This is a genomic window from Streptosporangium sp. NPDC001681, from assembly GCF_040298085.1.
Classification (GTDB): Bacteria; Actinomycetota; Actinomycetes; order Streptosporangiales; family Streptosporangiaceae; genus Streptosporangium.
Genome location: NZ_JBEOZN010000005.1, coordinates 112,643 through 161,785, shown reverse-complemented (window position 1 = coordinate 161,785; position 49,143 = coordinate 112,643). Strand labels below are relative to the sequence as shown.

Sequence of the window (49,143 nt, the reverse complement as noted above, 5' to 3'; positions counted from 1 at the left end):
GTCCTGGTGGTCAAGGCGACCGGGCGCGGCACCTACGCCCGCACCCGCACCGACCGCTACGGCTTTCCCCGGCTGCGGCTACCCCGGACCAAGCAGGTCAAGGGGTTCGCCACCGGCGACCTGGTCCGCGCCGTCGTAGTGAGCGGCAAGAAGGCCGGGGTCCACCTCGGCCGCGTCGCGGTCCGCAGCACCGGCAGTTTCAACATCACCACCCGGCACGGCCTCGTGCAGAGCATCGGCCACCGCCACGTCCACCTGCTCCAGCGAGCCGATGGCTACGGCTACACCACCCACCCAGAAACGCGGCACCGTGCCGCGTTTCCTTCCCCGCCTGAAGGCGGGGGTCTCCACGCTGGAGGTATCTGATGACGACCGGACGGCAGGCCGTCTCACCTCGATCCACGGTGACCCTCAAGGGGGTCCCGGAGTCGGTGTCGATGGCGCGAAGCCGGGTCAGGGAGCTTCTGGGCGAGGGACACCCCGCGTCCGACGACGTCATTCTCCTGGTGAGCGAGGTGGTGACCAACTCCGTGCTCCACTCGGGTTCCGGAGGGGGTGGAGAGGTCGCGATGACCGTGGCGGTGGGGTCGGCCGTGGTGCTGGTCGAGGTCTGTGACGCCGGGTCCGGCGCGTCGATGCCGCACGTGCGCAACGACCCCGAGGCGGAGGGCGGGCGAGGCATGTTCCTGGTGGACCTGCTCGCCGACAACTGGGGCATCCAGGACGACGCACCCGAGGGCGCCAGGACGCTCTGGTTCGAGGTCGTCTTCTGATCTCAGGACGAAGGGTGTGCGGCTCCTAAAATTTGGGCCTTTGCTAATCAACCTCCCTGTCTGACTCTCAGTGGAGGCACGCGACAAATCCCTAGAGTGCGTGCCTGAGGAGGACGCAGGTGAGACGCCGTCTGATCGTGGTGTTCGCCGCTTTGGCGCTGTTATGTCTTGGTGTGAACGGGGTGGGAGCCTCGGCCGAGCCGCAACCGAACAGCCAGTACAAGGTCCAGGGGCCGAGCACCTCCCAGCAGCGAAGCGCGATCGCGGCCACCGGTGCCGCGATCGATCAGGTCGATGCCGACTCGGTCGTGGTCACCGCCAGCGAGGCCGAGGTCGCCGAGATCAAGAAACTCGGCCACACCGTCACGAGGATTCCCCGGTCCTTATCCCCGACCGGGGCCGAACGGCGCTCGGACTTCCCCTCGGCCGACTCCGGCTACCACAACTACGCCGAGATGACCGCCGCGGTGAACCAGATCGTCGCCGACCACCCGACGATCGCCCGCAAGATCAGCTATGGCACCTCGTACGAGGGACGCGACCTGATCGCCGTCAAGATCAGCGACAACGTCGACACGGACGAGAACGAGCCCGAGGTGCTGTTCACGCACCACCAGCACGCTCGCGAGCACATGACCGTCGAGATGGCGATCTACCTGCTCAACCTGTTCACCGACGGCTACAGCACCGACAGCCGCATCGCCAACCTGGTCAACACCCGCGAGATCTGGATCATGCCGGACCTCAACCCCGACGGTGGCGAGTACGACATCGCCACCGGTTCCTACCGCTCCTGGCGCAAGAACCGGCAGCCCAACTCCGGCTCGTCGTACGTGGGCACCGACCTCAACCGCAACTGGGGCCACCAGTGGGGTTGCTGCGGCGGCTCCTCCGGCTCCAGCTCCAGCGACACCTACCGGGGTTCCGCGGCCGAGTCGGCTCCCGAGGTCAGGGCGGTGGCCAACTGGGTCCGCAGCAGGGTCGTCGGCGGCGTGCAGCAGATCAAGTCGCACATCGACTGGCACACCTACGGTGAGCTGATCCTGTGGCCGTACGGCTACACCTACAACGACACCGGCCCCGGCCTGACCCAGGACGACCGCGACGCCCACGCGACCCTGGGCCAGAACATGGCCGCCACCAACAACTACACCCCCCAGCAGGCCAGTGATCTCTACATCACCGACGGTTCGATCGACGACTGGATGTGGGGCGTCTACAAGATCTTCAGCTACACCTTCGAGATGTACCCGACCGGTTCCTCGCCGGGCTTCTACCCTCCCGACGAGCAGATCGTCCCGCAGACCACCCGTAACCGCGAAGCCGTGCTCCGCTTCCTGGAGTACTCCGACTGCGTCTACCGCGTCATCGGCAAGGAGTCGCAGTACTGCGGCACCGGCACCCCGCCGGTGACCGTCTACTCCGACGAGTTCGAGACGGCGACCGGCTGGACGACCAACCCCTCGGGCACCGACACCGCCACCTCGGGCCAGTGGGAGCGCGGCGTCCCGCAGGCCACCACCTCCAGCGGCGCCAAGCAGCTCGGCACCACGGTCAGCGGCACCAACGACCTGGTCACCGGCAGGCTCGCGGGCACCGCGGCGGGCGACCACGACATCGACGGAGGAGTCACCAGCATCCAGTCACCGGCCATCACCCTGCCGTCGACCGGGACGCTGAACCTGTCGCTGTCGTGGTATCTGGCGCACGGTTCCAACTCCTCCACCGCCGACTTCCTGCGGGTGAAGGTCGTCGGCTCCACCACCACCCAGGTGTTCCAGCAGCTCGGCGCGGCCGCCAACCGCAACGGCGCCTGGGCGGTCGCCACGGCCAACCTCTCCGCCTTCGCGGGCCAGACGGTCCGCATCCTGATCGAGGCCGCCGACGCCTCGGGTGCCTCCCTGGTGGAGGCCGGCATCGACAACGTCAAGATCACCCAGCAACCCTGACCCTCCGCCGGGGCGCCTTCGCCGAGGGCGCCCCGGGCCCTTCACCGGTGGGCTCGGGGCCGGTCAGACGCGGCAGATCAGCTCGCCGTGGAGCAGTGACAGCCAGCCGTCCCGCTCCCCTGCCCAGGCGCGCCAGCCTTCTGAGAGGCGGCGCAGGTCCTCCTCGGTGCTGCCCGAGGCGAGGGCCTGGCGGGCCATGTCGGACTTCAGGATCCGCTCGGCCCACATGCCGCCCCACCAGGCGCGGTCCTCGGGTGTGGCGAAGCACCAGGTAGAGGAGGTGGCCGAGACGTCGGTGAACCCCGCCGCGTGCGCCCAGGAAAGCAGTCGCCGCCCCGCGTCGGGCTCGCCGCCGTTGGCCCTGGCCAATCTCAGGTAGAGGTCCAGCCACTCGTCCAGTTCGGGCATCTCGGGAAACCAGGTGAACGCGGTGTAGTCACTGTCGCGTACCGCGACGATCCCGCCAGGCCTGCAGACCCGCCGCATCTCGCGCAGCGCCAGCACGGGATCGCCGACGTGCTGGAGCACCTGGTGGGCGTGGACGACGTCGAAGGTGTCGTCGGGAAAGCGCAGCTCGTGCACGTCCGCCATGGAGAACTCGACGCCGGAGTGCCCGCGCCGCTCCACCTCCGCGCGGGCCAGGCCGAGCGCCTCCTCGCTGATCTCGGCCGCGGTGACCGTGCCGGGCGCGACACGCTCCGCCAGGTCGGCGGTGATGGTGCCGGGCCCGCAGCCCACGTCCAGCAGCGTCATGCCCGCTCTCAGGTACGGCAGGAGGTGGGCCGCCGAGTTCTCCGCGGTACGCCACCGGTGGGACCTGAGCACCGACTCGTGGTGTCCGTGCGTGTAGACGGCGTCCTTGCCTGTCATGGGAGACCCCTCCTTCTGTCCGTCGGTCCCGACCGTAGCAGGAATCTCATATTTCAAGAAGAATCGTCTCATTATATGGTCTCATTGTGCGGTCGTAACAGATTTCGCACCTTTTCATCGCTTGCTGTAACGGGGGAGGGCGCCCACACTCAGATGGGATGTTCGCTGACACAATGGGGGTGGTCCTCGTGCACGAGGAGTTCAGCGCTCACGAGACCTGGCCACTGGGGTGCACGCGCTGCGGGCACCTCTGGCAGGAGGAGTACCTCGTCCGTCACCTGACCGACGGGCACGGACACGACGTCGTGCTCTGGCTGAGGTCGGGCGTCATGGTCCAGCCGCCCTGGTCGGGACTGAGCTGCCCCGCCTGCGGCTGTGACGGTGTCCGCGTCTTCCCGGTGGGCGCGCACCCCCAGAACGGCACCCCGTTCCCCGCCGCCGCTCTCACCCCCGGCCCCGCCCCGGCCCCAGACCCCGCTCCGACCTCGGTCCCCGCGCGGGGAGCCGGTGCCTCGCCCGCCGGGCCCCGGCCGCGTCGCCGCGTGCCGCAGCCGGCCCTGCTGTACTCCCTCATCGTGGCCGCGTTCCTGCTCTTCACCAGCTTCGAGCTCTTCGAACACGTGATTCCCCACCGTTGAACCCGCCGCCACGGACCACCGGACCCCGCCGCGGGGCGGGGTCCGGTGGTCACCGGGTATCAGAGGCGGAAGTCCAGGTCGGGGACGATCTCGGCGACGTCCATCTGGGCCTTCTGCAGCCTGCCCGAGTAGTCCCAGTTCATCGCCTGCCAGCGGGTGAACTGGTCGAGAACCCACACCCCCGACTGGCGGCTGCCGTTGCCGGATCTGCCGTTGCCGCCGAAGGGCAGGTGAGCCTCCGCGCCGGAGGTGGAGTTGTTGACGCTCACCATGCCCGCGCCGATGCCGGCGCGGAAGTGGAACGCCGACTTCGGGTCGGTGGTGTAGATGGAGGAGGAGAGCCCGTAGCCGGGAAGGTTGGCCAACTCGACGGCCTCCTCCAGCGTGCTGAAGGCGGTCACGCCGACGATGGGGCCGAAGGTCTCCTCAAGGAAGAGCCGGTCGCCGGGGCGGACGCCGTCCACGATCACCGGGTGGTAGTAGAGGCCGCCCTCCCCGGTGAAGCCGGCGCGTGGGTTGTCCGGGGTGATGCGGCCGGTGGGACCGGAGACGACGGTGTGGTGCGGCTGGATCCAGCCCAGGTACTCCTCGTAGCGCGAGGCGAACCTCTCCTCGAGCAGCGGGCCGCAGAGCACGTCCCCGGCGGGGTCGCCGATCGCCGCCTCCGCCACGGCGCGCGCGTACCGGCGGAGGAACTCCTCGTGGACGCTCTCGTGCACGATCACCGTGCCGAGTGACGTGCAACGCTGCCCGGCGGTGCCGAAGCCCGCGAACAGTGCGCCCTCCACGGCCAGGTCCAGGTCGGCGTCCGGCATGACCACCATCGGGTTCTTGCCGCCCAGCTCCAGGCAGGGGGACTGCAGGTGGCGCCCGCACAGCTCGCCGACGGCGCGGCCCACCGCGGTGGATCCGGTGAACCCGACCTTGTGCACCGTGCCCTCGGCCAGCGCCGACTCCAGGCCCTCGAACGTCGTGGCACCGTCGGCGAGGACCAGGTTCAGCACGCCGTCGGGCAGCCCGGCCGCCGTGAACAGCCGGTAGAGCGCGTGCGCGGAGGCCGCCGCGTACTCGGCGGGCTTCCACACCACCGCGTTGCCGCACAGCAGCGCCGGGACCAGGTACCACGACGGCACCGCGACCGGGAAGTTTCCCGCCGTGATCACCGCGGCCACTCCCACGGGGACCCGGAAGGTGAACAGGTTCTTGTCCGGCATCTCCGAGGGAACCGTCTGCCCGTACAGCCGCCTGCCCTCGCCGAGGAAGAAGTCACAGGTGTCGACGATCTCGCGTACCTCGCCCAGCGCCTCGGCGTACGGCTTGCCGATCTCGCGGGTGACCAGGCGGGCCAGTTCCTCGGCGTTGGCCTCCACCAGCCGCCCGATCGAGGCGATCACCCGCCCCCGGACGGGCGCGGGAACCCGAGACCACTCCCGCTGGGCCGCGGTGGCCGTGCGGCACGCGGAGGAGAACGTGCTCGCGTCCGCCAGCCGGACCCGCGCGACCACCTCGTTCAGGCGAGCCGGGTTGACCGACTCGTAGGCGGTGCCGTTGGACGCTTCTTTTCCGCCGATGACGGAGACGATCTCGCTGGTCACCTTCGACCTCCCGGTATGGACCTGTGACCGCATTCTCCCCGCGAAGGACGAGGCCGTCACATCAGCCGGAAGTCGGCGAAGTCGAAACCCGGGGACACGACACAGCTCACCAGCACGGCCTCGTCCCCGGCGGGGCGGGCGGCCTGCCAGGTGCCGCCGGGCACCACCGCCTGCGGGACCTGGCCCTCCTCCACCAGTGGACCCAGGGTCACGGAGTGGGTGGGCTGGCCCTCGTGGCCGCCGAGGACCAGTGTCAGCGGGCCGCCCCGGTGCCAGAGCCACACCTCGTCGGAGGCGACCACGTGCGGGCGCGACTCCTCGCCGGGTCCCAGCAGGAAGTAGATCCCCGTCGCGGTGGCCCGCGCTCCGGTGTACCCGGGCGGGGTGAGGTCGACGGAGGTTCTCCAGGTCTCGCGGAACCAGCCACCCTCGGGGTGCGGCAGCAGGTCCAGGGTCTCGGCGAGCGGAGGACGGGAAGAGGTCGTCATCGCACCGATTCTAGGGACCCGGCTCCTCGGAGGGGCCGTATGAGGTTCGTGTGCGCACCGACGTATTGCCGACGCGTGGGTGTCGGACGGTGCGGGCGTCCCCGCGGCGGAGGCCGTCTGGACGGTCGGCGGGGCGGGCGCGCGAGGGGGCGCGCGTACCGGGCGTGACGAGGGCTGCCGATCGGTGCGGGAGTCACCGGGGCGACGGAGATCGTCCTGCGGGGTGAGTGGTCCGGATTTGTCGGAGGGGTTGGCTAGGTTCGGTCCGTGATCGAACGGTGGAACCGGGATCAGGTGCTGGCGCTCGCGCCCGACGCCTCGTCCCAGAAAGCGGCCGGGACAATCTCCTCCCCCAGAAAGTGGTCGGGGACCGGAGTCACCGCCGACGCGGTGTGGGGCGAGTGCGCGGGCAGCGGCTCCAAGCCCTACCGGGCCTGTGTCGACCTGTCCGAGCCCGCCTACCGATGCACCTGCCCCAGCAGGAAGTTCCCGTGCAAGCACGCTCTCGGCCTGCTGCTCCTGTGGTCGGCCGACGGTGTCCCCGCCGCGGAGGAGGTCGCCGACTGGGTGGGTGAGTGGCTCGACGGGCGGCGCGACCGCGCGGCCAGGGCGGTGGAGGCCGGGGCGACCCGCGCCGCCAGGTCTGCCGAGGCGGCTCCCGCCGACGGCCGCCGGGCCGCGCTGCGCGAACAGCGCGTGAGCGCCGGTCTGTCGGATCTGGAGCGCTGGCTCGCCGACCAGGTCAGGCAGGGCCTCGCCGGGTCACGGCGTCACGACCAGTGGGACGACCTGGTCAAGCGCCTGATCGACGCCCAGGCGCCCGCCGTCGCGGGCTCGCTGTCGCGCCTGCCCGCCGTGCTGGACGGCGATGACTGGCCCGCCCGCCTGCTCAGCGAGTACGCGCTGCTGCACCTGCTCTGCGTGGCCCACCGCAACCTCGCGGCTCCGGTCGGCGACGGGACCGGCGACGTAACCGGCGACGGGACCGGTGGCGGCCCGGGGGATGTGCCGGAGGTCGCGCCCGCGGGGCTCCTGGAAAGGGTGCGCGACCGGGTCGGTTTCTCGGTGACGAAGGAGGAGGTGCTCGCGGGGGAGGTCGTCCGCGACCTGTGGGACGTGCTGGGACGGCGCGACGAGGAGCACGACCGGCTGATCGCGCGCCGGGTCTGGCTGCGCGGGCGCCAGACGGGCAGGGCGGCACTGGTGCTCTCGTTCGCACCGGTCGGACAGGCTCTCGACGCCTCGCTCGTCACCGGCACGACCATGGACGCCGACCTGGCGTTCTACCCCGGCTCGACTCCGCTGCGCGCGGTGGTCGCCGCCCGGCACGACGCCGCCCCGGCCGGCCCGCCGCCCGGCCAGAGCATCGAGCGGGCACTGGGCGAGGTGGCCGAGGCTCTGGCGGGCGACCCCTGGCTCGACTCCTGGCCGCTCGTGCTGGAGGGGGTGACTCCCGCGGGGAGTGGTTCGCGGCTCCTGGCCGGGCCCTCCGGCGGGCTGCCGCTCCACCCGTCCGCGGGAACCCCGTGGCGGCTGGTCGCCACCTCGGGCGGTCATCCGCTGACCGTCGCCGCCGAATGGACCCCGAGGGGCCTGCGCCCCCTCACGACCTGGGATGAGGAAGGCCGGGTGATCGCCCTGTGAACGCCTCCGCCGACTGGGAGGAGCTGGTGTCCACCGCGCTCGTCGGGACCGACCGGCGCCCGCTGCCCGGAGAGGGGGCGAGCGAGGTCGAGCTGCTCGGGCGCGCGGCCGTGCACACGCTGCGGATGCGCGCGGGCCGGCGGCCGGTCGCCCCGGGCGAGCCGCTGAGTCTCGCGGCGCCCGAGGAGCAGCCGGAGGTCTCGCGCGCCGCGGGCGACCGGCTTGCCCGCGTTCTCGGTGGTGAGCAGCCGAGACTGCTCACCGAGTGGCTGGAGACCGCGGCCGGGCGTGGCTACCGCCTCTCGCCCCACCTGCTGCCCGAGCTTCTCGACCACGCGGTCAGGGACAGGTCGATCCGGCCGTATCTCGGTGTCCTGGCGGGCAACCGGGGGCGCTGGCTGGCGGGGCTGAACCCGGCGTGGGGTTTCCTGCTCGAGGAGGTCACGGGAGTGGCCGCGACCGGCCCCGCGACCGGCCCCGCGACCGACTCTGGGCCGACCTCGCAGGTCTGGGAGTTCGGCACCTCGGGTGACCGTCGCGTCCATCTGGGCGAGTTGCGGGCGGCCGATCCGGCGAGGGCCAGGGAACTGCTCGCCGCCACCTGGGAGAAGGAGAGTCCCGACGACAGGGCGGCGTTCCTGGAGGCTCTCAGCACGGGGTTGTCGCTTGAGGACGAGCCGTTCCTGGAGTCCGCGCTCGACGACCGCCGCCGCGAGGTCCGCCACCAGGCGGCCGACCTGCTCACCCGGCTCCCCGGATCGCGCCTGGCCCTGCGCATGGCGGAGCGCGTCGCCCGGTATGTCACCGTCGCCGGCGGTGAGATCCACGTCGACCCGCCGGTGGCCTGCGACAGCGCCATGGAGCGCGACGGCATCCGGGCGAAGGCGCCCCGGGGGACGGGCGAGCGGGGCTGGTGGCTGCAGCAGGCCGTGGCCCGCACCCCGCTGGGCGTCTGGCCCCGGCTGCTCGGCCGGTCGCCCGGGGAGCTGGTCCGGATGAAGATCGTCGACTGGAACCGCGAGGTCATGGCCGGTTGGGTCAGGGCCGCCGTTCTCCAGGGTGACCCGGAGTGGGCGCTGGAGCTCTTCGCCTGGGACCCGATCGCCGACCTGCTGGCCGCGCTGCCCCGCGACAGGCAGGAGATCGTCGCGGCCGACTTCGTACGGCGGCACGGCCTGGACGGCCAACTGATCATGGTTCTCGGCGGGGCCGCGGCCCCGTGGGGTCCGGCCCTGGCCACGGCGGTCCTCCAGAAGATCATCGATGTGTCCGGCACCCAGCCGTGGAACCTCGGCGAGCTGACCAAGCTCGCCGGTGAGCGCATCGATCCGGCACTGCACGACATGGCCGGGCGGCTCTCAGCGGAGCCGTCCATCCAGGAGGTCGCCGCCCTCCTGCGTTTCCGTGACGACATGTTGAAGGAGCTCACACAGTGACAACGGTTCTGCGGGCCCACGCCGAAGACCAGTACGCCGAGGAACTGGCGGTCCTGGCCAAGGGCGACGACCGGGTCCGCCCGCCGGGCTGGAAACTGTCGCCCTGGGCGGTGACCACCTACATCCTCGGTGACGGCGACCAGATCACCCCCAAGTACATCGGGCCGCGGCGCATCGTCGAGGTGGCCGTGGCGACACTCGCCACCGACCGCGCGCTGCTGCTGCTCGGCGTGCCCGGCACCGCCAAGACCTGGCTCTCGGAGCACTTGGCCGCCGCGATCAGTGGTGACTCCACACTCCTCGTGCAGGGCACGGCGGGCACCGCGGAGGAGGCCATCCGCTACGGCTGGAACTACGCCAGGCTGCTGGCCGAGGGGCCGTCCATGGAGGCGCTCACGCCGAGCCCGGTGATGCGGGCGATGGCCGAGGGGCGGCTGGCCCGGGTGGAGGAGCTGACCCGGATGCCCTCCGACGTCCAGGACGCGCTGATCACCGTGCTGTCGGAGAAGACGCTGCCGATTCCCGAGCTCAACCGGGAGGTGCAGGCCGAGCGCGGTTTCAACATCATCGCCACCGCCAACGACCGTGACCGCGGCGTCAACGACCTGTCGAGCGCACTGCGCCGCCGGTTCAACACGGTCGTGCTGCCGGTGCCCGCCACCGCCGAGGAGGAGGTGGACATCGTCTCCCGCAGGGTCGGCCAGCTCGGCCGCTCCCTGGAGCTGCCCGAGACCCTCACCGGGCTGGAGGAGATCCGCCGCGTCGTCACGGTCTTCCGGGAGCTGCGCACCGGCGTCACCGAGGACGGCCGCACCAAGGTCAAGTCCCCCAGTGGCACGCTCAGCACCGCCGAGGCCATCTCCGTCCTCACCAACGGCATCGCGCTGGCCGCGCACTTCGGCGACGGGGTGCTCCGCCCCTCCGACGTGGCCGCGGGCATCGCCGGCGCGGTGATCCAGGACCCGGTCTCCGACCGCGTCGTCTGGCGCGAGTACCTGGAGACCGTGGTGCGCGAGCGCCAGGACTGGCGCGACTTCTACCGGGCCTGCCGTGACGCGGGCTGAGGCGGTGATCCCCGGGAGGGGGCCGCTCCCGATCTCCGTCCCGGGCTCCGGTCCCGTATCGGGTGGCACACCGGTGATCAGGCCGCGCGGTCGCCATCGCGCCATGCCGCCGGTCGGTGAGGCGGCTTCCTCGCCTGGCCTCGGTCCCGTATCGGGTGGCACGCCCGCGGCCACCCCGCGCGGTCGCCATCGCGTCACGTCGCCGGTGCCACCGGTCGGTGAGACGGCTTCCTCGCCGGTCAGGGGGCAACGATGAGTGTGTCCGTGCTGGGGATCCGGCACCACGGACCCGGGTCGGCGCGGTCCCTGTGCGACGAGCTTGACCGCCTCAAGCCGGACATCGTGCTCATCGAGGGCCCGCCCGAGGCGGACGAGCTGGTCGAGCTGGCCCGTGACCCCGACCTCCAGCCACCGGTGGCGCTCCTCGCCCACGTGCCGGGCGAGCCGTCCACCGCCGCGTTCTGGCCGTTCGCGGTGTTCTCCCCCGAGTGGCAGGCGCTCCGCCACGCCGTCGGGGCGGGCATCCCGGTCCGCTTCTGCGACCTGCCGGCCGCGCACAGCCTCGCCTCCCGCCCCGGCGCGACCGGCGACGCCGAGCCGCGGCCAGGAGAAGAGCCGGACACGGGTGTTCCCGGCTTCCATCGTGAGACGGCGGATGACGCCGTACAGGTCGATCCGATCGGGGCCCTCGCCCGCGCCGCCGGATACGACGACCCGGAGCGGTGGTGGGAGGACGCCGTCGAGCACCGCGGCGACACCCCGTTCCACATGATCGCCCAGGCCGTGGAGGCGGTCCGCGAGGGACACGTCGCCGACGGGTACGAGGCGCGGCGCGAGGCCTTCATGCGGCGCACGATCCGCAGGGCGATCCGGGACGGCTTCGAGCGGATCGCCGTGGTCTGCGGAGCCTGGCACGTCCCCGCGCTGGCGGGCACGGCGGGTGCGGGAGCGCCTTGGGGAGCCGGGCTGCCCACCGTGAAGGCCGACGACGCGCTGCTCAGAGGGCTGCCCAAGGTCAGGGCCGAGATCACCTGGGTGCCGTGGACGTACGGGCGGCTGGCCTCCTGGAGCGGGTACGGCGCGGGTGTGACCTCCCCCGGCTGGTATCACCATCTGTTCGCCTCCCCGGACCGCCCCGTCGAACGGTGGCTGACCGGGGCGGCCGGGGTGCTCCGGGAGGAGGACCTGCCGGTCTCCTCCGCCCACGTCATCGAGGCGGTCCGGCTCGCCGAAGGCCTGGCCGTGCTCAGGGGACGGCCCCTGGCCGGGCTGGCGGAGGTCACCGAGGCGGTCAGGGCGGTGCTGTGCGAGGGCGACGACCTGCCGGTGGAGCTGATCCAGCGGCGCATGGTCGTGGGGGAGCGGCTCGGCCAGGTGCCGGACAGCACCCCGATGGTCCCCCTCCAGCGCCACCTGCGTGAGGAGCAGCGGCGGGTGAGGCTCAAGCCCGAGGCGCTCGACCGTGAGTACGACCTCGACCTGCGCAAACCTCTCGACCTGGAGCGCAGCAGGCTGCTGCACAGGCTCCGCCTGCTCGGCGTCGGCTGGGGCACTCCCCAGGAGAGCCGGAGCAAGGGCACCTTCCGCGAGTCGTGGTCGCTCACCTGGCGGCCCGAGTTCGACATCGACCTGATCGAGGCGAGTTCCTGGGGCACGACCGTCCCGGCCGCGGCCGCCGCCCGCGTCCGCGACCTCGCCGACGGGGGCGGGGCGCCCGGCGGGACCCCCGGCTCGGGGATGCCGGGCCGGGGAGGCGGTGCGGCCGGGACCGGGGGGCCGTCCGGCGGCGGGGCGCCCGGAGGCGTCACGCTGGCCGGGCTCACCGGCTTGGTGGAGCACTGCCTGCTCGCCGACCTGCCGGAGGCGCTGCCGCACGTGCTCGACGCCCTGTCGGCGCGGGCCGCGCTCGACGGTGACGTCACGCACCTGATGGCGGCGCTCCCGGCGATGGTCCGCGCCCAGCGATACGGCGACGTGCGCGGCACCCCCGCCACCGGCCTGACCGCCATCGCCTGGGCGATGCTCACCAGGATCTGCGTCGGCCTCGGTGGCGCCGTCACCGGCCTCGACGACGACGCCGCCCGTGACCTGATCCGTCACATCGACGCCGTCCACACCGCCGTCTCCCTGCTCGAAGCCGTGCCCGCCGGTCCTGGTGTCTTCGGTGATTCACGGGAGACGGGGGCTCAGGGTGATCCGGGCGCATCCGCCGGTTCCGCGGGCCTGGACGGTCCGGAGGGCGCGAAGGAGGCGAGGAGCACCGGAGCCTCGGGAGGCGCTGCCCGCCCCGAGGAGGAGTCTCCGCAGGGACGGTGGCTGGTGGCGTTGCGCGGGGCTTCCGGCCGCAGTGACCTGCACGGGCTCATCGAGGGCCGGCTCGCCAGGATCCTGCTGGACGCGGCCGACCTCGACACGGCCGAGGCGGGCCGTCGGATGTCGCTGGCGATGTCGGCGGGGCACCCGCCGGCCAGGGCGGCGTCCTGGATCGAGGGGTTCCTTTCCGGGGGCGGGCTGCTGCTCGTCCACGACTCCCGGCTGCTCGGGCTGGTCGACGAGTGGCTCACCGGACTCGCCCCGGAGACCTTCGTCGACGTGCTGCCCCTGCTCCGCAGGACGTTCGGCGCCTTCGCCGCGCCTGAGCGGCGTTCGATCGGCTCGCGCGTCCGCTCTCTCGGCTCCGGCGGCGCGGATCGGGCACCGGACGCGGAGGAGTTCGACGAGGAACGCGCGGCGGCGGCCGTGCGGACCGTGCTGGCGATTCTGGGAAGGACGGGGAGCAGCGATGGATGAGCGGTTGCGCCGCTGGCGGATGGTCCTGGGCGGTGACGCCGACGGCACCGGGTGCTCGCTCGCCGGAACCGACGCCCAGATGGACGGGGCACTGGCCGCGCTGTACGACGGCGCCGGTGCGGGGGCGGCCGAGCGGAGCGGTGGCCTGGGCGCCTCCGCGCCCAGGGTGGCGCGCTGGCTGGGCGACATCCGGTCCTACTTCCCCTCGACCGTCGTCCAGGTCATGCAGAAGGACGCCGTCGAGCGGCTGAACCTGACCCGGCTGCTGATGGAGCCGGAGATGCTGGAGGCCGTCGAGCCGGACGTGCACATGGTCGGCACCCTGTTGTCGCTCAACCGGGTGATGCCGGAGAAGGCGCGGGAGTCGGCCAGGGCGCTGGTCGGCAAGGTCGTCTCCGAGTTGGAGCGGCGGCTGGTTCAGAAGACGAAGGCCGCCGTGACCGGCGCCCTGGACCGCTCGGCCAGGACCCACCGGCCCAGGCGGGTCGCCGACATCGACTGGGATCGCACGATCCGCGCCAACCTGAGGAACTACCTGCCGGAGCGCAACACCGTGATCCCGTCCAGGCTGGTCGGATACGGCAGGAGGCAGCGGGCGGTCCAGCGAGAGGTGGTGCTCTGCATCGACCAGAGCGGATCGATGGCCGCCTCCGTCGTCTACTCCAGTGTGTTCGGCGCGGTGCTCGCCTCGATGCGCTCGCTGAAGACCTCGCTGGTCGTCTTCGACACGGCGGTCGTCGACCTCACCGATCAGCTCCACGACCCGGTCGAGCTGCTGTTCGGCACCCAGCTCGGCGGCGGCACCGACATCAACCGGGCCATCGCCTACTGCCAGGGCCTCATCACCCGCCCCAACGATTCGATCTTCATCCTGATCAGTGACCTCTACGAGGGCGGCGTGCGGCAGGAGATGCTCCGCAGGGTCGCCCAGATGACCGCGGCGGGCGTCCAGGTGATCGTGCTGCTCGCGCTCTCCGACGAGGGCGCGCCCTTCTACGACCACGACAACGCCGCGGCGCTCGCGGCCATGGGGGTGCCCGCCTTCGCCTGCACCCCCGACGCCTTTCCCGACCTGATGGCCGCGGCGATCGAGCGCCGCGACATCGGCCAGTGGGCCGAGCGCCGGCTGGAGCGCACCGCCACCTGATCCCGTCCTGGTGAAGGAGGCAAGGCCACGGGGGCCCACCTTCTCCAGGACGTCAGGGGCCAAACTCGGACCGAAGGCGGCCCCTCGACCCGGCGACGGATCAGCCGCCGTCGTGGGCGGGGCCGGTCATGCGGCCCGCTCGGACGGTTCTCCTCCCGGCGGCACGTCGAGTCACGGTTCTCCGCCGTGCTCAGCAGGCTTCCCGGCCTCTCAGGAACGTCTCTGGTAGACGTCGGGGATGCCGTCGTGGTCGCGGTCGACGGTTTCGGCCTCGTGGATGCGCCGGTAGACGCGGTTGCGCAGGCGAAGGATCACCGTCGCGGCCAGCGCCGCGATCAGGGAGCCGGTCAGGACCGCCACCTTGACGTGGGCGTCACGCTCGCTGCCGGCGCCGAAGGCCAACTCCCCGATGAGCAGGGAGACGGTGAATCCGATACCGGCCAGGATGGCCAGCCCGGCCACGTCCACCCAGGCCAGCCCCTCGTCCAGGTGGGCGTGGGTGAAGCGGGCCACCAGCCAGGTCGCGAGCATGATCCCAATGGGCTTGCCCGCCACGAGGCCCACGACCACGCCCACCGCGACCGGGTCGCTCAGGGCGCCGGCCAGACCGCTCAGGCCGCCGAGGCTCACCCCGGCCGACATGAACGCGAACACCGGCACGGCCACCCCGGCCGAGATCGGCCGCAGGCGGTGTTCGAAGTGCTCGGCCAGGCCGGGCCCGGCCTCCGGGCCACCGGCGCGCTCGCCGCGCAGGACCGGCACGGTGAAGGCCAGCAGCACGCCGGCGACGGTGGCGTGTACGCCCGAGGCGTGCATCAGCGCCCAGGTGGCGGCGGCCAGTGGCAGCAGCAGCCACCAGGCGCGTACCCGGCGCTGTACCAGCATGGCGAAGACCGCCAGTGGCAGCAGCGCGCCCAGCAGCGGCAGCACCGACAGGTGCTCGGTGTAGAAGAGGGCGATGATGATGATGGCCACCAGGTCGTCGACCACGGCCAGGGTGAGCAGGAAGGTGCGCAGCGCGGTGGGGAGATACCGGCCGATGACCGCGAGCACGGCCAGGGCGAACGCGATGTCGGTGGCCGTCGGGATCGCCCAGCCCCGCGCCGCGCCGGAACCGGCACCGGAGCCGAGGGTGAGCAGCAGGTACAGCACGGCCGGGACGATCACCCCGCCGAGTGCGGCCGCGACCGGCACCGCGGCCCGCCGCACCTGGCGCAGGTCACCGGCGACGAACTCGCGCTTCAGTTCCAGGCCGGCCACGAAGAAGAAGATCGCCAGCAGCCCGTCGGCGGCCCAGGTCGCCAGGCTCAGGTCCAGGTGCAGTGCCGCCGGGCCGACCCTGAAGGCACGCAGCGCCTCGTAGGCGCCCGACCACGGGGAGTTCGCCCAGATCATGGCGGCCACCGCACCGGCCAGCAGCAGCGCTCCGCCGACGGTCTCCTCGCGGAGGATGCCGGCGATGCGACGGGCCTCGGGCCACGAGCCCAGGCCGAGCAGGCGGGACGTGCCGGGCGGGGTCTTGGTCATCAGCGCTCCGTTTTCGGGGTCGGGTCAGCCACTGCCGACCAGACTTCCCGGCGCACCACCGGCCACTGTACCCGCGGGGCCGCCGCCGACCGACTCCAGGGTCATGGGAACGGGTCGGCCGCCGAACCGCTCGCCGGCCGGTTCCGCAGGCTCGTCCACCGGGTCGACGATCCGGTGGAGGCCAACGGCACCGAGCGGTTCGTGTCCGGGCTCGACCCGCTGCCGGGAGACCGGTCCTACGACCAAGGACTGACACGGAGGCCCGATGTCAGGGGCGGAGTGCCGGGCGTACCGTCGGCTCATGATCTCGTTCACAAAGGCCGCAGACTCCGTCCTTCGGGGCGGAGATAGGCCGGAACCGGCCGACATGCTTAACATGATCATGCAGTATCATGTTAAGCATGTCTCAGATCGTGAAGCGGGCCTTCAAATACCGCTTCTACCCGACCCCCGAGCAAGCGGATCTACTGGTCCGCACGTTCGGGTGTGTCCGGCTGATCTGGAACAAGGCGCTGGCCGAACGCAACCGCCGCTACACCGACGAGCGCGTCTCGACCTCGTACGTGGAAACCGCCAAATGGCTGACTGCGTGGAAGCAGGATCCGGAACTGGAGTTCCTGCGCGAGGTGTCGAACGTGCCGCTCCAGCAGGCGCTTCGGCAGCAGCAGGTGGCGTTCAACAACTTCTTCGCCAAGCGTGCCCGCTATCCGCGTTTCAAGTCCAAGCGCAAGTCGCGGGCATCGGCGACGTTCCAGAACAACGCCTTCTCGTTCCGGGAAGGCGTGTTGAAGCTGGCGAAGATGGACGCGCCGCTGGCCATCGTGTGGTCGCGTCCGCCGCCCGAGGGCGCGGAGCCGTCCACGGTGACGGTGTCGAAGGACGCGGCCGGCCGCTGGTTCGTGTCGCTGCTGGTCGAAGAGAAGATCAGCCCGCTTGCGCCCGTCGAGCAGGCGGTTGGGATCGACGCCGGACTGAATCATCTGCTCACCCTCTCCACCGGGGAGAAGATCTCCAACCCGCGTCACGAGCGGGCCGACCGCAAACGGCTGGCCAAGGCGCAGCGCGAGTTGTCCCGCAAGGCGAAGGGCAGTGCGAACCGGGTCAAGGCAAAGGTGAAGGTGGCCCGTGCCCATGCCCGGATCGCCGATCGGCGGCGGGACTTCCTGCACAAGGTCACCACTCGATTGGTGCGCGAGAACCAAACGCTCGCGATCGAGGACCTGACCGTCCGCAATATGATGCGCAACCACTCGCTGGCGCGCGCCATCTCGGATGCGTCGTGGCGGGAGTTCCGCTCGATGCTGGAGTACAAGGCCCAGTGGTACGGGCGCGAACTCGTGGTCGTGGATCGCTGGTTCCCGTCGTCGAAGCTGTGCTCTGCGCACGGCTGTGGCCACGTCAACGAGTCGATGCCGTTGAGCGTCCGGTCGTGGACCTGTCCCTCCTGCGGGGCATCCCACGACCGGGACGTGAACGCGGCCAGAAACATTCTCGCGGCCGGGCTGGTCGAGAGGTAAAACGCCTGCGGAGGGCTGGTAAGACCGGCCCCGGAGTTTTCCGGGGAGGCTCGGCCCGATGAAACAGGAAACCCTTGGGGCGACCCTGGGAAACCCCTCCCTTCAGGGAGGGGAGGAGGTCAATACCATGACGGGCGAAAAGCGTGCTGCCGGGATATTCGCCCTGCGGCACCGTGCCCTGACCGTCGGGATGGTGGCGCTCATCTCCCTGGTCGCCTTCGAGTACCTGGCGGTGGCCACCGCCATGCCGGTCGTGGCCGACGAGTTGGACGGTCACGCGCTGTACGGGCTGGCGTTCAGCGGGGCGATGGCGGCCGGGGTGATCGCGACGGTGCTGGGTGGGCGATGGGGCGACGTCAGGGGGCCGATGGCGCCGCTCTGGGCCGGCGTGGCGCTCTTCGCCGCGGGGCTGGTCGTGGCCGGGGCGGCGCCGACGATGGACGTGTTCGTCGTGGGCCGTTTCGTGCAGGGCTTCGGCGGAGGCGTCTTCCAGGTCGCGATGTACGTGCTGGTCTCGCGGGTCTACCCGGCCGAGACGCACCCCCGGGTGTTCTCGATCTTCGCGACGGCCTGGGTGGTGCCCTCCATGGTCGGGCCGGTGATCACCGGCCTCGTGGTGGAGTACGCGGGCTGGCGCTGGGTCTTCATCGGCGTGACGGTGCTCCTCCTTCCCGCGATGTTGCTGCTCTGGCGCGGGCTGGCCGCCGCGCCCATGTCGGACCGGCCGCAGACCGGTCCGCGCTCCTCGATCGCGCGACGGCTGGGCTGGGCGGTGCTCGTCGCGGTCGGCGCGGCACTGATGCAGTACGGGGGCGCGGCGCGCGGCGCCGGGTTCGTCCTGCTCGTCGTCGGTCTGGCCACGCTGGTCGCGGCGCTGCCCCGGCTGCTCCCCGAGGGAACCCTGCGCGCGGCCAGGGGCCTGCCCTCGGTGATCTCGCTGCGGGGCATCGCGGCGGGCGCGGCCATCGGCGGGGAGGCGTTCCTGCCGCTGATGCTCAACCAGGAGCGCGGCCTGTCGCTGACCATGGCCGGGCTCACCCTGACCGGTGGCGCGCTGAGCTGGTCGTTCGGCTCGTGGGTCGTGGGCCGCCGGAGTTTCGACCGGGCACTGGTGCTGCGCTGCGGCTCGGCGCTGATCGCCGCGGGACTCGTGCTGATGGGCCTGACGGTCTTCGCCGTCGTCCCGGTCGCCACCGCCTTCCTCGGGGAGATCGTCCTGGGGCTCGGCATGGGCATCGTGTACCCGACGCTGTCGGTACTCGTCCTGGAGTTGTCACCCCTGGGGGAGGAGGGGGAGAACAGCGCGTCGCTGGGGGTCGCGGAGTCGGTGTACACGGTCGTCTCCGTCGCGGTCGCCGGCGCGCTCCTGGCGGCGCTGGGCGCCTCGGCCGTCGCCTACCTGCTCTGTTTCGGGCTGGCGGCGTTGATGGCGACCACCGGAATCCTGGTCGGCGCCCGGGTCAGAGCCGACGCCTCTGTCCGGGGCTGAGCTCTTCCTGGGGCTGCCCCCTTACCCGACCTGAGTTCTCTCCGCGCCGAAAGTGCCGGAAATATCGGAAAAACTGGACCAAAACCCACCCTCACAAGCGGGAGGCATTCGCGGGCCGTCGTGGCACCATGGAAGAACGCCGTTCCCGGTGGTGTTGAGGGGAGTCCCGCCTTCGGGCGGGATTCGTGTTTTAGGAGCTTGAATTTCCCGGGTTCGGAGAGGTCAAGGAGGGGTCATGCCGCGTGTCCGTGAGCTTGAGGTGTTCCGGCTGGTCCTGCCGTACGGCAGGCGGCCGGAGAGCATCCTCGTCCGGCTCACCGACTACGGGGGCATGACCGGGTGGGGCGAGGTCGTCGACGCCGACCCCAAGACCTGGGTCGCGCTGGAGGAGGGGCTCGCGCAGGCGCTGATCGGCGTCGACTGGGAGCACCCCGACGAGCTCGGCGCCGTCCCCGGCGGATCCGCAGCCGACATGGCCTGCTGGGACCTGTGGGCGAGGATGCGCGGAGTGCCGCTGGCCCACGCGCTGGGCGGTACCCGTACCTCCCTCATGGCCACCGTCAGGATCGGCGCCGACCGCAACCTGGAGAGCCTGGTCGCCCGGGTGAACCGGCATGTCTGCGCCGGGTACGCCCACGTCACCCTGGACGTCCATCCCGGCTGGGACATCGAGCCGCTGCGCGCCGTCCGCCAGGCGTACCCCGCGCTGGGCATCAGTGTGGACGCTCGTGGCGCCTACCGCGACGTCGCCGCCCTTGAGGCGCTGGACGCCTACACGCTCTCCGCCATCGAACGCCCCTTCGCCGGTCCCGCCGGTCTGGCCGACCACGCCGACCTGCAGCAGCGCGTCGCCGCCCCGGTCCTGCTCGAGGTCGCCTCGGCCGCGGAACTGGGCGAGGCGATCGCCGCGAGGGCGGGCAGAGCGCTGCTGCTCCGCCCATCGGCCCTGGGCTCCCTACGCGAGGTGCGGCGGGTGCACGACCGTGCGGTGCGCGCCGGATGGGAGATCGCCTGCGCCGGAGGCCGGGGCACCGGGCTGGCCCGCGCGGCCACCGTCGCCGCCGCCAGCCTGCCCGGCTGCACCCTGCCCTGCGACGTGGCCGAACCGCCGCGCAGCGCGCAGATCGTCGACCCGCCGGTCGGCGCCTCCGGCGGCGTGGTGGCCGTGCCCCTCACCCAGCCGGGCCTGGGCCACCGCATCGACGAGGCCCGGGTCCGCCGCCTGGCCAAGGAGTCGTACTCGGCCTAGCGCGACGTTCCCGGCCGGCCCTGCTCAGCCGCAGCCTTCGGTGATGCCCTTGGGAGCGGTCGGGTCCGGCTTCGCCGTGGTGCTCGCCTTGGGGAGGGGCGTGCGGGAGGTCGTGGCCTGGGGGGTGGCCGTGGGGGCCGCGGTGGCGGTGAGGGGACGCCTGGTGACGGCCGAGGAGTGCAGGGCCTTCGCGGTGACCGTGCGGATCTTGCTCCAGTCGGGGTAGCCGGTGTTGATCAGCGGCGGGACGAACTGGACGCTGGTCACCTTCGCGTTCTTGACCTTCAGCGCCAGCGGGACCAGGTGCTCCAGCATCGGGCGAGGGATATCGGTCCGCAGCAGTTCCTTGGTGGCCAGCGCGACCTGATTGAACCGCGACAGCACGGTCGCCGGGTCCGCCTGGGAGAGCAGGGCGCCCAGCACGCACCGCTGGCGCCCCATCCGGGTGTAGTCGTCGCTGTTGGTGCGCGAGCGGGCGAACCACATCGCGTCGGCGCCGCGCAGCTTGCGGGTACCCGCCTTGACCAGGCCCTCGTCGTACTTGCCGAAGACCACGTCCTGGGGCACGGTCACCGTCACTCCGCCGATCGCGTCGATCAGCCGGGCGAAGCCCCACATGTTGGCCAGGGCATACCAGTCGATCTTCAGGCCCAGCGTGTAGCCGACCGTGTCGATGAGCGTCTTCGCTCCCTGCTTCTTGCGGCCCCCGAAGATCTCCGGGTGCGCGTCGGCGTACTCCCAGACGGCGAAGAGCAGGTCCTCGCGCGAGCCGTCCGGGTTGGCCGGGAGCCTGAATCCGTCGGGGAAGCGCCTCGCCATGGGGGAGCCGGGGACGAAGCGGACGTTCTCCAGGTTGCGCGGCAGGCTCAGCAGCACGGTGTTGCCGGTTTTGACGTCCACGCTGGCCACGTTGATGCTGTCGGTCCGCACGCCCACCCGGTGGGTGTCGGCGTCCCCGCCGAGCAGCAGGATGTTCACCCGGTCGCGGCTCGCCCACGGGTCGTCCTCGCCACCCCCGCCGCCGGCGGGGCGTGAAGTGGACGGGGCACTGAAGACGTCGTCCAGTGCCGACTGCGAGACCGCCGCGTACTGCCCGAGGAGGCCGAACGGCAGCAGTACGGCCACCGCGAGCGTTCCCGCCAGGACCCCGGCGACCGCCTGCCCGGCACCGGGCAGCGTGCCGGGGTTCATCACCACGAACGAGTGCACGACCAGGACGAACCAGGCGACGCCGAGCGCCAGGGAGACCACCGTGACGCCGGTCAGCCAGGAGGAGGAGACCAACTGCCCGGCGAGGTCACCGAGGTCGGAGGTGAGCGCGACCCAGAGCAGGGCCAGCAGCAGCGCCGCGTACGCGCACAGCAGCGCCAGCCCGGTCCTTCGCCATCCGGCGCGCAGATGCGCGGCGCCCGGGGCGATGGCGGCCAGCGCCGTCCAGCCGATGACCGCACCGACGCCGGGCGGCTTTGATCTGTCCCGCAATTGCTCCCCGTTTCCTTGCGCTCGACTCGGACTTGACCGCCGCAGGGAGATGGTAGGGGGGCGAAACCAGGTCGCGGGCGACAAGTCGGTGAACAACTCGGGAAGCTGACGAGGCTTTATCCTGTGATTTCGACCGTCCCTGACCTTCCGGGTCTCGCCGGCGGGTCAGGATGCGAGAGATGTCGCGCCGGCGATCAGGACATCACCAGGGGAAGGCGAACAGGCCGTAGTAGGCCGCGGCCACCAGGAGCAGGGCGGTGCCGCCGAGCACCCCGGCGATCGCGAAACTCTGCGGACGGGAGGGCTCCCAGCCCTCCCGCAACCCCGCGACGACGGCCGCCACGCCCGTGACCTCCTGCAGCAGCATCAGCAGCGCCAGGATCCTGATGACCAGCCACCCGGTGAGCACCGCGGGCCACGCCCCGGCCTGGTTGACCGAGAACAGCACGAGCAGCGTGATGAACGCCACCACCGAGACGAGCAGCCCGGCCCCGGTCCAGGCCATCCGGCGGAATCGCCGCCGGACCGGCGGCCAGATCCGGGCGTTGGCCTCCGCGGCGGGTGACCGGCCGCGGAGCCGCACCACCATCTCGGCCACCGGGCCGACCACGTAGCCGACCGCGGCCAGGCAGAGCGTCAGCCCGATGACGGTCCCCCCGGCGTACCAGGGAGCCGCGGGAACGTCGCTGGCCTCCAGGCGCTGGATCGGCGTGGCGCCGGCGATGCGCACCGCGGGTCTGGCCGTGCCGGGCAGGCCCAGGACCCAGTTGGCCAGCGTCTGCAGGTAGCCGGGCGCGAACGGGCCGCCGTGCACGCGCATGCCGTGGTCGGCGCGGTCGAGGTAGCGGATGGTGTAGTCGCTGTTGCCGCCCTCGGCGAGCGCGCCGGTCAACGCCATGCTGCTCTCCACGAACGGGATCGAGGGATCGCGCGTGCCGTACAGGGCCAGGACCGGTTGCCGCATCCCGCGCAGCGCGGGCAGGCCGTCGTAGCGCAGGAAGTTCATGTCGACGGCGCCCATGGCGCGGGTGAGCAGCTCGCGTACCCCGCTGGGCGCGTACAGCCGTTCGAGCTGCTCGCCCAGTGCCCAGGTCACCTGCCGCATGGGGGAGACGTTGGGTGCTGACACCAGCACGGTGAACCCGACGGTGCTGCTCCTGGTGGCGGCGATGGGCACCACCCAGCTGCCCTCGCTCACCCCCCAGAGCCCCGCTCTGGCCGGGTCGACGTCGTCGCGGACGAGCAGCTCCTCCAGAACGAGCAGGGCGTCGCGGGCGAGCAGGCCGAAGTCACGGTTGCGAAAGTCGTAGCCCACGGTCCGCTTGTCGTAGACGAGGGTGACGATCCCGGCCCTGGCCAGCCACTCGGCCTGGGTCGTGAACTCTCCCCTGACCCCGGGCCCGGCCCCCTGCACGAAGACCAGCGCCGGGTGGCGTCCGGGGGCGACCGGCGCGCGGATCGTCGCCTCGAGCGGTGTACCGTCCTCGGCCGTGACGGTGACGTCCTGCGTGGTGATCTGCCTGGTCGCGGCGACCGGCCTGACCTCGTCCGGCGGCTGGGGAGGAAGGGTCTGGAAGACCGGATCGGCGCGCAGCGGGGTCGGGTCGAACGGCGGCGGCAGGGTGTAGCCCACCGTCGCGAGAACCACGAGGATCAGGCCGGAGGCGACGCTCAGAACGCCACGGCCGGCCTGGTTACCGATCCGATCCCCGATCGTCACTCGCCTCCGTGATCGTCGTTTCCCGGTATCGTTCCCTCCGATCTTCAAGCGTACTCATGGACGAAAACCCTGAGCGGGACGGGCGATCCGAGTGATGTGAGTGGCCACATTTGTCGCTGAGTCCTGTTAGCTTCGTGCGACATGCGGGTGCTGCACACATCGGACTGGCACCTGGGCCGCTCGTTCCACCGGGAGAGTCTCCTGGCCGCCCAGGGTGCCTTCGTCGACCACCTGATCGAGACCGTCAGATCGGAGCGGATCGACGTGGTCGCGGTCTCCGGTGACGTCTACGACCGGGCGCTGCCCTCGGTCGACGCGGTCGAGTTGTGCAACCAGGCGCTGCGGCGACTGGTCGACACCGGGGCGCGCACCGTGCTGATCAGCGGTAACCACGACTCGGCACGCCGTCTCGGCTTCGGCGCGCACCTCATCGACGCGGCAGGCGTCCACCTGCGCACCGACCCCGAGCGGGTCGGCGAGCCGGTCGTCGTCGACGGCGTCGCCTTCTACGGCATCCCCTATCTGGAGCCCGAGCTGGTGCGCGCCCCCTGGGAGCTGCCCGAGCGCACCCACACCGCCGCGATCGGGCACGCCATGTCCCTGATCCGCGCCGACCTCACCCGGCGCGGACCTCGGGCGGTGGTCCTCGCCCACGCGTTCGTGACCGGGGGACGGGGCAGTGACAGCGAGCGCGACATCAGCGTGGGAGGCGTCGCGCACGTCCCGGTGTCCGCCTTCGACGGTGTCGACTACGTGGCGCTCGGCCATCTGCACGGTCGCCAGCGGATGAGCGAGACCGTCCGCTACTCCGGCTCCCCGATCGCCTACTCCTTCTCCGAGGCCGGCCAGGTGAAGGGGTCCTGGCTGGTCGACATCGGCCCCGGCGGGTACGAGCGCGCGGAGTTCGCCGAGGCTCCGGTGCCCAGGCCGGTCAGCCGGCTCACCGGCCGCATCGACGACCTGCTGGCCGCACCCGAGCACGCCCGCCACGAGGACCACTGGCTCCAGGTGACGCTCATCGACCGGATCCGGCCCAAGGGCGCGATGGAGCGGCTCAGGTCCCGCTTCCCGCACACGCTCGCGCTGTCCTTCGAACCCGAGGGCGGGGTCGGTGAGACCGTCACCCGGCCCAGGGTGGCCGGGCGCCCCGAGATCGAGGTCGCCCTCGACTTCGTCCGCGAGGTGCGCGGCGAGGCCGCCGACCCCGCCGAGACCGAACTGCTGCACAGGGCCGTCGAGGCCTCCCGCGCGAAGGAGGCGATGGCGTAGATGCGCCCGCACCGTCTGTGGATCACCGCCTTCGGCTCCTTCCCCGGTGAGGAGCAGGTCGACTTCGACGCCCTCGCCGAGGCGGGGCTCTTCCTGATCCACGGCCCCACGGGGGCGGGCAAGACCACGGTGCTCGACGCGCTCTGCTACGCCCTGTACGGCAGGGTTCCGGGCAGGCGCGACAGCGCCAAGAGCCTGCGCTGCGACCACGCGCCCCCGGGACGTGGGCCCAGCGTGGCACTGGAGGTCACGATCAGGGGGCGCCGGCTGAAGATCACCCGGTCGCCCGGCTGGCAGCGCCCCAAGCTCAGGGGCACCGGCACGACCAGGGAGAACGAGAAGGCACTGCTCCAGGAGTTCGCCCCCTCGGGGGAGTGGGTGGGGCTGACCAACCGGGTCGACGAGGCGGGGGAGTTCATCGGCACCCTGCTCGGCATGAACGCCGAGCAGTTCCTCCAGGTCGCGATGTTGCCCCAGGGGGATTTCGCGAAGTTCCTCCGTGCGGACGGAGAGGACCGGCGTAAGGTCCTGGAGCGCCTCTTCTCGGTGAAGGTCTATGCCACCGCAGAGTCCTGGCTCGCCGACCGGCGCACCGAGGCGTTCCGCGAGCAGCAGGCCCTCCGCAAGGAGGTCGACTTCGCGGTGAAACGCCTTGAGGAAGCCGCGGGGTCCGCGCTCTCGGCCGCGCTGGCCGAGACCTCGGCGGAGGCCACGGCGGAGGTCTCGGCGGAGGTCTCGGTGGAGGATGACCCACTGGGATGGGCCCACGCGGTCGAGGAACTCGCGGCACGGGAGGTCACGCGGCTGAGCGGTGTGGGCCTTGGTAGCGAGGCCGCCGTACGGCAGGCGCGCGAGAGCCTGGAACGTGGCACCGCGCTGGCCGACCGGCGCCGCCGCCACGCCGAGGCGCTGACCAGGAGCCGGGCGCTGGAGGAGACCGCCGAGGAACGGGCGGACCTGGAGACCCTCCTGGAGGAGGCGGCGACCGCCGACCGGGTGCTGCCGCTGATCCAGGGCGCTGAGCAGCGCGCCGAGGCCGCGACCAAGGCTCGAAGCCTGGCCGCCGACGCCGTCGCCCGCGCACTCCCTCTCCTCGATGCCACCTCCGACGTCGTCCGCGACCGTACGGGTACCGACGCGCTCTGCGACGACGCCCGGGACCGGGCGGACGCCGACGCGGACCGCCGTCACGCCCTGCTCGGCCACCTGGTCGAGCTGGAACGCGATCGCCGGAGCGAGATCACCCGCCTGGGCGAGCTGCGCGCGGAGGAGTCACGCCTGGCGGAGATCGTCCAGGAGCGGGAGAGGACCGCTCGCGAGATCGTCGAGCTGGCCGCCGCGCAGGCCGTGGCCGACTCCCGCCTGAAGGTCATCCCCGAGCTCCGGCGGGAGGTGGACGAGCGTCTCACCGCCGCCCGTCTGGACGCCGCCCGCATCCCCGCCGCCGAGTCGGCGGTCGAGGGCGCCGCCACCCGCCTTCGGGCGGCCGAGCAGCGCGACCGCCTCGCCGCCGGCCTGGCCGCGGCCCGCGCCGACCTCGCCGCCGGGCTTGCCGCTCTCCCGCCAGGGATCCGCGACGCCTTCGCCACTCCCGAAGCCCACGACCCGCTCGGAGCTGGGCTTCCCGCCGGGAGCGGTGACACGCTTCCGGGCGAGGCCCATGACGTGCTCGGGACCCGTCGCGAGGGCGCCGGCCCGTCCGTCGAACCCGGTGAGATCCGCGAGGTCCTCGCCGCCCGGGAGAGGGAGTGCGGGCGACAGCTGGCCGGGCTGGAGGGGTTGCGGGTCGAGGAGGCCCGGCTGGCCGAACTCGACGGGCTGATCGCCGCACTTGACGGTGAGCTCGCGGAGGCGGCCCGGCAGGAGGCCGAGGTCCGCGAGCGCCGGGAGGGGCTGCCCGCCGAGGCGGCGGAGGCGGCCATACGACTGAACGAGGCCAGGGCCGCCGGGGCGGGAATTCCGGCTGCGCGGGCGCGTGCCGAGGCCGCCACCGCGGTGCTCACCGCGGTACGGCGCTGCGAGGCGCTCAGCGCCGAGCTGGAGGTCGCGCGCGCCGCTCAGGTCGAGACCACCGACCTCGCGCAGACGCTCCGCGACCGCTACCAGGACATCCAGCGGTCCAGGATCGAGGGCATGGCCGCCGAGCTCGCCGCCAAGCTCACCCCTGGCGATCCCTGCGCGGTGTGCGGTTCGCCCGACCACCCCGCTCCCGCCGCCCCGGCCGACGAGGCGCACACCGCCGAGGACGAGCGCGCGGCCCAGGGCGCCTACGAGGCGGCCCAGGAACGGCGTCGGCGTGCGGAGACCACGGTCACGGTGCTGCTCTCCCGCCTCGACGAGGTCCTCGCCGTCGCGGGGGAGGAGACCGGGGAACGGGCGGGGGAGACCCTCGCCGAGGCCGAACGGGAACTGGAGGCGCTGACCTCTAGGGCAGGTGCCGAGGACGTCCTCGCCGCCGAGGTGGAGCGGATCGCCGCCGAGCTGGACGGCGCGAGAACCCGGATCGAGGAGATCACCCGGCGGCTCGCCGAAGGCCATGCCCGCCTGGCGGGATGGCAGGCCGAGCGTGAGCGCCTGACCGCCCGCCTGGACGGGGCCCGGGGCGACGACCTCACGGTCCAGGCCCGCCGCGACCGCCTGGCGGTGGAGGCCGAGCGTCTCTCCGCGGCCCTGGCCGCCGCCGTTCACGCCGTCGAGGTCACCGCGGCCCACCGGGAGGCGAGCGCCCGGACCGACCTGGCCGTATCCGACGCCACGGGCGAGCTCGCCGAGGCGGAGGGGGTGCTGGCCGCGCTCCGGGAGTCGGCCGAGGCCGAGCCGGCGCTGGCGGCGGAGGCGGCCGGGATCGCCGCCGAGTCCGAGCGGCTCCGGGAACGCTCGCGCGAACTCGCCGTCGACCTGGCGGCCCGCCGTACGGACGTCGAAAGGCTCGGCGCCGACGCCGAGCGGCTGGCCGGGCGCATCGACGAGGCACGCGGCCAGGACCCGACGCTGACCGTCAGGCTGGACCGGCTGGCCGACGAGGCGGAACTGCTCAGGGAGGCCGTCGAGGCGGTCAGGGACGAGCGGGTCAGCGCCGCCGAGCTGGTGACCGCCCGCGACCGGGCGCTGAGCGCCGTCGTCGAGGCGGGCTTCCTCGGGCTGGACGACGCCCGCGCGGCCGTACGCTCTCCCGCCGACCGGGAGGAGAAGGCCGCCCGTCTCCACGAGCTCGCCACGGAGAGCGCCGCGGTCGCCGCGATGCTCGCCGACCCCGAGCTGGTCGCCGCCGCCGCCGAGCCGGAACCCGACCTCTTGGGCCTGCGCGAGGCGCGGGACGCGGCCGACGCCGCCCATGCCCGCCTGCTCTCCGAGCGGAGCCAGGCCGAGGGCCGGCTGGCCCGGCTGGCCGCCCTCCGCACCGAGCTGGCCGCCTGCCTGGAACGCTGGCGGCCCGCCGACGAGCAGCACCGCCTGGCCGACCGGCTCGCCGCCCTGACCGGCGGGAACTCCGCCGACAACCGGTGGAGGATGCGGCTCTCCTCGTACGTGCTCGGCGAGCGCCTCAGCCAGGTGGTCGCCTCGGCCAACGAGCGGCTCGACCACATGTCGGGCGGGCGCTACCTGCTGGAGCACAACCGCGACCGCTCCGCCGGCGACCGGAGCAGGTCCGGCGGCGGGCTCGGCCTGCACATCCTGGACAGCTGGACCGGCGTCGGCCGCGACCCGGCGACCCTGTCGGGCGGCGAGAGCTTCATCACCTCCCTGGCCCTGGCCCTCGGCCTGGCCGACGTGGTCACCGCCGAGGCCGGGGGAGTCGACATCGGCACGCTCTTCGTCGACGAGGGCTTCGGCACCCTGGACGAGGACACCCTCGACGGGGTGCTCGACATCCTCGACGGCCTGCGCGACAACGGCCGCGCGGTCGGCATCGTCAGCCACGTCGCCGAGCTGCGCACCCGGGTCCCCGCACAACTGCACATCCGCAAGGAGCGCCGCGGCTCGACGGTCCGCCAGTCAACGCCCCCCTCCTGAAGGACTCCGTTGGGAAATCCGCAAACCGCTGATGACGGACAGTCGAGGCTGCCACGATCGCTCTGTTCGCCGATCGAGCGAGGAGTCCGGATGTCGCTGGAGCCGCGGGCTGATCAGGGTGTACCTGAGCCGACCGCTCGGATGGTGCGGGCTTCGTTTCCGCACCCTCGGCTACGCGGTCAGCTTCGGCGAGCGGCAGTCGGGGCGACGAGTGTGGCGGCGGCCTTCCGCGGCGCGACCGGGCAGGTCGTCGGATCGGTGTCACTGTGCGGGGCGCAGGACATGTTCATTCGCAGCCGCAGAGAACTGCTGGGGGAGTGGGTGGCTACCGCGGCCGCCGACATCTCGGCCGACCTCGGCTTTCGCACAACAGGCCGGAACGGGGGGGACATCGGGTGACGCCCGCCCGGAAGAAAATCGACGAAACCTTTTCTGACCTGGGAGTAAGCATGCGCGACGGACCGCTGGAGGGCCTGCGGGTCGTCGACGCCTCGACGATTCTGGCCGGGCCGCTGTGCGCCCAGATCCTCGGCGACTTCGGCGCCGAGGTGGTGAAGATCGAGCATCCGACGGCGGGCGACGGCATGCGCGGCCACGGCGAGTCCAAGGACGGTGTTCCGCTGTGGTGGAAGGAGATCTCCCGAAACAAGCAGACGATCGGGCTCAGCCTGTCCGCGCCCGAGGGGGCCTCGCTCTTCCTGCGGCTGATGGAACGCACCGACGTGCTCATCGAGAACTTCCGGCCGGGCACCCTGGAGCGCTGGGGGCTGGGCCCCGACAGGCTGCACGAGGTCAACCCCGGGCTGGTCATCGTCAGGATCACCGGCTTCGGGCAGACGGGGCCGTACGCGGGGCGGGCCGGATTCGGCACGCTCGCCGAGGCGATGAGCGGCTTCGCCCACCTGACCGGCGAGGCCGAGGGGCCGCCCACGCTGCCCGCCTTCGGGCTGGCCGACAGCATCTGCGGCATCGCGGCCTCGTCGGCGACGATGATGGCGCTGTGGGACCGCGAGCGTGACCCGGAAAAGCGCGGTCAGGTCGTCGACATGAGCCTGCTGGAGCCCATCATGACGGCCGTCGGCCCCTCGCCGACCGTCTACCAGCAGCTCGGGACCATCGCGCACCGGCACGGCAACCGTTCCACCAACAACGCGCCGCGCAACACCTACCTCACCTCCGACGGCCACTGGGTGGCGGTCTCGACCAGTGCCCAGACGATCGCCGAGCGGGTGATGCGCCTGGTCGGGCACCCCGAGGTGATCGACGAGCCCTGGTTCGCCACCGGCGCGGGCCGGGTCCGGCACGTGGAACTGCTGGACCGGCTGCTCGGCGACTGGGTCGCCGAGCGCACCCGGGAGGAGGTCGTCGCGGAGTTCACCGCGGCGGGCGCCGCGGTCGCCCCGGTCTACGACGCCCGGGACCTCGTGGAGGATCCCCACGTCCGCGAGACCGGGATGCTCACCTCCGTCGACGACGCCGACCTCGGCTCCGTGCTGATGCACAACGTGATGTGGCGGATGTCGCGGACACCGGGCCGGATCCGGTTCACCGGCCGTGACCTGGGAGCCGATACGGACCGTGTGCTCGTCGAGGAGCTGGGCTGTGACCCCGCGACCCTGGGCGACCTACGAGAACGAAAGATCATCGCCTGATCCGCGACGGCGCGGTGACGCGTCGATCGGGGGGACAGACGGACATCGGGAGAGACGAGACGACGTGAGCACATCCACCACCCTGGCCACCTCGCCGGGAGAGACGGTACGCGACCCCTGTTGGAGGCGGTACGCGGCGGCGTGACCGTGTACGACCTGGGCCGCCCGTTCTACGCGGGCATGCCACAGTCGCCCAACCACCCCGCGTACACCCACACGCTCCCGCGCCGCCACGGCGACAAGGTGCGTCCCGACGGTGGGTCGGCGGCCAACGACATGCTCGTCATGGGCACCCACGTGGGCACGCACATCGACGCGCTGGCCCATGTGTCCCACGACGGCAGGCTGCACGGCGGGGCGGACGCGGCGGCGGCCTGTGTCGGGGGCCGCTACCCCGAGCACGGCATCCACACGGTCGCGCCGATGGTGTGCAGAGGCGTGCTGCTCGACCTGCCCGCCGCGCTCGGAGTGGCCTGCTGCGAGCCGGGCTACGAGATCACCCCGGCCGACCTCGACAGGGCCGTACGGGAGCAGGGCACCGAGGTCGAGGCCGGTGACGTCGTGCTGATCCGCAGCGGGTGGGGCAGCCGCTTCTCCGATCCCGACCGCACGGTCTACATCGGCTCCGAGTCCGGCGTCCCAGGGGTGGGGGAGGCGGGGGCGTACTGGCCGGCCGAGCGCGGTCTGCGCACCAAGGGCGCCATCGCGGTCGGCCTGGAGGCCGACCTGTACCTCGTCGACCCGGACAGGACCTGGACCGTCCGGGCCGCCGAGTCGGAGTCGACCCAGGAGTACACCCCGTTCGAGGGCTTCGAGCTGACCGCCCAGGTCACCGACACCTTCGTCCGAGGCCACCGGGTGCTGGACGGCGGAAACGCTGCGCCAGGCCCTCCGATCGGCCTCAGCCGCGGCTACTGCTCGGTGAGCGCAGTCCGTCCAGAGCGAAGGCGAGCAGGCGCTCGCCCTGGGCGGCGGAGGTCTGCTCTCCGGCCCAGGCCACCGCGTTGATCAGGGCGTACAGGTCCGATGCCGTGACGTCGGCGCGTATCGCGCCCGAGGCCCGCGCGCGATCCAGGAGCTGCTCGCCCGCGCTGAGCACCGACCGGCATGCGGCGTGCAGCTCGGACGTCTCATCCTCGATGGCGTGCATCAGCGACGCGGCGAGGCCCCGATAGGTGGCGGTGTGCGCGATCGCCGTCCTTGTCCAGGCGATCAGGGCCTGGTCGGGGGACGTCTGCTCGAGCAGGTCACGGCCGGTGCCGGACAGCGCCTCCATGCGGTCGCGCATCAGCGTCTCCAGCAGGGCCTGCCGGGTGGGGAAGTGGGCATACAGGGTGCCGTTCGCGACACCGGCGCGCCGGGCGACGTCCTCCAGTGAGGCGTCCACGCCATGCTCGGCGAATGCGTTCGCCGCCTCGGCGAGCAGCCGTTCGTAGTTGCGGCGCGCATCGGCGCGCATGGGGCGCCGGCTTGGCCTGTCGGTGCTTGCCATACGGTGTCTTCCTCGGTTGCTAAGTCGAGACTGTCTCAATATATTTCTTGAGGCAGTCTCAGCTTATCGGCCCTCATCCGGGCCCAGGAAAGGATCCCGATGAACACCATGGACAGGCCCGTCCTCGTGATCGGCGCCACGGGCCGCCAGGGCGGCGCGGCCGTCACCCACCTGCTGGCGGCCGGCCGGCCGGTACGAGCCCTGGTCCGCGACCCCGCCGCCCCCGCCGCCCAGGCGCTCGCGGCGGCGGGGGCCCAGCTGCACATCGGGAACCTTGACGACCCCGGCTCGCTGGCCAGGGCCGCAACCGGTGCGTACGGGGTCTTCGGTGTCACGCCCGACGACGAGGACTCCAACCGCGAGGTCCGGCGCGGCATCGCCCTGGCCGACGCCGTCGTCGCGGCCGGCGTCTCGCACCTGGTGTTCGCCTCGGTCGGCGGTGCGGAACGCGGGACCGGCATCCCGTACTGGGAGAGCAAATGGCGCATCGAGCAGCACATCCAGAAGCTCGGCCTGCCCGCCACGATCCTGCGGCCCGTCCGGTTCATGGAGAACCACGCCATTCCCGGCCTGCCCCTCGGCGGGATCGACGGACACGAGCTCGTCCACCTCTTCGCCCCCGATACGCCGGTGCAACTCATCGCGGTCACCGACATCGGCGCCTTCGCCGCCCTCGCCTTCGCCCACCCGGACGACTACCTCGGGCAGGCCGTAGAGCTCGCCGGCGACGAACTGACATCTCTCCAGGCCGTGGAGCTCATCAGCCGGAGCATCGGCCGCGAGATCACCTACCGGCAGGTCGCCGCCGAGAGCGCCGGATTGGGCGAGGACACCGCACGCGCCTTCGCCGACGGGCGAGGCCTGTGGCGGGCCGACATCGCGGCGCTGCGCCAACGCCACCCCGGCCTGCTGGACTTCTCCTCCTGGCTCCAGCAAGGCGGCGGCGCCGGGATCCGGGAGCTGTTCACCACCCGAGAAGGCTGAACGTCCTCACGGTGGCGTTGAGGTGTTTGACGGGCTGTACAGGTCCTCAGAGCACTCTTGTCATGAACGCGCTGTTCGGGTCGGGTTTGTAGTCCGCGAACGGGTCGCAGTACTCGAACCCGAACTTCTCGTACAGCTTCCGGGCCGGCAGGAAGAACTCGGCCGCCCCGGTCTCGAGGCTCAGCCTGGTGAATCCCATGCGCTTGGCCTCGGTGACGATGTGCTCCAGGAGGAGGGACGCGATTCCGCTCCGCTTGCGCGTCGGCCTGGTGCGCATCGACTTGACCTCCGCGTGGTCCGCGTCCAGCCTCTTGATCGCGCCGCAGCCGACCAGGCTGTCACCGTCCATGACCGACCAGAACGTGATCTCGGGCCTGCGCAGGCTCTCCAGGTCGAGGGCGTGCTTGCTCTCCAGCGGAGTGATGGACCGCATCTCCTGGACGTGCTCGTCAAGGAATCCGGCGATCTCCGGACCGGAGAGGTCATCGACTGCGATCTTCAATTCCGCGCCCATCCTTTCTTGGAGACACTTGATGTCACGGTGGTCGGGTGCCCTTCCGTTCGTTGATCGTATAGGCGCCGTCCCTGTCGTCCCATCGCGGCCAGGGGGCGACGCTGAGGCTCTCGTCGGCGCGGATCACCGGGGCCGATCTCCGCCATCCTCGCCGCCACGGCGCGTCGTGGGGACAGATGCAACGTGATCTCCATGGGGGGTTCATCCCAAGTTATTGCAAGTAATATGCAACTGATAGAACTTCTCTTGTGACAAAACTTCTCCAGAAGTCCGCCACGCTGTGCGTCGTCCTCGCTCTGGCCGGTGTGGCCTGTTCCGCCCCGCAGGGGCCGGCCGACCCACCGGATGACACGTTCGTCATCGGGCTGAGCTCGGAATTCGACAATTTGAGCCCGGTGCTCGGGTTCTCTCCCGACGGAGGATCGTTGATCTTCGACGGGTTGATGAGCCGGGCACCCGACCTGACGATCAAGCCCGCGCTCGCCGCTGAGCCGCCCACCGTCTCCAAGGACGGGACGACCGTCACCTTCACTCTGAAGGAAGGGCTGAAGTTCCACGACGGCAAGCCGCTGACCAGCAAGGACGTGGAGTACACCTACGAGGCGCTGCTCGATCCCGCCAACAACTCCACGATCAGGAGCGACTATTCGGCGATCAAGGATGTGGCGGCTCCCGACGCGCGGACCGTGGTGTTCAGTCTTCGGTATCCCTATGCGCCGTTCGTGCAGCGCAGCACGCTCGGCATCGTGCCCATGGGCACGATGGAGAAGACCAAGCCGGTCGGCAGCGGCCCCTACCGGTTCGTCTCCTGGACGCCCGGAGACAAGATCGTGCTGGAGGCGAACAAGGAGTACTGGGGCGGCGCTCCGGCGATCTCCAGGTTGGTGCTCGCCTTCGCCCCCGACGACAATGTGCGCGCGACCCGGGTTCGGGCAGGCGAGTTCGACGCCACCGTGCTGCCGCCGAAGGCCGCCGTCGGCCTACGCGGCCGGCAGGACGTGACCGTGTACGACGTACCGAGCGCCGACTATCGCGCGATCATGTTCCCGATGACCCAGCCGGTGACCGGCGACCGGGCCGTACGCAAGGCGTTCAGCCTGGCCCTCGACCGGCAGGCGATGGTCGACACGATCCTGGCCGGCGCGGGTGTTCCCGCCTACGGGCCGGTCTCGCCCGATACCAGATGGCACAACCCCGAAGTGACCGGTGACACCGATCCCGAAGCCGCCGGCAAGCTGCTTGACGAGGCGGGCTGGATCATGGGGAAGGACGGTATCAGGGAGAAGGACGGCAGGAGTGCCGAGTTCACCCTGATGTATCCGGCGGGCGACTCGCTGCGCAAGGAACTCGCGCTGGCCGCCGCCTCCGACGCCAAGAGGATCGGTCTGCGGGTCGAGCCGATCGGCCTGGACTGGGACGCGATCGAAGCGCGACTGGACAGGGATGCGGCGGTCATGGGGTTCGGCAGCCCGTATGACCCCGACTACGTCAACTACGAGCTGTTTCACTCCGACTTCAAGGGCCAGGGCTTCTTCAACCCGGGCCGCTACGACAACCCCGAGGCCGACAGGCTGCTGGAGCAGGGCAGGGCCTCGGGCGAGCAGGCGGAGCGCGAGCGGATCTACGCCGACTTCCAGAAGGTCATCAGGGGCGACGAGGTCTATTCGTACCTGGTCTTCCTCAAGCACGTGTACGTGATCCGCGGCAGGTACGAAGGGATCGTGCCGGGCGTGGACGGCCACGAGCACGCCACCGGAGGACTGTTCGCCGGCATCCACACCTGGAAGCCGGCCGCGTGAGAGCGGTACTCAAGATGATCGCCTGGCGGCTGGTCTTCGCGGTGCCACTGCTGGTGGCCGTTACGATCGGCATGTTCGCGCTGGCCCAGGCCTCCCCCTTCGATCCGGTCAGGCAATACCTCGGCGAACGCGCGCTGGTCACCTCTCCTGAGGTGGTCGAGTCGATCAGGCAGAACTGGGGCCTGGACCGGCCGGTCCTCGAGCAGTACGCCACCTGGTTCGGCAACCTGGTCAGCGGTGAGCTGGGCGAGTCGCGCTCCTTGCATCGGCCGGTCGGCGAGATCATCGGCGAGCGGCTGGGCTGGACCCTGCTGGCCACCGGCTCGGCGCTGGTGCTGATGTTCGTCGGCAGCCTGGTGGTGGGTACCCTCGCCGCCTGGCGGCGCGGCTCCTGGGTGGACCGGGCGATCACCGGCGGCGCGTTCGCCAACGAGGCCGCCCCGGTGTTCTGGCTGGGGCTGCTGGCCATCTGGGTCTTCGCGGTCCAGTTGGGCTGGCTGCCGGCGGGGGGCCTGACCGACGCGGCGTCGACCACGATCAGCCCCGCTGATGTGGCCGCGCACATGGTCCTGCCGGTCGCGGTGCTGGCGATCTCCCAGTCGTCGTGGCTGGTGCTCTACGTGCGGGAGTCGGTCATCGGGGTGCTGCGGGAGGACTTCGTGATCGGCGCGCGCGCCCGCGGCCTGCGCGAGCGAACCGTGATCGTGCGGCACGCGCTGAGGTCGGCGCTGCTGCCCTTCCTCACCCTGCTCGGCGCCCGGATGCCGGAACTGGTCACCGGCGCGATCCTGGTCGAGACGATCTTCTCCTGGCCCGGCGTCGCCGCGGCCTCGGTACAGGCGGCGCTGGCCGTGGACTTCCCGCTGCTGGCGGCGCTCACGCTGCTGGGCACGGCGGCGGTGCTGGTCGGCAACCTGCTTGCCGACATCGCCTACACCGTGGCCGATCCGCGGGTGCGCACTTTGGGGGTGGGCTGAATGCCGGTGAGGTTCGCGGCCGGCACCCTGGTGCTGCTGGCGCTCGCCGTACTCCTGGTGCCGCCTGTCGTGCAACTCGACCAGAGCCTGGTGGACCTGCGCGCGGCCGGGCAGCCCCCCTCTTTCGCACACCCCCTCGGCACCGACGAGGTCGGGCGGGACGTGCTGATCCGGTCGATCTACGGCCTGCGCGTCTCCTTCCTGGTGGGCCTGGTGGCCGCGCTGGTCAGCATGGTGATCGGCGGACTCATGGGCCTGGCGGCCGGCAGTCTGGGAGGACTGCCCGACCGCCTTCTCATGCGGGTGGTGGACGGCTTCAACGCCCTGCCGCACCTGCTGTTCGGCATCTTCATCGTCGCGCTGTTCGCGCCGAGTGCCGCCGCCGTGGTGGTCTCCGTAGGTGTGACGCACTGGACCACGGCGGCGCGGATCGTACGCTCCGAGGTGCTCTCGCTGCGCTCGCGCCCGTTCGTGGAGGCGGCGATCTCCGGAGGCTCGACCAGGATGCGGGTGGTCCGCCGCCATCTACTGCCGCACCTTTTCCCCCACCTGATGCTGGCGACGGTGCTGATGATGCCCCACGCGATCTGGCACGAGACCGCGCTGAGCTTCCTCGGCCTGGGACTCCCGCCGCACCTGGCCTCACTCGGCAACATGATCAACGATGGGCAGCGCTCGTTGCTCACCGGGGACTGGTGGTCGAGCCTGATGCCCGGCCTGTTCATCCTGGTGCCCACGCTGGCGGTGTCGGTGCTGGCCCAGCACTGGCGTGACCGCCGCAACCCTCGCTGGAGATCGGAGCTGGAACTGTGACCGGCCGCGGACGGCTACGGGTTCAGGGGCTGAGCGTCAGCTTCCGCATCCCCGGCGCGCTGGTGCAGGCGGTCAGCGAGGCGACCTTCGAGGTACGGCCGGGTCGCTGCCTGGCCCTGGTGGGTGAGTCCGGGTGCGGCAAGTCGGTGCTCGCGCACGCGCTGCTCGGCCTGCTGCCGGACAACGCGACCGTCTCCGGCCAGGCATGGCTGGAGCACGGCGAGGAGCCGGTGGAACTCCTCGGCGCCTCGCAGGCCGTACTGGCCAGGCGGGTGCGCGGGCGGGCGATCGGGCTCATCCCGCAGAGCCCGGCCACCCACCTCACGCCGGTGCGCACGGCACGGGCGCAACTCCAGGAGGCCATGCGCGAGCTCGGCTCGCACGCCACGGCCGATGACCTGGCGGCGCGGTACGGCCTGCGCCCGCAGGAGCTGGACCGCTACCCGCACGAGCTGTCGGGCGGCATGGCCCAGCGCGTGGCGAACGCGATCGCGCTGGCAGGCGACCCGTGGCTGGTGCTGGCCGACGAGCCGACCAGCGGGCTGGACCGGCCGCTGGTGGACCGGGCGATGGCGACGCTGCGCGAGTTGTGCGACGAGGGACGTGCGGTACTCCTGATCACGCACGACCTGCGCGCCGCCGAGCGGGTCGCCGACGACCTCGCGGTGATGTACGCCAGCCGCCTGGTCGAGGTGGGGCCGGTGGCCGAGGTGCTCGGGCGCCCCCGCCATCCGTACACGGCGGGGCTGGTGGCGGCCCAGCCGGATCGGGCGTTCGTCCCCATCCCCGGCCTGCCGCCCGAGCTGACCCGGCTGCCCGAAGGGTGTGCGTTCCGGTCGCGCTGCGGCCACGAAACCGAGCGGTGCGCCGTGCCGCCACCGATGGACGGCGGCGTGGCCTGCCACCACGCCCTGGAGGACAGGCATGCTTGAAGCATCCGGAATCACCGTCAGGTACGGCAGGCACACCGCGCTGGACGAGACGTCCCTGACGATCATGCCCGGTAAGGTGACCGGCCTGGCCGGGCCGAGCGGCTGCGGGAAGTCGACGCTGGCCAGGGTCATGGCGCTGATGCTGCGTCCGGCGTCGGGCACGCTCACCGTGGAGGGCACGATCGTGACGCGCTGGCGGCAGCGCGCGGCCCGCGACCTGCGCACCCGAGTGGCCCTGATCTACCAGCAGCCCAGGCTCTCGGTGGACCCGCGCCTCAAACTCGCCGAAGTGATCGGCGAGCCGCTGACCGCGAACGGCCGGCCGGACGAGGGGCGCGTCACCGAACTGGCCAGGGAGACAGGTCTGACCGGCGACCTGCTCACCCGATGGCCGCACGAGGTCTCCGACGGGCAGTTGCAGCGGGCCTGCGTGGCCAGGGCACTGACCTTGGAACCCCGCTACCTGATCTGCGATGAGATGACCACCATGCTGGACGCCTCCACGCAGGCACACCTGGTCGGGGTGGTGAACGCCTACCGGGAGCGTACCGGGGCGGGAGTGCTGGCGATCAGTCACGACCCGATCCTGCTGGATCGCTGGGCCGACGAGATCGTTGGTCTCGCCGGACACGGAGATCCGTCTCCGTCATGAACGCGATCTTGTACGTGGATCGCACCGGCATCCCCTCACCGTGGGCGCGAAACGGGGAGGGTCGCCCTTTCTCCGGCCGGTGCGAGTGCGGGTTGACCGATCGTCGCGATGATGATGAGGTTCTGTGCCGGCGTCGGTGGTTCAGGTCTGCCGGTACCGTTCCGACGCCGTCAAGAACCAAATGCCCGAGTCGATCTTGCTGAGATCACCTCACTGCGCCGATTAGGAGATCAGCTTCGGTGCGGCGTGCCGGTCGGGTGACCTGGGTGCTGGCGGCGAGGGCGACGAGGGTGAGCGCGACGGCGGCCCAGGGTGTGGTGAGGATTCCAGGACCTTCGACGAGGATGCCGCCGATCCAGGATGCGAGGGCGATGCCGGCGTTGAAGGCGGCGATGTTGAGTCCGCTGGCAGCCTTTTCCGCACCGGCCCCCTGGGGGCCGGCGAGGCTGACGGAGTGGGTCTGCACGGCGGGTGAGATGAGGAACGCGAAGATTCCCCAGACGAACACGGCGATCGCGATGCCCACGGCAGAGGATGAGGTCAGGTACACCGCAACGAAGCTCACGGCGAGCCCGGCCAGCGCGATATGGATCACGCGCACGGTGCCTAGGCGATCCGAGAAGGCCCCTCCGGCGAGATTGCCGATGACGGTGGCTCCGCCGAAGAGGAACAGGATGCCGGTGACGCCCGCGGTCGTGTAGCCGGCGTGCTCGCTAAGCAGCGGCTCCAGGAAGGTGAACACGGCGAAGGTGGCGCCGAACCCGAGCCCGGTGACCACGTAGGTGAACGCGAGCGGCCTGTCCGCGAGCAGGGCGAGCTGATCACGGACGCGCACCGACTCGCCGGTCGAGGTCGACGGGATGAGGGCGGCGATCGCGATCGCGGCGATCGCGCCGAGCGCGGCGACGATCGCGAAGGTGGTGCGCCACCCCAGGGCGTTGCCGATGATCGTGCCCAGCGGAACGCCGAGAACCATGGCGACGGTCAGCCCGAGGAACATCAGCGAGATCGCGCGAGCCGCCTTGTCCTTGGGGACGATCGCGGCGGCGACCGGGGCGCCGAGGGCGAACACGGTGCCGTGTGCGGCACCGGCAAGCACTCGCCCGACGACGAGTCCGGCGAATCCTCCAGCGGCGGCGACGAGCAGGTTGCCCGCAGCGAACAGGATCATGAGGATGGTCAACATCCAGCGGGAGTCATACCGGCTGAGCAGGCTCGTCAGGAGCGGTGAGCCGACTGTGATCGCCAGGGCGTAGACGGTGACGAGCAGTCCTGCGGTGCCGAGGGGCACATGGGTGTCAGTGGCGATTGTCGGCAGCAGGCCGACGAGGACGAACTCGCTGATGCCGATAGCGAAGGCCGCGAGAGTCAGGGACAGTAGTCGGATCACTAGGGTGCCTCACTGGAGATGGGCGCGTTACTGGTGGGGGTGGGGGAGAGCGCGGAGATGATGGTCTCGGTGTCCACGGTCGGGGCGATGTCGGCGAACCCGTACTTCAGGTCGGCTGCGTGTGCTTCGGGGGTTGTGGACGCGGTGGCGTCGCTGATGACGATCGGGGTGTAGCCGAGGTCGGCGGCCGTACGTGCGGTCGTGCCGACGGCGTGGGCGTGCTCGGCGCTGACGGTACCGCCTGCGGCACCGTCAGCGGCCAGGTTGTCGTTCTGCAGGTCAATGGCCAGCACCGCGCTGTGGCGGGGATCGAGCAAGGACGTCATGGAACTCTCCAATCGACGGGGCGGTGGATGTGGGCTGGCCAAAGGTCAGAAGGCCGCGGCACCGATGCGGGCCAGTTCCTCGTCGGCGTCGAGCGTCGCACCGGCCACTCCGATGCCTCCGACCACGCGGTCGCCCTCACGAAGGGTGACGCTGCCTCCGAAGCTGATCAGCCCGCCGTTGGTGTGCTCGATCGAGTAGATCGGCCCGCCCGGCTTGGCCACCTCTGCGAAGTCGACACCGTTCATGCCGAACAAGGCGGCGGTGCGAGCTTTCTTCTGCGACACCTCCACGGGGCCGGCCACCGAGCCATCCATGCGGCGGAACGCCTGCAGTACCCCGGATTCGTTGACCACCGCGATGGCCACCGCGAAGCCCCGCAATGCCGCCTCCTCCGCGATCGTTTCCACAGCTTGTGTAGCGCGAGCCTCAAACATCATCATTCCTCCATGGTGAACTCTAATGATCTAAAGCGCGACATAATTCAGTCACACAGAACAGCGTGCCCACTGATGCCCTGTATGTCAAATAGATGGCGGTTTTCATATGCTAGAGTTCAGCATTATGGAACCGGGTGTGGAATCGGGGCGCGTTATCCAGTCCGTGCAGCGGGCGTTCGAGTTGGTCGAGCAACTGTCGTCGGCTCCGGGCGGGCTGCGTCTGAGCGAGCTGGCCGATGCGGCAGGTCTGAACCGCAGTACCGCCCACAACCTGCTCGCCTCGCTGGAGGCGCTGGGGTACGTCGAACAGCCTGGCCGGGGCGCACCGTACCGGCTCACCCGTAAGCTGGAGAGCCTTGTGCGCCCCAGGGTGGAGGCGGAGCAGGCCCTGCGGGCGCGCGTGCGACCTGTGCTGGAGGCCATTGCGCGGCAGACCGGTGAGACGACCTACCTCGCGTTTGCCGCCGGGACGGACTACCTGTGCGCAGACGCCGTATTGTCCACCGAACCGCTGCATCTGACGGTCACCGCCGGGGAGCGTGAGCCGCTCCTGGGCACCGCGATCGGCCACGCCCTCCTCGCCGACGATGCGGCCCTCGCGGCGCGCATCGAGTCGAACGATCCCGCCGCATGGACACGGCATGCCGAGTCGGTCCGCGACGCGCACGCGCGAGGATTCGCCATCGACCTCGATGCGTTCCACCCTGGCGTGTCCTGCGTGGCCGTGCCCCTCGGCCGGGGAGCCGCCCTTGGCGTGGCCGGCCCCAGCAGCCGCCTGTCGGAAGCCCGTCTCGTCGACATCGCACAGCACGTGCGGCGCCGGCTGGATGTGGACGCTGATCTCTAGCGTCGAGTCGGGCAGGTGTCGGCGGTGCCGGTCACACTGGGGCGTCGGCGTGAAGCGCGTCCACCAGGGGTGCCAGCTCCGGCAGCTCGCGCGCCTGCGCCAGGGACTCCTCCAGTACCTTGTCGTGGGTGGGTCTGGCCTCAGCGAGCAGCCGCTGCCCTGCCGGAGTGAGTTCGGTGTAGATGCCGCGCCGGTCATCGGCGCACAGAATGCGAGTGAGCAAGTCTCGGCCTTCGAGCCGGGTTACCAGACGGGTCGTCGCGCTGCTCGACAATGCCGCCGCACGCGAGAGCTGTCGCATCCGCATATGCCAACCGTCCTGGCGGCTCAAGGCATCCAGGACCGTGTACTCCACGACGGAGAGCCGATGCTCGCGTTGCAGTGACCGCTCCAGCTCGGTCTCGATCAAGCCGTGCAGGGCGGCCAGGGTCCGCCATCCACGGGCGCGCACCTCGACCGCATCGTCGGCGATGCCCATGCTCACAACCTCCTCGATCTCGCTGCTGACACGGTACCTCACTTGCGTAGGTAGAGCGCGTATGCAACTACTGTGTGCGCTGTCTATTGCATACGCTTCATAGTCGTTGTGTCTGGCACCGCATCGACACGTCTTGCCGGGAGGACACCACCATGCCCCTCGCACTGCTCGCACTCGCTCTGGGCGGGTTCGGCATCGGGTTGACCGAGTTCGTCATTATGGGCTTGCTGCCTGAGGTCGCCGAGGACTTCGGCGTCACCGAGGTCGTGGCCGGCTACCTTATCTCCGGATACGCCCTCGCCGTCGCAGTCGGCGCGATCGCGCTCACGGTCGCGATGACACGCGTTGACCGCAAGAGAGCGCTGGCCGGGCTGATGGTGCTGTTCATCATCGGCAACCTCCTGTCCGCACTCGCGCCCAGCTACGAGGTGATGATGGCCGGACGGATCGTGGCCGCCCTGTGCCACGGTGCCTTCTTCGGCATCGGCGCTGTCGTCGCCGCCAACCTCGTCCCCGCGAACCGCGAGGCCGCAGCGATCTCGCTCATGTTCGCCGGCCTGACCACGGCGAACGTCCTCGGCGTACCCCTGGGCACCTTCCTTGGGCAGGCCGCGGGCTGGCGTTCGACATTCTGGGCCATCACAATTATCGGCATCCTGGCGCTGATCGGTATTGCCGTCCTCATCCCCGCCGGCGCAGCCCAGGAAGAGCGCTCCGGCAGCGCCCTGGGCGAGTTCCGCATCTTCCGCTCCGGTCAAGTCTGGCCTCGATGCTCATCACCGTGCTCGGCTACGGCGGCATGTTCGGCGCCTTCAGCTACATCGCCTTCACCCTCACCGGCGTCTCCGGATTCGACTCACAGATCGTGCCCTGGCTGCTCGTGCTCTTCGGCATCGGTCTGTTCATCGGCAACATCGCCGGAGGCCGGGCCGCTGACGAGAGCCTCGGCGGCACACTGGTGACCCTCCTGGTCGGGCTCGTCGTCATCCTCGCGGTGTTCTCCCTGGTCGCCGGCAACCAGGTCGCCACGATCATCGCGCTGCTGCTGATGGGCGGATTCGGGTTCGCCACCGTGCCCGGCCTGCAGATGCGCATCATGAACCACGCCGGCGATGCCCCCACGCTGGCCTCGGGAGCGAACATCGCCGCTTTCAACGTAGGCAACGCCTTCGGCGCATGGATCGGCGGCCTCACTATCGCCGCCGGCCTCGGCTACACCTCCCCACCGTGGGCCGGAGCGTTCGTAACCCTCGCCGGTCTCGCCCTGCTCCTGGTCGCTGGCTACGCACCCGACGGCGAACTCCGACGCTCTACTCGCGACCCGCAGATCGCGGTCCGCTGACGCCAACACCTCTACGACAACCCACACGCACTCGGACAAGAAGCCACATCATGACCACCTCGACAATCCCGGCCCTCACTCTCAACGACGGAGCGACGATCCCGCAACTCGGGTTCGGCGTCTTTCAGGTCGCCGACGAGCAGACCGCTGACGCGGTAAACATCGCTCTGGAGGCCGGCTACCGAAGCATCGACACCGCTAGATGGTCACCGGAGTCGGCGTGATGTGGGTCGGGTGTCCCGGCGGTAGCGGGGTCCTGCTCGGCGGATGAGTGCGCGGACGGTGACGAACGCGGCGGCCAGGCCGCCGCGTTCGAAGCAGCGGGCGGACCCGATGGTGCGGAGGGGCGTGTCAGCCCGTCGTCCAAGGCCGGAGCTTGTCGGGGTTGAGTACTGCCCAGATGTGCTTGATCCGGTCGCCTGCGACGTCGAACGCCAGCACCGACACGGTGACGCCGTCCAGCCGGGCCACCAGACCGGGCTGACCGTTGACCGTACACTCCAGGATCGTCGCCTTGGGTACCGCACTGCTTCGATCGGCGAAGAAGCGCGCGATCTGCTCGGCGCCTTCGATCGGGCGGAGTTCGGCGCTGACGAGTCCGCCACCGTCGCCGGTCGCCGTGGCGTCGGGGTCGAGGAGGCCGATGAGGGCCTCGATGTCCTTGGCCGCCCATGCCTGCTTGAAGGCTCTGACGATGCCGGCCTGCTGGGCCGCCGGAGCCGCGGGAGCCCGCGACGCGCGAATGCGACGGCGGGCCGAGGAGGCCAGCTGGCGGCAGGCCGCCGGGGTACGGCCGACGATCTCGGCCACTTCGGCGAAGGAGTAGCGGAAGACATCGTGCAGGATGAACGCGACCCGCTCGGCCGGGGTCATCGATTCGAGCACGACGAGGAAGGCCATGTTGACCGACTCATCCAGGGTGACCCGGTCGGCCGGGTCGGCCGTGGTGCCGCCGCACCGCCCGCTGATCCACTCCGTACGCTCGGGCAGCGGCTCCGGAATCCATTCGCCCACGTAGCTCTCGCGCCGGGCCCGTGCCGAGCCGAGCAGGTCGAGGCAGATGCGACCGGCGACCCTGGTCAGCCAGGCGCCGGGGGATTCGATGCCTTCCTGCTGCTGCCGGGACATGGCGTACCAGCGGGCGTAGGTCTCCTGGACGACATCCTCGGCATCGGCCAGGGAGCCGAGGAGCCGGTAGGCGAGATTGGTCAGCTGACGCCGCTCGCTCATGATCGCGCTCAGGCCCGGATCTGGCTCGGATGGGGTGGTCACGGTGTCCCCGACTTTCCTTGGTCGCATCTTCCCTCACCGGTTCGACGAGACAGCGCACCGAACTGTGAGGCCGGCGAATCGCCTCACATTCCGAAGGGTTGTGTCGTCGTACCGATGAACCGAACGCGAAGGAAGGAAACCGATCATGGAACCCGTGAACGTCGCGATCATTTACTACAGTGCCACAGGCACCGTGCACGCCTTGGCGCAGGCCGCCGCCGAGGGCGCGGAAAGGCGGGCGCACACGTGCGACTGCGCAAGGTCGCCGAACTGGCCCCACCGGAGGCGATCAGCGCCAGGCCGGACTGGGCCCAGCATCTCCAGGACACCGCCGACGTCGCCGAGGCCGGCCTCGACGACCTGGACTGGGCCGACGCGGTGCTGTTCGGTACCCCCACCCGCTTCGGCAACCCGGCCGGCCAGCTCAGGGCGTTCATCGACACCACCGGCGGCCTGTGGTACCAAGGCAGGCTCGCGGACAAGGTGTACTCGGCTTTCACCGCCTCCAACACCGCCCACGGCGGACAGGAATCCACCCTCCTGGCGCTGGGGAACACGTTCTACCACTGGGGCGGCATCATCGTGCCCCCCGGCTACACCGACCCGATCCAGTTCCAGTCGGGCAATCCCTACGGCACTTCCCACGTGGCCGGCGATGGCCCACCCAGCGAGGTGGCCTTGCAGGCGGCCCGTTACCAGGCCCGCCGCGTCGTCGACACCGCGGCCTCACTCAAGGCCGGCCGCGCCGCCTGATCCGGCACGGAACACAGCGGGGCCGGTACGGCACAGAGCGATTCTCAACGCCGGCTCCGGTGACCATCCACTGGCGGCCGCTCCAGGTTCGGATTCTCAGTTCAGGACGTCACGCAGGCTGAGCGGGGCGGGTGGCGGGAGGGGCTCGGCCTGTTCGGCGCGGAAGGCGCTGAGCAGGTAGGCGACGAGCCGCCGGGACGCGGCCAGGGCCGCTTCGGGGGGTTCGGTGATGACGCCGCCGTTGGCCATGAGTAGCAGGGCGAGGTCGTCCTGCGCGAAGTCGGCGCGTAGCCGCCCGATCGCCTTGGCGCGTCGCGTCAGCTCGGCGAAGCCCTGTATGGCGCGGTCGCGTACCTGCTCGATGTCGACCGCGTCGGGGAACGCCGCGACGAAGGCCGCGCTGAAGCCACGGTCGACGGCCTGCATGGTGCAAACCTTCTCGATGGCCGCGCAGAATCCGCGCCACGGGTCCGGATCGGCCAGCGCGTCGTCGACGACCGACACGCATGCCTCGAACTGATCGGCGAACACCTCGGTGACCAGGGACTCCTTGGTGGGGAAACGGCGGTAGAGCGTCGCGATCCCCACCTGGGCATGTCGGGCGATCGCGGCCATCGGCACGTCGAGTCCGCGGTCGGCGAACAGTTCGCGGGCGACCTCGACGATGCGGTCGCGGTTCTGCCGCGCGTCGGCGCGCAACCCCACGGCCGCGTCGGGGACGGCCGGCATATGAGATGCCTCAGCGCTCATGTTTCCCACTTTAGGCCAAACGGATGGGGCTCTCCACTTATCCGGTTACGCTGGCCGGCAAGAGATATCCGTGGTGATGGAGGTTCTGTGCGATATCGGGGGCCGCTTCCGAAGCGAGCGATCGGCCGTTTCAACACCTGTGTCCTGACGTTGCGCTCCTCTCCGCGATGGGGCCGGCTGATCAGCGGACGCCTCACGGTCGTCACCTATACGGGACGCCGCTCGGGACGCACCTTCAGCACACCCGTCGCCTTCCGGCGCACGGCCGACACTGTCACGATCGGTGTTCAGTTCCCCGATGCCAAGATGTGGTGGCGCAACTTCTTGGCCGAGGGTGGTCCGATATCGCTGCAGCTGGATGGGATCGATCGCACCGGGCATGCGGTCGCCAGACGTGACGAAGCGGGTCGCGTCACCGTCACCGTCCGTCTGGACGGCTGACAAGCCATCCGAGGACCCCGGCCGTCCGGCCGCTTCGCCGGTGCCGATACTGGAACGGTGCTGAGCAGTCAACGCCTGCGGGTGCTTCTGGAGATCTTCAGGACAGGGAGCATCGCGGGAGCCGCCCGTACCCTGCGGCTCTCGCCCTCCGCGGTGTCCCACCAGCTCTCCAAGCTGGAGGAGGAGGCCGGTGTGGGCCTGGTCGAGCGGGGCGCGCAGAGCCTGCGGCTGACCGCGGCCGGGCGGCGGCTCGCGACCCGGGCGCAGGAGGTGCTCGACATCATCGAGGCGGCGGAGAAGGATCTGCTGGCGCAGGCCAGGGCCGACGCCGGGCAACTGCGGATCGGTTTCTTCGCCTCCGCGGGATACCGGCTGCTGCCGCTGGCGCTGTCGACCTTCACCGCCCGCCACCCCGCCGTGGAGCTCGACCTGGTGCTCGGCCAGCCGCACGAGCTCCTGCCCGACCTGGAGCGTGGCGCGCTGGACGTCCTGGTCGTCTTCGAGCACGCGCTCGATCCCTGGAAGCCGCCGGAGGGGGTCGAGGTCACCCACCTGTTCGACGAGCCGCAGCTTCTGGTCGTGCCGCCGGGCCATCCGGCGGGGCAGCGGCAGCGGGTACGGCTCGCCGACCTGGCCGGCGAGCCGTGGATCACCACGTACGGCACCGACACCCCGGTCTCGGTGCTGGAGCGTGCCAGCGCGCTGGAGGGGTTCAGCCCGATGATCCGTTGCCGTAGCGACCACTACGAGGTCACGCTCGGACTGGTCAGGGCCGGACTGGGGGTGGCGCTGGTGCCCAGCCTCGGCGCGCAGGGGGCCTCGGGCATCCAGGTGTGCAGGTTGGACGGGCCCCGCCTCTATCGCAGGATCGGCGCCGCCACCCGTCCGACCAATCCCAACCCGGCGCTGCGCTCCTTCATCGACTACCTGCGCGACGCCTCGGCCCAGATCCGCAACGCCCTGCGCTGACTCCTCGGCGGGCCGATACTCCGGCCCGCCGATCGGGGCGGGAACATCGACGACGTTCTCGCCACAACGGCGCCGGATACGACGTGTGGATGGAGCAGGCCCTGCCGAGGTGCCGGGGGACACGCCGGCGTGGCCGACCGGCGTGTCCCGGGTCAGCGGTCGGGAGGCAGGCCGGCCAGGCGGCCGATGGCCAGGCCGGCCTGGCGGGCACGCCCCACCAGGGCGTGCTCGCCGCCGGCGGGACCGTTGGCCAGCACGGCGTAGCCGATCCGGCGCCCGGCGCCGATCATCACACCCACATCGGCCCGCACCCCGACGTCGGTGCCGGTCTTGTTCGCCACCCACACCGTCCCGGCGGGAACGGAGCCGGGGATCTCCCGCTCCTCCGGCTCGCTCGGCAGCAGGGCGGGAACCAGGCTCCGGTCGGTGTTGCAGGCCATCCAGCCCAGCAGGAGCCGGGTCCACTCCCGGCGGCCGTCGAGCCCGGCCGCGAACCGGGCGAGCTCGCCCGCCGTACCGACGGCGAAGGTCGGCGGGTGCGAGGGCAGGCGCGGCTCGCGGATCCGGTCGAGGATCCGCGTCCGCGCGAAGCCGAGCGCGGCGGCGCCCTCGGCGACCCGGTCCAGGCCGAGCCGGCGCAGCAGCGCGTTGGTCGCGGTGTTGTCGCTCACCGACGCGGTGAGCACGGCGAGGTCCCCGATCGCCCAGCGGCGGCCGGACAGGACGCCGAGGAGACCGGAACCCCCGCAGCGGTCATCCTCCCGCAGCTCCACGATCTCGGCGGGATCGAGCTCCCCCTCGGTGATCCCCCGTGCCACCACGGCGAGCAGCAGCAGCTTGCCGACGCTGGCGAGGGGCAGCTCGGCGTCCTCGTGGACGGAGATCAGCCCCGGCACCGACACGGCCACCCTGGAGATCACCGCGGCGGCGCCGCTCTCACCCGGCAGGTCGAACTCTGTCATCGCCTCATCCTCCCGGAACCCGTCGTCCTTCCCGAGGTCACCGTCACCGTCGATCACGTGGCCAGCACCGTCCCCGGCCGGGCGCCGGTCTCGGCACCGTCGCGGACCACGCGCTCACCGGCGACGATCACCGAGTGGACTCCCGTCGGCGGGACCAGCGGCGCGGCGAAGGTGGCGCCGTCGGCGATCGAGCCGGGGTCGAAGACGACCAGGTCGGCATGGGCGCCGTCACTGATCACGCCGCGCCCTGCCAGCCCGAACCTGGCCGCGGCCATGCCGGTCATCTTGTGCACCGCCGTCTCCAGGTCGAGCAGTCCCAGCTCCCGGGTGTAGTGCCCGAGCACGCGGGGGAACGTCCCCGCCCAGCGCGGGTGGGGACGGCCGCCGGGCTTGGGCACGCCGTCGGAGCCGATCATCGAGTACGGCGCGGCCAGCACCCGCCGCACATCGTCCTCGATCATGGAGTGGCTGATGATCGTGACCTCGCCCCGCTCGGCGACGAGCAGGGCTGCGGCCACGTCGAGGGGGTCCTGGCCGCGGGTGGCGGCCAGTTCGGCGATCGTGTGCCCCTCCGTCTCGGGGTGGCGTGGCGCGCAGGCGATCGAGATGCGGTCCCAGCCGCCGTTGCCGACGGTGTTCTCCCAGCCGGGGACGCCCTCGGCGATGGCTCGGCGCATCCGATCGCGCTGGCCGGGGTCG

43 protein-coding genes and 4 pseudogenes (1 of these 47 running past the window's edge) are annotated in these 49,143 nt (G+C 71.1%); 29 read left to right on the top strand and 18 right to left on the bottom strand.

Annotation, left to right across the window (positions count from 1 at the left end):
- The 3 genes and pseudogenes from ABT130_RS03945 to ABT130_RS03935 all read left to right on the top strand — a co-directional run.
- Nucleotides 1-366: pseudogene (locus tag ABT130_RS03945) on the top strand (hypothetical protein); the annotation flags it as partial.
- A complete protein-coding gene (locus ABT130_RS03940; RefSeq protein WP_350916379.1) occupies nt 366-773 on the top strand; it encodes an ATP-binding protein in 408 nt (135 codons plus the stop codon). The pseudogene ABT130_RS03945 and the gene ABT130_RS03940, both read left to right, overlap by 1 nt.
- A 119-nt stretch (nt 774-892) precedes the next feature.
- Nucleotides 893-2,722 carry a M14 family metallopeptidase gene (locus tag ABT130_RS03935; RefSeq protein WP_350952627.1) on the top strand — a complete coding sequence of 610 codons (1,830 nt, stop codon included), beginning with the start codon at nt 893-895 and terminating at the stop codon, nt 2,720-2,722.
- Between the two features lie 63 nt (nt 2,723-2,785).
- Here ABT130_RS03935 and ABT130_RS03930 read toward each other — a convergent pair whose 3' ends face one another.
- Nucleotides 2,786-3,592: a class I SAM-dependent methyltransferase gene (locus ABT130_RS03930; RefSeq protein WP_350952625.1), complete on the bottom strand. Its 807-nt coding sequence runs from the start codon at nt 3,590-3,592 to the stop codon at nt 2,786-2,788.
- A gap of 158 nt (nt 3,593-3,750) precedes the next feature.
- Here ABT130_RS03930 and ABT130_RS03925 point away from each other — a divergent pair, with 158 nt between their 5' ends.
- Nucleotides 3,751-4,230, top strand: a complete 480-nt coding sequence (locus ABT130_RS03925) for a hypothetical protein (RefSeq protein ID WP_350952623.1) — start codon at nt 3,751-3,753, stop codon at nt 4,228-4,230.
- A 59-nt stretch (nt 4,231-4,289) separates the two neighbouring features.
- On the opposite strand, the gene ABT130_RS03920 is transcribed toward ABT130_RS03925, so the two are convergent.
- Both ABT130_RS03920 and ABT130_RS03915 read right to left on the bottom strand, forming a co-directional pair.
- On the bottom strand, nt 4,290-5,825 hold the full coding sequence (locus ABT130_RS03920) for an aldehyde dehydrogenase family protein (protein WP_350952621.1): 1,536 nt from the start codon (nt 5,823-5,825) through the stop codon (nt 4,290-4,292).
- A 56-nt stretch (nt 5,826-5,881) separates the two neighbouring features.
- A complete protein-coding gene (locus tag ABT130_RS03915; protein ID WP_350916394.1) occupies nt 5,882-6,313 on the bottom strand; it encodes a cupin domain-containing protein in 432 nt (143 codons plus the stop codon).
- 267 nt (nt 6,314-6,580) lie between these two features.
- Between ABT130_RS03915 and ABT130_RS03910 the strand changes: the two genes are divergently transcribed.
- From ABT130_RS03910 to ABT130_RS03890, 5 genes are all read left to right on the top strand, one after another.
- Nucleotides 6,581-7,957 carry an SWIM zinc finger family protein gene (locus tag ABT130_RS03910; protein WP_350952619.1) on the top strand — a complete coding sequence of 459 codons (1,377 nt, stop codon included), beginning with the start codon at nt 6,581-6,583 and terminating at the stop codon, nt 7,955-7,957.
- A complete protein-coding gene (locus tag ABT130_RS03905; protein ID WP_350952617.1) occupies nt 7,954-9,393 on the top strand; it encodes a DUF5691 domain-containing protein in 1,440 nt (479 codons plus the stop codon). The genes ABT130_RS03910 and ABT130_RS03905 overlap by 4 nt, the downstream gene beginning before the upstream one ends.
- Nucleotides 9,390-10,457: an ATP-binding protein gene (locus tag ABT130_RS03900; protein WP_343980120.1), complete on the top strand. Its 1,068-nt coding sequence runs from the start codon at nt 9,390-9,392 to the stop codon at nt 10,455-10,457. Before ABT130_RS03905 ends, ABT130_RS03900 begins: the two co-directional genes overlap by 4 nt.
- 252 nt (nt 10,458-10,709) lie before the next feature.
- Nucleotides 10,710-13,247 (top strand): DUF5682 family protein, encoded by a 2,538-nt coding sequence (locus ABT130_RS03895; protein WP_350952615.1) that lies wholly within the window; start codon nt 10,710-10,712, stop codon nt 13,245-13,247.
- On the top strand, nt 13,240-14,394 hold the full coding sequence (locus tag ABT130_RS03890; RefSeq protein WP_350916407.1) for a VWA domain-containing protein: 1,155 nt from the start codon (nt 13,240-13,242) through the stop codon (nt 14,392-14,394). The genes ABT130_RS03895 and ABT130_RS03890 overlap by 8 nt, the downstream gene beginning before the upstream one ends.
- 210 nt (nt 14,395-14,604) lie before the next feature.
- Here ABT130_RS03890 and nhaA read toward each other — a convergent pair whose 3' ends face one another.
- Entirely contained in the window at nt 14,605-15,921 is a 1,317-nt protein-coding gene (gene nhaA / locus ABT130_RS03885; RefSeq protein WP_350952613.1) for a Na+/H+ antiporter NhaA, read from the bottom strand.
- Between the two features lie 24 nt (nt 15,922-15,945).
- A complete protein-coding gene (locus tag ABT130_RS03880) occupies nt 15,946-16,167 on the bottom strand; it encodes a hypothetical protein (RefSeq protein WP_350952611.1) in 222 nt (73 codons plus the stop codon).
- Nucleotides 16,168-16,322: 155 nt separating this feature from the next.
- Between ABT130_RS03880 and ABT130_RS03875 the strand changes: the two are divergent.
- From ABT130_RS03875 to ABT130_RS03865, 3 genes and pseudogenes are all read left to right on the top strand, one after another.
- Nucleotides 16,323-17,523: pseudogene (locus ABT130_RS03875) on the top strand (RNA-guided endonuclease InsQ/TnpB family protein); the annotation flags it as partial.
- Nucleotides 17,524-17,565: 42 nt separating this feature from the next.
- Complete coding sequence (locus ABT130_RS03870; protein ID WP_350952607.1) at nt 17,566-18,927, top strand: MFS transporter; 1,362 nt, start codon at nt 17,566-17,568, stop codon at nt 18,925-18,927.
- 235 nt (nt 18,928-19,162) lie between these two features.
- Complete coding sequence (locus tag ABT130_RS03865; RefSeq protein WP_350916422.1) at nt 19,163-20,176, top strand: enolase C-terminal domain-like protein; 1,014 nt, start codon at nt 19,163-19,165, stop codon at nt 20,174-20,176.
- A 24-nt stretch (nt 20,177-20,200) separates the two neighbouring features.
- Here ABT130_RS03865 and ABT130_RS03860 read toward each other — a convergent pair whose 3' ends face one another.
- Together ABT130_RS03860 and ABT130_RS03855 are read right to left on the bottom strand one after the other, a co-directional pair.
- Nucleotides 20,201-21,658, bottom strand: coding sequence for an LCP family protein (locus ABT130_RS03860; RefSeq protein ID WP_350952605.1), 1,458 nt, complete (start codon nt 21,656-21,658; stop codon nt 20,201-20,203).
- Nucleotides 21,659-21,860: 202 nt separating this feature from the next.
- Nucleotides 21,861-23,378 carry an alpha/beta hydrolase family protein gene (locus tag ABT130_RS03855; RefSeq protein WP_350952603.1) on the bottom strand — a complete coding sequence of 506 codons (1,518 nt, stop codon included), beginning with the start codon at nt 23,376-23,378 and terminating at the stop codon, nt 21,861-21,863.
- Nucleotides 23,379-23,519: 141 nt separating this feature from the next.
- Between ABT130_RS03855 and ABT130_RS03850 the strand changes: the two genes are divergently transcribed.
- The 4 genes from ABT130_RS03850 to ABT130_RS03835 all read left to right on the top strand — a co-directional run bounded on the left by ABT130_RS03850 (nt 23,520) and on the right by ABT130_RS03835 (nt 31,321).
- The gene (locus ABT130_RS03850; protein ID WP_350952601.1) at nt 23,520-24,647 is read left to right on the top strand and encodes an exonuclease SbcCD subunit D; all 1,128 of its coding nucleotides are present in this window, start codon (nt 23,520-23,522) and stop codon (nt 24,645-24,647) included.
- Nucleotides 24,648-28,661, top strand: a complete 4,014-nt coding sequence (locus tag ABT130_RS03845; protein ID WP_350952599.1) for an AAA family ATPase — start codon at nt 24,648-24,650, stop codon at nt 28,659-28,661.
- Nucleotides 28,662-29,110: 449 nt separating this feature from the next.
- Complete coding sequence (locus ABT130_RS03840) at nt 29,111-30,313, top strand: CaiB/BaiF CoA transferase family protein (protein WP_350916440.1); 1,203 nt, start codon at nt 29,111-29,113, stop codon at nt 30,311-30,313.
- 120 nt (nt 30,314-30,433) lie between these two features.
- The gene (locus ABT130_RS03835) at nt 30,434-31,321 is read left to right on the top strand and encodes a cyclase family protein (RefSeq protein ID WP_350952597.1); all 888 of its coding nucleotides are present in this window, start codon (nt 30,434-30,436) and stop codon (nt 31,319-31,321) included.
- Here ABT130_RS03835 and ABT130_RS03830 read toward each other — a convergent pair.
- A complete protein-coding gene (locus ABT130_RS03830) occupies nt 31,215-31,805 on the bottom strand; it encodes a TetR/AcrR family transcriptional regulator (protein ID WP_350952595.1) in 591 nt (196 codons plus the stop codon). The two genes, ABT130_RS03835 and ABT130_RS03830, sit on opposite strands and share 107 nt — an antisense overlap.
- A 99-nt stretch (nt 31,806-31,904) precedes the next feature.
- On the opposite strand from ABT130_RS03830, the gene ABT130_RS03825 reads away from it, so the two are divergent.
- The gene (locus tag ABT130_RS03825) at nt 31,905-32,789 is read left to right on the top strand and encodes an NmrA/HSCARG family protein (protein WP_350952593.1); all 885 of its coding nucleotides are present in this window, start codon (nt 31,905-31,907) and stop codon (nt 32,787-32,789) included.
- A 46-nt stretch (nt 32,790-32,835) separates the two neighbouring features.
- On the opposite strand, the gene ABT130_RS03820 is transcribed toward ABT130_RS03825, so the two are convergent.
- The gene (locus ABT130_RS03820) at nt 32,836-33,291 is read right to left on the bottom strand and encodes a GNAT family N-acetyltransferase (protein ID WP_350916447.1); all 456 of its coding nucleotides are present in this window, start codon (nt 33,289-33,291) and stop codon (nt 32,836-32,838) included.
- Nucleotides 33,292-33,551: 260 nt separating this feature from the next.
- On the opposite strand from ABT130_RS03820, the gene ABT130_RS03815 reads away from it, so the two are divergent.
- The 5 genes from ABT130_RS03815 to ABT130_RS03795 are packed head-to-tail and all read left to right on the top strand — an operon-like array spanning nt 33,552 to nt 38,476.
- The gene (locus ABT130_RS03815) at nt 33,552-35,102 is read left to right on the top strand and encodes an ABC transporter substrate-binding protein (protein ID WP_350952591.1); all 1,551 of its coding nucleotides are present in this window, start codon (nt 33,552-33,554) and stop codon (nt 35,100-35,102) included.
- Nucleotides 35,099-36,079 carry an ABC transporter permease gene (locus ABT130_RS03810; protein WP_350952589.1) on the top strand — a complete coding sequence of 327 codons (981 nt, stop codon included), beginning with the start codon at nt 35,099-35,101 and terminating at the stop codon, nt 36,077-36,079. Before ABT130_RS03815 ends, ABT130_RS03810 begins: the two co-directional genes overlap by 4 nt.
- Nucleotides 36,080-36,892, top strand: a complete 813-nt coding sequence (locus ABT130_RS03805; RefSeq protein ID WP_350916456.1) for an ABC transporter permease — start codon at nt 36,080-36,082, stop codon at nt 36,890-36,892.
- Nucleotides 36,889-37,824 (top strand): ABC transporter ATP-binding protein, encoded by a 936-nt coding sequence (locus tag ABT130_RS03800; RefSeq protein ID WP_350952587.1) that lies wholly within the window; start codon nt 36,889-36,891, stop codon nt 37,822-37,824. Before ABT130_RS03805 ends, ABT130_RS03800 begins: the two co-directional genes overlap by 4 nt.
- Entirely contained in the window at nt 37,817-38,476 is a 660-nt protein-coding gene (locus tag ABT130_RS03795) for an ABC transporter ATP-binding protein (protein ID WP_350952585.1), read from the top strand. Before ABT130_RS03800 ends, ABT130_RS03795 begins: the two co-directional genes overlap by 8 nt.
- 205 nt (nt 38,477-38,681) lie before the next feature.
- Here the strand turns inward: ABT130_RS03795 and ABT130_RS03790 are convergent, their stop codons facing one another.
- Genes ABT130_RS03790 through ABT130_RS03780 form a run of 3 tightly spaced genes read right to left on the bottom strand, consistent with a single transcriptional unit; the run spans nt 38,682 to nt 40,627 of the window.
- A complete protein-coding gene (locus ABT130_RS03790) occupies nt 38,682-39,866 on the bottom strand; it encodes an MFS transporter (protein WP_350952583.1) in 1,185 nt (394 codons plus the stop codon).
- Nucleotides 39,866-40,192, bottom strand: a complete 327-nt coding sequence (locus ABT130_RS03785; RefSeq protein ID WP_350952581.1) for an isochorismatase family protein — start codon at nt 40,190-40,192, stop codon at nt 39,866-39,868. The genes ABT130_RS03790 and ABT130_RS03785 overlap by 1 nt, the downstream gene beginning before the upstream one ends.
- Nucleotides 40,193-40,237: 45 nt before the next feature.
- On the bottom strand, nt 40,238-40,627 hold the full coding sequence (locus tag ABT130_RS03780) for a GlcG/HbpS family heme-binding protein (RefSeq protein WP_350952629.1): 390 nt from the start codon (nt 40,625-40,627) through the stop codon (nt 40,238-40,240).
- Between the two features lie 127 nt (nt 40,628-40,754).
- Between ABT130_RS03780 and ABT130_RS03775 the strand changes: the two genes are divergently transcribed.
- Entirely contained in the window at nt 40,755-41,477 is a 723-nt protein-coding gene (locus ABT130_RS03775) for an IclR family transcriptional regulator (RefSeq protein ID WP_350952579.1), read from the top strand.
- A 31-nt stretch (nt 41,478-41,508) separates the two neighbouring features.
- Here the strand turns inward: ABT130_RS03775 and ABT130_RS03770 are convergent, their stop codons facing one another.
- A complete protein-coding gene (locus ABT130_RS03770) occupies nt 41,509-41,955 on the bottom strand; it encodes a MarR family winged helix-turn-helix transcriptional regulator (RefSeq protein ID WP_350952577.1) in 447 nt (148 codons plus the stop codon).
- A gap of 152 nt (nt 41,956-42,107) precedes the next feature.
- Here ABT130_RS03770 and ABT130_RS03765 point away from each other — a divergent pair.
- From ABT130_RS03765 to ABT130_RS03755, 3 genes and pseudogenes are all read left to right on the top strand, one after another.
- Nucleotides 42,108-42,668 (top strand): annotated as a pseudogene (locus ABT130_RS03765) (MFS transporter); the annotation flags it as partial.
- Between the two features lie 56 nt (nt 42,669-42,724).
- The gene (locus ABT130_RS03760) at nt 42,725-43,297 is read left to right on the top strand and encodes an MFS transporter (protein ID WP_350952633.1); all 573 of its coding nucleotides are present in this window, start codon (nt 42,725-42,727) and stop codon (nt 43,295-43,297) included.
- Between the two features lie 50 nt (nt 43,298-43,347).
- Complete coding sequence (locus ABT130_RS03755; protein ID WP_350952575.1) at nt 43,348-43,521, top strand: hypothetical protein; 174 nt, start codon at nt 43,348-43,350, stop codon at nt 43,519-43,521.
- On the opposite strand, the pseudogene ABT130_RS03750 reads toward ABT130_RS03755, so the two are convergent.
- A pseudogene (locus tag ABT130_RS03750) lies at nt 43,504-43,620 on the bottom strand (IS5/IS1182 family transposase); the annotation flags it as partial. The gene ABT130_RS03755 and the pseudogene ABT130_RS03750 sit on opposite strands and share 18 nt — an antisense overlap.
- 28 nt (nt 43,621-43,648) lie before the next feature.
- Nucleotides 43,649-44,569: an RNA polymerase sigma factor SigJ gene (gene sigJ, locus ABT130_RS03745; RefSeq protein WP_350952574.1), complete on the bottom strand. Its 921-nt coding sequence runs from the start codon at nt 44,567-44,569 to the stop codon at nt 43,649-43,651.
- Nucleotides 44,570-44,815: 246 nt separating this feature from the next.
- Between sigJ and ABT130_RS03740 the strand changes: the two genes are divergently transcribed.
- On the top strand, nt 44,816-45,322 hold the full coding sequence (locus tag ABT130_RS03740; protein ID WP_350952573.1) for an NAD(P)H-dependent oxidoreductase: 507 nt from the start codon (nt 44,816-44,818) through the stop codon (nt 45,320-45,322).
- A gap of 96 nt (nt 45,323-45,418) precedes the next feature.
- Here ABT130_RS03740 and ABT130_RS03735 read toward each other — a convergent pair whose 3' ends face one another.
- On the bottom strand, nt 45,419-46,072 hold the full coding sequence (locus tag ABT130_RS03735; protein ID WP_350952571.1) for a TetR/AcrR family transcriptional regulator: 654 nt from the start codon (nt 46,070-46,072) through the stop codon (nt 45,419-45,421).
- Nucleotides 46,073-46,222: 150 nt separating this feature from the next.
- On the opposite strand from ABT130_RS03735, the gene ABT130_RS03730 reads away from it, so the two are divergent.
- On the top strand, nt 46,223-46,513 hold the full coding sequence (locus tag ABT130_RS03730) for a hypothetical protein (protein ID WP_350952569.1): 291 nt from the start codon (nt 46,223-46,225) through the stop codon (nt 46,511-46,513).
- A 57-nt stretch (nt 46,514-46,570) separates the two neighbouring features.
- Entirely contained in the window at nt 46,571-47,482 is a 912-nt protein-coding gene (locus tag ABT130_RS03725) for a LysR family transcriptional regulator (RefSeq protein ID WP_350916480.1), read from the top strand.
- Between the two features lie 152 nt (nt 47,483-47,634).
- On the opposite strand, the gene ABT130_RS03720 is transcribed toward ABT130_RS03725, so the two are convergent.
- Complete coding sequence (locus ABT130_RS03720) at nt 47,635-48,444, bottom strand: serine hydrolase (RefSeq protein WP_350952566.1); 810 nt, start codon at nt 48,442-48,444, stop codon at nt 47,635-47,637.
- 53 nt (nt 48,445-48,497) lie between these two features.
- Nucleotides 48,498-49,143 carry the end of an N-acyl-D-amino-acid deacylase family protein gene (locus ABT130_RS03715; protein ID WP_350916486.1) on the bottom strand. It continues 962 nt past the right edge of the window, so only the last 646 of its 1,608 coding nucleotides appear in the window; its start codon lies off the right edge, out of view — the gene reads right to left on this strand; its stop codon occupies nt 48,498-48,500.

Coding starts and splice junctions, on each gene's coding strand:
- ABT130_RS03890 (WP_350916407.1), top strand. CDS start 13,240: ATGGATGAGCGGTTGCGCCGCTGGCGGATGGTCCTGGGCGGTGACGCC.
- nhaA (WP_350952613.1), bottom strand. CDS start 15,921: ATGACCAAGACCCCGCCCGGCACGTCCCGCCTGCTCGGCCTGGGCTCG.
- ABT130_RS03845 (WP_350952599.1), top strand. CDS start 24,648: ATGCGCCCGCACCGTCTGTGGATCACCGCCTTCGGCTCCTTCCCCGGT.
- ABT130_RS03780 (WP_350952629.1), bottom strand. CDS start 40,627: ATGTTTGAGGCTCGCGCTACACAAGCTGTGGAAACGATCGCGGAGGAG.
- ABT130_RS03940 (WP_350916379.1), top strand. CDS start 366: ATGACGACCGGACGGCAGGCCGTCTCACCTCGATCCACGGTGACCCTC.
- ABT130_RS03930 (WP_350952625.1), bottom strand. CDS start 3,592: ATGACAGGCAAGGACGCCGTCTACACGCACGGACACCACGAGTCGGTG.
- ABT130_RS03720 (WP_350952566.1), bottom strand. CDS start 48,444: ATGACAGAGTTCGACCTGCCGGGTGAGAGCGGCGCCGCCGCGGTGATC.
- ABT130_RS03735 (WP_350952571.1), bottom strand. CDS start 46,072: ATGAGCGCTGAGGCATCTCATATGCCGGCCGTCCCCGACGCGGCCGTG.
- ABT130_RS03775 (WP_350952579.1), top strand. CDS start 40,755: ATGGAACCGGGTGTGGAATCGGGGCGCGTTATCCAGTCCGTGCAGCGG.
- ABT130_RS03865 (WP_350916422.1), top strand. CDS start 19,163: ATGCCGCGTGTCCGTGAGCTTGAGGTGTTCCGGCTGGTCCTGCCGTAC.
- ABT130_RS03870 (WP_350952607.1), top strand. CDS start 17,566: ATGACGGGCGAAAAGCGTGCTGCCGGGATATTCGCCCTGCGGCACCGT.
- ABT130_RS03755 (WP_350952575.1), top strand. CDS start 43,348: ATGACCACCTCGACAATCCCGGCCCTCACTCTCAACGACGGAGCGACG.
- ABT130_RS03795 (WP_350952585.1), top strand. CDS start 37,817: ATGCTTGAAGCATCCGGAATCACCGTCAGGTACGGCAGGCACACCGCG.
- ABT130_RS03770 (WP_350952577.1), bottom strand. CDS start 41,955: ATGGGCATCGCCGACGATGCGGTCGAGGTGCGCGCCCGTGGATGGCGG.
- ABT130_RS03785 (WP_350952581.1), bottom strand. CDS start 40,192: ATGACGTCCTTGCTCGATCCCCGCCACAGCGCGGTGCTGGCCATTGAC.
- ABT130_RS03925 (WP_350952623.1), top strand. CDS start 3,751: ATGTTCGCTGACACAATGGGGGTGGTCCTCGTGCACGAGGAGTTCAGC.
- ABT130_RS03895 (WP_350952615.1), top strand. CDS start 10,710: ATGAGTGTGTCCGTGCTGGGGATCCGGCACCACGGACCCGGGTCGGCG.
- ABT130_RS03840 (WP_350916440.1), top strand. CDS start 29,111: ATGCGCGACGGACCGCTGGAGGGCCTGCGGGTCGTCGACGCCTCGACG.
- ABT130_RS03915 (WP_350916394.1), bottom strand. CDS start 6,313: ATGACGACCTCTTCCCGTCCTCCGCTCGCCGAGACCCTGGACCTGCTG.
- ABT130_RS03805 (WP_350916456.1), top strand. CDS start 36,080: ATGCCGGTGAGGTTCGCGGCCGGCACCCTGGTGCTGCTGGCGCTCGCC.
- ABT130_RS03850 (WP_350952601.1), top strand. CDS start 23,520: ATGCGGGTGCTGCACACATCGGACTGGCACCTGGGCCGCTCGTTCCAC.
- ABT130_RS03760 (WP_350952633.1), top strand. CDS start 42,725: ATGCTCATCACCGTGCTCGGCTACGGCGGCATGTTCGGCGCCTTCAGC.
- ABT130_RS03825 (WP_350952593.1), top strand. CDS start 31,905: ATGAACACCATGGACAGGCCCGTCCTCGTGATCGGCGCCACGGGCCGC.
- ABT130_RS03830 (WP_350952595.1), bottom strand. CDS start 31,805: ATGGCAAGCACCGACAGGCCAAGCCGGCGCCCCATGCGCGCCGATGCG.